Source organism: Clostridium sp. (assembly GCF_036639235.1).
Classification (GTDB): domain Bacteria; phylum Bacillota; class Clostridia; order Clostridiales; family Caloramatoraceae; genus Clostridium_AB.
This window is the reverse complement of sequence record NZ_JAVWJB010000012.1, coordinates 1-51,284: the sequence shown is the minus strand read 5'-3', so window position 1 is coordinate 51,284 and position 51,284 is coordinate 1. Positions and strand designations below refer to the sequence as shown.

The window sequence follows — 51,284 nt, the reverse complement described above, 5'->3', positions numbered from 1 at the left end:
TGTCACTTGGGTCCTCATAAGGAATGGTCAGCGGCGGCATAGCCCCCTTGACCATGCATTTAAATTTTTTAATTGCAAATGATAAAGTGGTAACTCTTTGAGTTACCACTTCTTTTGTTTATTATATAAAATTTTGCTAAAAATTTTATACGAAGCATTAGTGCTTATCTTATCATGAACTTTATCAACAGTTTGTAGGCTCAAAGGTATCTGCTTTTAATTTAATCCCTACATTAATTTAACCGAGATAGCAAATCAACTAATATGATTTAAAATCGCTAGATAGAGGTTGGTGTCTTTAAAAATCTATTTACTTATCTTTTGTTATTCATCTTCATCTTTGTTTTTTTTACTGTTGAAAAATACATATCCGAGGAATGCTGTTCCTGCTACTATAAGGGCTGGGAGTATTATTGTTGCTGCTAGGGACGCTATAACTAGGTAGTTTGCTACCTCCATGTAATCCTCCTATAAGTCCTGTCCTATAGTATATGTATTGTTTACTGGTAATTGCTATTTCTGATTCTTGATTCGTCGTAAGTTTCATAATCCGGTCCATCTAGAAGCTGGTTTGGAATTGTTGACTTTTTAAGGAGCACTCCCATATATGGCTCATAAAACTCTGCTATTGAGTCATGTAATCCAAGGCTTTTAATTATTACTGTTACTTGCCTTGAGTCTTTAGTTGTTTCTACTTGCCCATAGTCTGTAAAGGTGTAGGTTATAAACATTGTTAATCCTGTTAAGACTATTACTGAAAGTATTTTAACTGTTCTCATAATACCTTTTTTAGTTGATTCATCATTATTTGCTGAGTAGTATATTATCTCCTTTTTAAGGGGAAATAATATTAAAAATCCTCCAAGTGATATAAGGAACAATGTATAGAATGGTTTTGTTAAGATCAGATCGTATTTCGTTAGGATTTTGCTCCCTATAACATAGGTTAAAATATAAATTCCAAAAATTAAGTCTATGTATTTTAGGTTTTTGCTTATCTTTGGTAAGGTTTTTTTAGATTTATTTACACTTAAATCCTCCATTTTACCCCCATAATTATAATTCATATTTTATGTATATTTATTCTTAAGTTATACTTTATGGATATTTATAAGATTTAATATTGGTAATAATTTAATTACCCTTATTTTCTATATTTTATCATATAAAACCCTTAGTTTAGTTACATTTCAGTTTCACATAATACAAATATATCCATTTATTTTTGTATTTTCTTGCATTTTTCATTTGCCATATTCCTATATTTTATTCTATATATTTTTATAATTTCTATATTTATTAATAAAAATTATTGCATATTTTTTAAAACCATGTATAATAAATTCTTGTAAGTTTAATATCAATAATATTTTTGTTTAGTAATACTAAACTTTTTAGGGTTGTTTTTATTAAATATAAAAATTTATTTATTACTAAAGGAGTTGGTCTGAAAAATTGAAAAGAACACTTGTAACACTTGGATTATCTTTTTCACTTGCACTATCACTTGTTGGGTGCAGCTCAGCTGATTCATCTAAATCAGCAGATGTAGTATTTACTAACGGTAATATCTACACTATGGAAAAGGATTCAGCTAAGGTTGAAAACCTTGCTATTAAAGACGGAAAAATTATTGCTTTAGGAAAGTCTGATGAAGTGGACAAGCTTAAAAACCACAAAACCCAGGTTGTTGATCTTAAGGGTAAAACACTTCTTCCAGGATTTGTTGATAGTCATACCCATGCTTCAAACAGTGTAGAAATACTTTATGCTGCTAAGCTAAGTGATGGTGAATCACTTGAGGACTATGTAAAAATAGTTAAGGAGTATGCAGATAAATCAAAGGACAAGGATACTATATTTGGAGCTGGATGGATTGTTCCACTTGTACATAATGATCCTAATCCTAAATCATATTTAGATAAAATATCAAAGGATAAACCGATCATTCTAATTGCTGAGGATAGACATACTATATGGCTAAACTCAAAGGCTCTAGCTATGGCTGGTGTTAATAAGAACTACACGGAACCTCAAGGAGGAAAAATAGGAAGACTACCAAATGGGGAACCTAATGGTATCCTATACGAAACTGCTGCATGGAGCACACTTGAGAAGCTTCCTGGGTTTGCTATTGAAGATATAAAGGCAAGTATTGTTGAATATGATAAGCTTGCACTTGAAAGAGGTGTAACCCAGGTTAACCATATTCTTATGTACAACCAAGAGCCTATAACTAATGCTCTTCTTGAACTTGAAAAAGAAGGTAAGCTAAATGTTGTTCACCATATTTCATACTCAGTTTTCCCACATGAAGGAGCTTCTAAGCTACCATTCATAAAAGAAATGAGAGATAAACTTAAAGGTGAATATGTTAAATTCCTAGGTGTTAAAATGTTTAATGATGGTGTTCTAGAAGGTGAAACTGCTTACCTACTAGAAGATTACACACATAAGCCAGGCTATAAGGGATTCTCTATATGGGATGAAAAAGATTTTAATAATGCAATTAAGGTATTCGATAAAGAAAAAATCGATTTACATATCCACTGTATAGGTGATGCTGCTACTAAGTATACTCTTGATGCTATTGAAGCAGCCCAAAAGGAAAATCGTAATAAGGACCTTAGACACAAAATTACTCACCTTCAACTTGTTAAAGCAGAGGATGTTAAGAGAATGAAAGACCTTAATATTATTGCTGTTCCTCAGCCTAACTGGGCATATAAGGAAGATGCATTCTATAACCAAGCTGTTGAAATAACAGGACAAGAAAGAGCAGATGCTCAGTATCCACTTGGTTCATTGTTTAAGGCAGGTATTACAGTTGCATCAGCAAGTGATTTCCCTGTAACTGTTGACTGGGCACCACTTCAAGGAATTGAGGTAGGGGTTACTCGTTGCGCACTTGGAGATTCTAAGAAGGAAACTCTACTTAATGGAAATGAAGCTACTTCTGTTGAAGACATGGTTAAGTCATACACAATAAACGGTGCATTCGGTAACTATGCTGAGAATACATCTGGTTCACTTAAAATAGGCAAAGATGCTGACCTTGTGGTACTTGATAAGGATATATTCACTATTCCAAATCATGAAATAGCTACCTCTACAGTTGTTGAAACATATAACAATGGAAAAAAGGTATTTAATAAATAATAAAAAAGGGTGTTATCAAATTAATTTGATAACACCCTTTGTATTATAGTTTCTTAACGAACTCTGACTTAAGTGCCATAGCTCCGAAACCGTCTATTTTACAATCAATATTATGATCTGAGTCAACAAGCTTAATGTTCTTGACTTTAGTGCCCTTCTTAATAGGTGAAGAGCTACCCTTTACCTTAAGATCTTTTATTATTGTTACTGAGTCTCCGTCTGATAGTATGTTGCCATTTGAATCCTTAACAACTAATTCATCCCCATCACCTGAACCCTCTTCAAGAGTCCATTCATGTGCACATTCAGGACAAATAAGAAGATTACCATCTTCATATGTGTATTCTGATTTACATTTTGGACAGTTAGGTAGTGTCATATCGTATCCTCCGTATAAGTTAATAGTTGAATGACTCTATACTATCATACTCATAGGTAGTTTACAAATTCATTAGGGTCTCTTAATAGAACCTAATCACTATCGCTATCATCCGATGGGGAGTCATCATTACTATCATCGTTATTTGTATTATCACTTCCAGTATCATCACTACTATCAGTGTCATTATCATTACTGTCTACTTTGCCATCATCTGAACTTCCCCCTGAGTCACTATCTGAATCACTATCAGTATCTTCATCCGAGTCATCCTTAGATGGCTTAATTGTTGTTGGTTTTTTTAAAGGTTTCTCTCCCTTGTTAACATTGTCACTTAAAGCATCCTCTTCCCTATCTTCTAACTCATCCTTAATATCATCTATTAAGTCCTTATTAGCACCTGGTGTTTTTGAGTAATCCTTAAGCAGCTTAACAAGCTCATCCACCCTCATTTTTTCCAAATCCTCTTCTGTAACATTTCCCTTAAGTGTTTGAAGTGCCTTGTACTTACCAAGTGACACTCCCTTACCTTCTGCTTTTTTAAGAGTGGATTTGTCTCCCTTTATATAAATAACTTCAAAGCCTTTAAATTCTTCCTTAAGTGATGCCTTAAGCTTATCTTCGAAAGTCTTATCTGTTTCATCACCTAAAAATGCGAATCCAATAATAACTGAATCCTTGTTTGTTATAGTTTTACTACTTAATACCTTAGATTTAATTATATTTATACCCTCTTGAAGTGGTTTCCCCTTAATATTATCTATATTAAGAGCTTTACCGTCATCATTAAGTCCACTAACCTTAGTTATTGTATATTCCTTATCTATTTCTATTGATATACTTGGATTAATATCTATTGTAATAATCCCATAACTTGTAGTATTAAATGCATTTTTAAGGAGAGGTGTTATGCATATCATAATAAGAGCTGCAAGGGCAATTAATGGGGTAATTATCCTTGTAATCTTGCTTTTCTTGTGTCCGCTGTTTATATTCCCGCTACTTAAAACATCCTCAGCCAAAAAAAATATTGTGCTACCCTCTGAAAGTCCATTCTTAATGCCTATCTTAACAATGGTTCCGTTATCTTTCATTACAAGGGCATAGTCTTTTTTTATTTCTAAAACAAGTCCCTTATATAACAATGCATTCACCTCCTATCCTTTAATCCATAGCTTTATATTTCTATAGTTCTTATAAAAAACAATAACAACAGATAATATAAACTTCTTACTTCCTTTAATGATTTTTTCGGTTACGGTGAATTTTAAGGATATTCTCTTTATTGGAAGCCTTTTTTTTGAGAATATAAATCCTGTTAATTCCTCGTCCCTACTAACCTTTTTAGAAATACCTATAGCATTTTTCCTTGTATCTTCATGCCTTGGAGCGTCCTCAGCTAAATCTTCTAGGGTCATATTAAACTCTAACAAGTCCTTTTTAAAACTTTCTATTTCACCTAAAAGGATGGTTTTATCTTCTATGGGGCTCTTGTACTCCTCCCCTATATCTATTCCTTTTTCGGTTAAGTCCTCTATCGAAACATTCCCACATGTTCTATTCTCTTTCTTTAGAAAGTTTTTAATTCTACTAGATATAACAAGCTTCGCAAAGGAAGTAAATACCCCTTTATCTTCTTGATATTTTTCTACAGCTTCAACAAATGCCGCAAGTCCTATAGAAAACTCTTCATCATTTTCAACACTTACATACCTACCAGTGACTTCACTTATTGTCTTTACTATAAGTGGTATATGATTTTTTATTAAATCATTGATATCATGATTTTCCAGTGAGCTAACCTGTATAGTCATCAACCTACCTCCATAAGTTTTTAACCTATCATTATTATACCTAGCGCCTGTTAGTTTACAAGACGAGAAACTCTAGAAATGGGGTTCTAGAGCTTCCTGTATTATATTAGTTATCGTCACCCTCATCATCATCTGAATCATCATCATCTGAGTCGTTTGAAGTATTACCTGATGGTTTAGAAGTTGACGGCTTCTTGTCGCCCTCTGGCTTACTAGTGTTTCCAGTTACTGGCTTCTTGTCATCCTCATCATCATCTTCATCTGCATCATCATTATCTGTATCTGTTGCATCATCTGCATCATCCTCATTATCATCTGTATCATCTGAATCTGTGTCTGCATCATCATCTGAATCGTCATCTGCATCATCGTCTGAGTCTGTATCCCCATCATCATCTGAATCATCAGCATCATCTGCATCGTCTACATCGTCAGTATCTGCTTCTTCCTTATTAGATGATTCAATTGCAAGAAGCTCTGCATCTATCATATCTCTCCAGTTTGCACCATACTTCTCTTCAAGTACTTTAGCCCAGTTATCACCATACTTTTCTTTAAGCTTGTCAGCCCATCCATCTCCATGACCATTTACAATTGATCTATTCTCTAGTCTTGATACTTCTGGGGCTGCTGGTGCTGGTGCGTTTGCAACCGCAACCGCTGCTCCGCCTCCTCCAAGGCTTGTGATAAGTAATCCTGCTATAATTTCTTTCATAGTTTCATCCTCCTTGATAACGGTAAAGTTTTATATATTAATTCCACTCTCACCATTAAATACAATTTAAAAATACTGTTTAGGTACCTTTTTTGAAAAAAATAATAAAATTTCTTAAAAAATTTAAAAAAATAAAAATAGGACTGCTCTAACCACTGAGCAGTCCTATTTACATTGGATTAACATGATTTATATTAATTTTAATTAGAAGGCAAAATAATATTTGATAGATTAGTTAACATCTTTACTTAGTAATGTTTTGCTTTTTTGCTTTCTTTCTCTTAACAAGTCTAGTAATTAAATAAATAATTCCACCTGCAGAGAATATGAATACTGTTGTTAGTGCAGAAGTTACTAGAGCTATTTGCATAACATCTACCTTTTCTTCCTTACTAAACACAGATGAATTAGCATCTACCTTAGTAGCTACTGCTCCAACTGTTCCCTCTTCTATAAGAGTTTTTGTATCTTCTAATAATTTAACTCCAAAGTCTATATCTCTACCTGAAGCTGTAATATACATATAAAGTCTAATATCATCACTAATTCCTGAAACAGGGAATTTAATTATCATATCATCTGATCCCTTAGCTACAACTTCATATGGAGTATCATTCTTATTTACCTTAAGTTTAATGTTTTTCATAACTCCTGTTCCAATAAGTCTTAGGGTTACATAGAACTTTCCATCTATCTCTTCAAATATAGCCTTAGTATCAAGTGACTTTCTAGACATCTTTTTACCTATAAAGCTATCACTTAAAATTTCATTTTCAACTGAATACTTCTTAAAGTACTGACTTGGCTTAACTCCTGTAGTTAACCCTTGTCCCCCTGCTCCTAGAAGTGAAGTTGTAGAACCTCCCACTGTAGAGCCTTGTCCAGCTGTTGAAGTTATATTTCCTGTTGCACCACTGCCTAGTGGTTTAACAGCTTCATCCTTCTTAATTAAAGTCATTGAACTTTCAATAAGATTTACTGAGAATGAAATATCCTTCTCTATTGGAATAATAAATGCTCTAACTTCAATTCTACTTCCTATTGAAGGAGTTTTAAATTTAATATCCATAGTAGTTGCTCCCTTAGAAACAACACTATAGCTAACATTCTTACCATTTATATAAATTCTAATATTATTCATAAAGTTCATTTGACCAAAGCCAAGTGTTACAAACTTATCTGCTCCCTTTACTTCAAGGTAGCTTATTTCATTAAGTGACTTTCTTGATGACTCTTGTCCTGTAGCACTTGCTGCAGTAACCTTATTTTTAATCTTATATGTTCCATTTTCATACTTTGAGCCATTTATATCTGGCTTAGGATCCGGTGTTGGTTCTGGCTTTACTGGTGGTTCTGGTTTCACAGGTGGCTGAACTGGTGGTTCTGGCTTTACTGGCGGCTGAACCTCTCCCTCAGGCTTTAGTGTATCCTTCTTAAGAACCACTCTAAACTCAACATCACGAACTCCCATTGTTCTAGCTGCTACAACAATTGAATCATCAAATGATGAAACAGGGAATGCTATATGAAAGTTATCTCCTTCTTCATTAATAACTCTAAATGGTGTTTCTACTCCATTTACCTTAATCTTATGATTAGCCATCATAGACTTACCTGTAAACTTAAGTGTTATTATTGTTTTCCCATTAACAACTAACACATCAGCTACCCTATCTAAGAACTTTCTAGCCACAGATTCCTCGTTATTAACAATATGTAATGCATCATTCTGGATAGTATACTTACCATCCTTTATAGTAGTGGCTGTAGATGAAGTAGACACTTCCTTCCCTTCAAGTACAATATTGTTAGTTCTAATAACTTCAGCTCCATAAACTTGAGTTCCTGTTAAAGCCATAACCCCTGCAATAACTAAGGATATTACTTTAAATTGCATATACTCACTCCTTTAACAAAATATAAAATAAACCTTTACACCCTTTAAATTTGAAATTAGTTATTCCACTCCATATTAATTATTATATGAAGAACAGTTTCAATTGATAACTCTTTTCAACCTCTCCTATAATACACTAATTGATAACTAATATCAATACTTTTTTATATTTTTTCCATTTTACATAATAATTTCTGAGGTTTAGGGAATAATACCTTATATAAGATTTACTAGGAGGTGTCCTATGGGCAAGTCTAAATCATCTAAGAAGAAGGATATGACTTCATCAACTGAAGGTTCTGCTGGATATGGAGTATCTATTACTTCTATTACAACAGAGAATAAGTGGTCTGAATCCAACCCTGAACCTGTTGACACAAAATAAGGAGTAGATTTATCTACTCCTTATTTTGTCTATACTTTTAACTTTTCCTTTTTCAATATTTATAATTCTATCTGAAATTTTAAGAGCATCTTCCCTATCATGGGTAACAAGAATACATGTTATTCCTACACTTCTTATAATTTCTTCAAGTTCTCCTCTTATTGCTTCTTGAAGATTAGAATCTAAATTACTAAATGGCTCATCAAGTAGTAATATCTTTGGATCAATAGCTAAGGCTCTAGCTATTGCTATTCTTTGCATCTGCCCCCCACTTAGTTCATGTGGATATCTATTAATATACTCCTCCATTCTAACTAATCTTAAGCACTCCCTTATCTTCTCTTGTCTTTCTAATTTAGATAACTTCTTAATTCCAAAGCCTATATTATCCTTAACAGTCATATGGGGAAAAAGTGCATAATCTTGAAAAACCATTGATACTTTCCTATTACTAGGGTCTACAAATATATTTTTATCGTTAACAACCACGTTATCTATAGTTATTTTCCCATCTACACTACCCTCAAGTCCAGATATTAACCTTAGTATTGTTGTTTTTCCACTTCCACTTTCACCTAGAAGGCTAATTATTTCTCCTTCATTAACCTGAAAGCTAATATTATCTATACAGTTATCCTTACAATTTGGATGTTTAAATCTTAAATTTTCTATATTAAGCATGGTTATCCTCCTTATCTCCAACCTTATATAAAACAATAATAGCAATAAAGCTAACCCCAATAATCAATAGTGAAGGAATTGAAGCTTCCATCATCATTTCATCATTTGCGTATTCAAAAACCTTAGTTGCTAGTGTATTAAAATTAAAAGGTCTAAGTAAAAGTACAAGTGGCAATTCCTTAACTATGTCTACAAATACAAGGGCAAGCCCTGCGATAATAGATGGTTTCATCATAGGAAAGTCAACATTAATAAATGTACTAAACCTAGAATGGCCAAGTAACCTTGAAGCCTCGTAATATCTTTTTCCTATCTTTTGAAAGCCACCTTCAATGCTTTGGTATCCTACAGCTAAGTATCTTATAAAGTAGGCAAATATAAGCATTATTATGCTCATACTTAATACAAGGGTTCTCCCATCAGAGTAAATCCCACTATATAGCCATCCTAAACCCTTATCTATATCAACAAAAAACACTACAACTGTTATAGCTATAACTGCCCCTGGCACGCTATATCCAAAGACTGTTATTTTACCTGCTAATCTTGAAAAAGCATTATTGTTAAGCCTTGTGTAATTACCTATTATTAGTGATGCTATAATAATAATTACACTAGCTACAATTGATACCCATAAAGTATTATATATAAGTTCCACAAAGTAAGGACTTATAACACTTTCATAACTTAACATAGCCCATTTTAGTAATTGAATTATAGGAGCTAAAAACCCTAGAAAAAATACTATAAAGCATAGAGAAAATGCTAATATAGCACCTATTCCTTTAAGCTTTTTTCTTTTTAACGCTCTATGCTTTCCATTTGTTTCACTATATCTTTTTCTTCTTCTTAGGAACTTCTCCCCACTTATTACAGAGAAAACAATAACAAGAAGTATTGCTGATAGTCTTACTGCACTATCAACATCTCCCATAGAAAACCAACTTTGAAATATTGCAGTTGAAAAAGTAGGTACTCCAAAATAGGATACTACCCCATAATCACTTATAACCTCTAAAATAACAAGGGTTATCCCTGAAACTATAACAACCCTACTTATAGGTAAAACAACCCTAAAAAACAGTCCAATCTCACTTTCTCCAAGCATTCTTGCTGTTTCAACAAGTGAAGATGATTGTTTTTCTAGGTAGGATCTTACTATCATATATACATAGGGCAGCAAAAATATTGTAAATATAAATATAGCTCCTCCTATACTCATAATGTCAAAATATCTTTGATCTACCTGAATGCCAATACTTCTAAGTAATGTTTGTAAATCTCCTGTATAGCCTAATATTCCTGAGTAAGTATAGGCTGCTATATATGGAGGAATAGCAAGGGGAAGTACAAGACCCCACTTAAAAAACCTTCTTAAGGGAAAGTCATAGGCTGATATTAACCATGATATACCTACCCCTAGAACTAGTGTAAACACCCCTGTAAATATACATATTATTATAGTGTTTATTGCATAATCCTTAAGTAAATACTCTTGAATATGTGCCCACTGCTGACCCGGCTCCTTAAACAAATTTATAATTATTTCTAAGCTAGGCACTATTATCATTAAACAAAATATAAAACTCAATATTGATAAATAGCTTACCTTATGCTTCACCATGAATCCTCTCCTCTCTAGTTAAAAAAATAGAGACAATCCTATAGAGTGCCTCTATTTTAAATATCTTACTTCCAACCAACTTGGTCGAATATTTCACTTGCCTTCTTATTAAACTTACCTATTTGAGTTATATCAATGTTTTGTGCCTCAAATTCTCCCCAGCTCTTAAGCAAATCACTTGGTTCTACAGATTTGTTAGCAGGATATTCTGAGTTTTCACGAGCCATAGCTTCCTGAGCCTTTTTCTCAGTCATAAACTCTACAAATTTAATAGCATTCTCACTGTTTTTGCTATGCTTTGACATAACAACACCACTTACATTAACATGAGTAGGCTTTGGGAAAAATACCCCTACCTTCTCAGCAGCCTTAACTTCCTCTGGGTCCTTAGAATTTAGTAGTTTTCCTATATAGTAACTATTAACAATAGCTATTTTTCCTTGTCCTGCTGCTACTGCCTTTACTTGATCCCTATCATTACCTTCTGGACTTCTAGCCATATTCTTAACAATACCTTCTGCCCATTTCTTAGCATTATCTTCTCCATTTAGTTCTATAAATGAAGCTAGTAGTGATTGATTATATGATGAAGATGATGATCTAACTAATATACTATTTTTCCATTTATCACTTGTTAAATCCTCATAAGTTGATAAATCCTTAGGATCTACCTTCTCCTTATCATATACAATAACCCTTGCTCTAGTTGTTAGCCCAACCCAGCTATTGTCCTTACCTCTTAAGTTTTCTGGAATGTTTTTGTTAACAACCTCTGACTTAATAGGCTGAGTAACTTCTCCATCAACTGCTTGATATAAGTTTGCTATATCAGCAGATATAAATAGGTCCGCCTGTGTATCAGCTCCCTCTCTTTTCATTCTTTCAAGAAGTTCTGGGGCCTTACCCTCTATAACATTAACCTTAATACCGGTTTCTTTTTCAAAATCTTTATGTAGCTGTTTATCAACTTCATAATGCCTTGCTGAATATATATTTACAATATTATCTTCTGAATTTTTTTTGTCTGTTTTAGCGCAACCTGCAAATATTCCTAAAGAAAGCACAGCTACTCCTAATACAGATAGAAATTTTCTTGCCTTATATGTCATTTTTATCTACTCCTTTTTACCCTATAGTTTGATAATGATTTTCATTGGCAATTACTATAATAACAGTAGTTCAATACAATATCAAGTGTTTTATAATTTATTAAAATTTTTTAATTTTTAATACTTACTGGTATTAATTGAATATGATAATTATAAGGAGGTGTCTATATGAAAAAAGCTATTATAATATCTTTAATTATTTGTTTTTTTCTTATTTCAACATCATCACTAGCCCTTGCTAATCAAAATAATGCTTCTAAAGCCAATGACTATCCAATTGTTTTTCTTCATGGCTTTATGGGTTGGGGTGAAAAAAACTCATCCGGTGAAAACTATTTTGGAGGGGAATACAGTATAATCGAAAACTTAAATAATAGTGGATATAAAGCATTTTCCCCTGACCTTGGTTCACTTGCTAGTAATTGGGATAGAGCCTGTGAACTTTATGCTTATTTAGTAGGTGGAAAAGTAGATTACGGAAAATCACACTCTGAAAAGTGTGGACATGATAGATATGGTAAAACATACCCTGGGGTTATGCCAAAGTTCCAAGAAAATAACCAAAAAATACATCTAATTGGCCATAGTATGGGTGGATTAACTGCCCGCCTTTTTGCACATTTATTAAAAAATGGTAGCCAAGATGAAATCCAGTCTACTCCTTCTAATGAACTATCACCTCTTTTTAAGGGAGGCAACTCAAATATTTTCAGCATAACAACGATTCAAACTCCTCACAACGGTAGCCAAGATGCTAACAACAAAGGGGCTCTTATTAATGCAATTAAGAAAATTCTTTTCCCTTCAACCTCATCTTCATATGAAAACCCTGATTTAAACGACTTAAAGCTTGATCAGTGGGGAATATCTCGTAAATCATCTAAATCATACAAAGAATATATAGAAAAAATCCTAGCTAGTGATGCTATAAGATACATGAAGGACTTTGGTATGTATGATTTAACCCCTGAAGCGTGTAGGGATTTTAACGAAAGGGTACCTGCTATTGATGACATATACTATTTTTCTCTATCAACCCAGGATACCTATAAAAGTAGAATAACAGGGTTTCATTATCCAAATAAGGGGATGAGATCTAACTTTGTATTAACATCTTTAAGAATGGGTATGGAAACAAGTAGCAAAGAAAACATGGTTCCAATTACTAATGAATGGTGGGCTAATGATGGAGTTGTTAGCGTAATATCAGCTAAGTATCCAATCCTTAATTCTAAAGATGAACATGTAGAATATAAGGGCAATCCTAAACCTGGAGTTTGGAACTACCTTGGTAATATCCAAAACACGGATCACCTTGATACTATTCGTGATAAGAAACCAAATCCTATTTTAACAGAGAAATATCTAAACCTAGCTAATATGCTGCAATCCTTAAACTAAAATAATTCTTTAGCTTATTTATTTTTAGACATAAAAAAAGTAGTATTTCCTAGGAAATACTACTTTTTTGTCGTAATTAAATTCTATTTTCCGCCCATAAAATCAGCGTACTGAGGAGTTCCTAGTGCAAATCCACCTGAAACTTCTTGAATTTGCCCTGTAATAAATGATGAATCATCACTTGCGTAGAATAGTACTGCCTTAGCAATATCATCTGGCTCACCAATTCTGTTTAGAGGTACGTGTCTTAGGAATGAAGTTCTAAACTCTTCTGTCATGTGCTCAAGAGCTGCCTTAGTTCCAATTAGTCCTGGAAGAACTGCATTACATCTAACTCCTACTTTACCATATTGAAGTGCAACATTCTTAGTTAGTGAGTTAACTGCTGCCTTTGAAGTAGTGTATGCGATTCTTGATAGATCTGGAACCACTCCACCTATACTTGAGATGTTAACAATACTTCCTCCACCATTTTTAATCATGTGAGGTATTGCTCTCTTTGAAGTTAGGTATACACTCTTAACGTTTCTGTTAAGGATTTCGAAAAATGCAGTTGTATCTCCATTTACTAAGTCCCTATCAACTCTAACGTCTGTTCCTCCATAGTTGTTAACTAGAATATCAATCTTTCCTTCGTTTTCTACTACTGTATCAACCATTGCTTCCATTGAAGCATCATCCATAGCGTCAAAGTGTACAAACTTAGCCTTGCCACCCTTATCTTCAATTCCCTTAATTACTTCCTTTGCAAGCTCCTCTGAACGAGCTGCTATATATACTAACGCTCCGTTATCTGCAAGTATCTCTGCTGAAGCAAGTCCAATTCCCTTTGTTGATGATGTTACTAATGCTACTTTGTTTTCTAGCTTTTTCATTTTAGCTTCCTCCTCAGTATTTTATATTCTCTTTGTAATGATTGCTTTTTCAAAGCAATTTTATACCTTTTTATCTTGTTATATTTTAAATCAATTTCATTGTATAAGTGTTTTTAATTATTAAGGAATAATAATTATCCCTTTCTTTAATATAAATTTACCACATTGTCGAAGTTATTTCTACATTGATAATAAAATATCCAAAATATAATTTTTGTAAATTATATTTTGGATATAAATAAACCCTATTTAACCAAAGTATTATCAAACAAATATTGTAAAATATTTGTTTCTCATGTAAAAATAAAAACTTTAATCCATGGTGAAGGGGGACCTGTTCCCCAGCAGACCATTCCTTTCAAGGGGTCAAGTGGCGCTTCAGCGGCACGCAGCAGCTTTAGCACCCCTTGGCAAACCTCATGAAAAACAAGTTTTTCATGACAGGATGTTGACTATGTCAACATCCTGCTTTTTTGTCTTTTCCATATATTATTGTGATTATTAAACCAATTAATGATAGAACCGAAACCGCCATAAATGACACTTCAACTCCAAATATATTATTCATTATAGGAGAATTATATACTCCTAGTGTTGAAGCCTTAACCATTATAGATACAAATATAGCAGATCCTATAGCACCAGAAACCTGTCTTAATGTTGTATTAAGTGCAGATGCATGGGACATATAATCAACTGGTATAGACTTAACTCCCCATGCGGTAAGTGGCATTAATAAACAGGAGACACCTAGCATTCTAAATCCATATGCTATTGTTAAGAATAATAGTGATATACTTTCATCAAGAAGTATAAATCCTAGGTTACCTATTAATAAAAGGGTCATTCCTACTATAAATAGAATTCTTCCACCGTACTTATCAAGTATCTTCCCTGCAACAGGATTAAAAAGAAGCATTATTATAGCACCTGGCAAAATCAGTAGCCCAGATGTTAATGCAGAATATCCCCTAATATCTTGAACATACATAGGAACTATAATAGTTGCAGACATCATTGAACCATATACTATGCTTACTAGTATTGTACTTATAGTAAACCTTCTATTTTTAAATACCCTAACCTCTAAAAGCGGCTCATCTAAAACAAGTTGTCTTCTAAAGAACATGTATAGTGTTATTCCACCAACAATCATTGGTACTATTACATTAGCACTTGTAAGTCCATAATTGCCTATATTTGAGAATCCTATAAGCGTTCCACCAAACCCTACTATAGACATAATTAAGGATGGCAAGTCAAATTTTCCCTTACCAACCTTCCCAATATTTCTTAAGAAAAATACAGCTGCAACAAGATCTATTATTCCAAGAACAAGGGTTACTAGAAATAAACTATGCCATCCATAAGCATCTACTAAATACCCTGAAAGTGTTGGCCCAATAGCAGGTGCAACCCCTATTGTTACCCCAACTATACTCATTGCAAAACCTCTTTTTTCTGGTGGAAATATAGTAAGTACCGTTACCTGAAGTAGGGGTAGAAGGATTCCTGCACCTATTGCCTGTAATACCCTAGCAAATAATAAAACCTCAAAGCTATGCCCTGTTAATGCTATAGCACTTCCAAGAGAAAACACCCCAACACAGGTAATAAAAAGCTGCCTTGTTGTAAATCTATTAACCAAATATGCAGTAAGAGGTATCATAACCCCAAGTACTAACATATACACTGTAGTTAACCATTGACCACTAGCTGGGGTAATACTAAAGTCCTCCATTATAGTTGGAAGAGCTGGTGATACTAATGTTGCTGCAAGTGATCCTACAAATGTTCCAAACATCATAATTAGCCCTATTATAGTAGCCTCTTTATAATCAAATTTTTCTACATTGAACTGCTTATTTCTCACCATTAACACCTACATTCTTTTTATAATTCGTCGTATCTTACTAACACTATTTTGTAGCAAACTCTCCACTTCTATGAACATTAGCATTCCCTCTAATATAACACTTTTATATTTTTCGCTTATTATTTCTTCTTCAATTATATTAATAGCTTCAATTATGTTTTCAGACATGTCAGTAGATAACACCTTAAGGTCTGTAACTTCTACTAGTAATTCCTCCCTATTGTCATTTATAGGATTAATACTATTCGATGCTAATAAAGTATCCCTTGTTACCTTAAAATCTTGTCCGTTTATACCCCTACTTACAAGGTCTAAAACACTAATAATATATCCTCCATGTTCCTTTAAGGATATGTTTGTTCCGTTTATTTTATATATGTAGTTAAATTGATGAACCAGACTATCTACAGCAAAAACAATATCCCATGTATTACTCGAAGCTCCATAAGCCTTAACTACACTCTTATAATATTCATTAATAATAAATTCTCTAATATATCTCCTAACCTTTTTAGTACTTTCCCCATTAATTGCACTATATCCCTCAACAACCTGAGTGTAAAATGGCATACTTGAATTAACAAACTCTATTGTTTTAACTATTATACTAGCTAGTACTTCCCTAGAATCCTTCTGCTTATCCTCTTCAATTTGGACTATGCTTTCAACAAACTCTTCCTTAAGATTTATCGCCATAGCTCCTACTAATTCTTCCTTACTCTTAAATAGCTTATAAAAAGTAGCCTTAGATATTTTACAGCTCTTAACTATTTCGTCAATTGAGGTTTCACTAATTCCCTTAGAATTAAAAAGCCCCATAGCAACCTCTATAATACTCTTATCCCTCATATCACCCTCCGTAGTACGTACAAGTTTTTTTAAGTACCCAATAGTACCCAGTATATATTACTACTCTAAAAAGGGATTGTAAATATATATTTACAATCCCTACCAGTTACTTTTTTGTTAACTCTCTTTGAACACTAGCCTCTCCATATCCCTTTAAATACACTTTAAATTCATCTAAGTTCTCATAACTTGATAAATCAAAGTTAATATGAGCTCTTGCTTTCCCATTTTCAGTATATAACATACATCCATCATGGTAATATCTTTTTCCATTTTTATCTTCTATATATAAATTACCATGAAATAAATCATTTTCATTCTTAACCTCTCGATTAATATCGATTACTATATTGGTTGCAAGCTCTGATGATTTAACACCACTTACCTTAATATCTCCCTTATTTTCAACTACCCTATAGTTTATATGGTTTGTGCTTTTTTTAATATTAACTGGTAATTTCCAATCTCCCACTATTTTTGATGATTCATCTCTAGGATTGCTTATACCAATACTAATAATCTCAACTATCCCATTTGATATATTAGGTAACTTTCCTATGTTAGAATTAATTTCTATACTTCCCCTTAACACCCCAGTTTCTTCATTCTTAGAAATTATATAAATTCCTCCACCTGAAGTTACGTGCTCCTTAACTTTAAACTCCTTGTCATCACTAACACAATCAATTACATAGTTTCCTTTACTATCACGAACTCTATACTCAACAAATAAATAAGTCTTATCCTTTATAAAATTCTTATCATCGAATACCATCTCAAATTCTAGAGCTACTTTACTTTTATCACCTGTTTGGTTTAAAAATCTAATACCTACTCCACTGTCTACTGCCTGCACTGTCCCCTTACTTACGAACCCCTTTTCAACTGCCTTACTAATTGCCTCATCCTTAAATCCAAAGAAGGACTTTATTTCAGCAAATGAAGTTGTACTAAAAAACGCTATAGAAGCTGCTATAACTAAGGTTCCTGCTATTGCTTTATAAGGAAATTTCCTAGGCTTCTTATCTTCTATTGATTTATATGTATTGTTAAGCCTTTTTCTTATATTCTCAGGCATAACCTCATCTTTGTTTAATTCATCTTTAATCTTCTTATCTAAATTATCCATTAATAACACCATCCTCACAGTTAAAGTATTTCTCTCGTAGCTTTGCCTTCCCCCTTGAAAGTCTAGACTTAATAGTTCCCTCAGGCTCATCTAAATAGTTACTTATTTCTTTAATACTAAATCCACCTATGTAAAAAAGAACTAAGCACAACTTATAGTCATAACTAATACTGTTTAAGGCCTCATCCATCTCTACCTTTAAGTAACCATTTTCATTTGACTTAAGAGACGTATACTCCTCAATATCTACTACCTGTTTTCTTTGGTTTAATACCCTATTACAAGTATTAATAAGTATTTTACAGATCCATGTGTTAAAATACTCTGCTTTATTTAACGTTGATATTTTCTCATATCCTATGGTTATAGTTTCTTGAAGTGCATCTGCAACGTCTTCATTGTTCCCAAGCATTCTACTTGCTATTTTATATAGAGTCATTTCATACTCCTTAACAAGCTCTACATAGGCTTTCCCATTACCCTTTTTAGCCAACTTAACTAACCTGTATTTCTCCATATACCCTCCTACCTTTTTAGTTTGTCTTTATCTATTAGATACCTAAACTGTGAAAAAGGTTGCATACATATAAAAAAATCGTATCTTAATCGATACGATTTTAAATTCAGTATTACTACACCATGTTTTAAAATGGTAATTAACTATATTCATATTAACTTTAATATTCTATAAGTTCAACTTTTCCTGTTTCTAGTGAATACATTCCTCCAACTATTTTAACCTTGTTATCCTTAAGAAGCTGGCCTATGATTTCACTTTTTTTAATATTACTTATTGAGTTTTTAACATTTTGTATTTCTGTTGCTTCATATAGTGCATGTTCATCACTTACTTCCTTCTTTGCTATTTCAAGCGCAGGCTTAATAAGATTTTCTATTTCTTCTATATTAGGTCCTGCTTGTGTATTGTTTATAGTAGCCTTAACTGCTCCACAGTGGGTATGTCCTAAAACAACTATTAGGGGAACTTTTAAGAATTTAGCGCTATATTCAATACTTCCAAGGGATACCTTATCAACAACATTACCTGCATTTCTAGCTACGAAAATATTCCCAAGACCTTCATTAAATATAACCTCTGGTGGTACCCTAGAGTCTGAACAGCTTAATATAGTAGCATATGGAAACTGCCCATCCTTAGCCAGAAACTCTCTTCTCTCCTTAGATAGGTCATGGATCTCACTTTTTCCTTCAACAAATCTATTATTACCCTCCCTTAATAGAACCATAGCCTCATCAGCTGAAATTTCATCTCCCCTTGGCGATACCCTTAAGGCTACCTCATTAGTGGAACATGATATTAATGATAATGACATAAGTACCGAAAGTATTAATAATATTAGAATACTTTTCTTAGCCATAATATAACCGCCCTCCATATTATTTAATTCCTAACTTTAATTACTTTTCTATTTATATTCTCCTTAGCAATTTAATATCACATTACCCTCTGTTTTCAGCTATATAATATTAGGAAATTCATAATATTGTTCTTATTAAATAGGAATTTGTACCTCACAGCTATATGTATCAACATTAAAAAAATCATTTAGAAGTTCAATCTCAATTAAACTGTTTTTAGCATAATTGTTTTCTTCTATATATTTATAAAGCTTCTCCATTCTTTCCGCTTGGTTTTCCTTTGAATATGTCATAACTATATATTTACCTGCTGGCAGCACCCTTGTATGGTCCCAGGTTTCAACTGCCCCATCTATTTCACTAAAAGCGTACATAGGAATAACATTCCCCTCATGGTCAAAACCATGGTGGATACCCCTAATCGCTGTTACTTTGAAGTCATTCTCCTTAATTACCCTATCAAGATCTGAATAGTATAGCAGTTCTGATAGGCTTCCTACCCTTTTGCATGGAACAAAAACAATAGGTCTATCCTCAAATTCCTTAACTATAATATCCTCCTTACTTAATGCCGCCTTTGAATCTTCAACTGTTTTAGTTAATTTATCTATATTCTCAATAACCCTATTCATTTCCCCAATTGTTTGAATAGCCTCTGCCTTTTTTTCTCCTAGGAATTCTATTAATTCATCTGTGTTACAGTTTTTAAATATTTTCTTAATTTCAGAAATAGATGCTCCAAGTGTTCTACAAACCTTAATAATATCTATGTAAATAAATTGATTAATTGAATAATATCTATATCCACTTCCTTCATCTATATGGCTTGGCACAAGAATTCCCTCAGTATGATAATATCTTAATGCCTTAATTGTCACTCCCTTGATTTTTGAAACTTCACCTATGGAATAAAGCTTATCCATAAAATATTAATCCTCCCTTGACTCTACCCTTAGGGTACATATTACTATCATTATAAAGAAACAAGAAACTTTATGAAAGGATGATATTTATGAATAATATTGTATTTAGAAAGCTAGAAAAACGTGATTACCCTGAAATCAAATCCCTTATAGGTGAATCCTTTGGGATTAATACCTATGTTAAGGACCCATCCCAGCTTGAATATGTTTTAGATATTTATCTTCAAGAATGTATATTATCAAGTACTTATTCTAATGTTGCAACCTTAAATGGTAGAGTTATAGGGTTTATATTAGGAAGCGTTAATGGAGAGAAGAAAATATCTACAATATCAAATAGAATAGCATACCTAAAAAGCATGGTTAAAATCATATTTTCTGCACTTAAAAACAGAAGCTCCATAGGTGAATTCTCTAAAATAACAGATGCATACGATGAATTAATAAACGGAATGAAGGATAAGTTTAAGGGATGTGTTCAGCTATTTATTGTATCTAAAGAATCACAGGGACTTGGCATTGGAAAAACTCTTCTAGGAGAGCTTCTAGATCACATGAAAAGTAAAGATGTAAACCAGTTATATTTATATACAGATAGTAATTGTAATTATGGATTCTATGATAGTCAAGGGTTTACAAGGATACGTGAAACAGATATCTACTTCCATAATGGTTCTATGAGACTTGATGTTTTTCTCTATGGATATAAGTTAAAATAGTTCTAAATATTCCCTTTAGTGTTATTATTAATATAGATATTAACTTAAGGGAGATAAGATATGAAGGAAGTAATCAATGTATCTAACGTAAGTATTTGTTACGGAAAACATCAAGTTATACAAAATCTTAGCCTTAGCATCGAAGAAGGAGAAATTCTAGGCTTACTAGGACCTTCAGGCTGTGGTAAAACAACCCTAGTCAAATCAATTATTGGAATGAAGGCCCCAAGTTCTGGTTCAGTTCATGTACTTTCGGTTAAGATGCCTTCACTTTCAAACTCAGCTAACTTCGGTTATATGGCTCAAAGTGACGCTCTATATGAGGATCTTTCTGCTATGGATAACTTAATATTCTTTGGAGAACTATATGGAATCAGGGGTAAGGCCCTTATTTCAAGAGCAACTGAGCTACTTACTCTAGTAGATCTAATAGAACATAAATCTAAACTAGTTAAAGATTTCTCTGGAGGTATGAAGCGTAGGCTATCACTTGCTATAGCACTTGTTCATAGCCCAAAGATACTTATACTAGATGAACCCACAGTTGGAGTGGACCCTGTTCTTAGACAGAAGTTCTGGGCAGAGTTTAACAGAATTAAAGAATCAGGTGCTTCAATTATTTTAACAACCCATGTTATGGATGAAACACATAAGTGTGATAGACTAGCCATGCTTCGTGAAGGTAATATTATAGCCTTTGGAAAACCTTCTGATATAATCTCCTCATCAGGTGGACAAACTATTGAGGATGCTTTCCTATTCTATAGTAGAAAAGAACAGGAGGCTTAATTATGAGAATACTTTCAATGACCAAAAAGGTTATAAAACAAATTATCGGTGACAAGCGTTCCCTTGGATTATTATTTGTAGCTCCTGTTTTTGTATTATTCCTTCTAAGTATAATACTTAACTCATCAGTAAAAACCCCAAGTCTTGGACTTGTTGCAGATGATGATATTCCAGTATCATTTGTTCAAACTATAAGTAAGGAAGCAACTCTAACTACCTATTCTAGGGAAGAAGGCTTATCAAAGCTTAAAAGCCGAGAAATAGATGGGATAATATCATATATTTCTACAAACAACGAAATACTAATAGATGTTACAGTTGAGGGAACAGAAACCCAAATAACAGGGGCTGTTAAAAAGGCACTTAGTCAATCTATTTCTGAGTACAATGAATCTATTTTAACTGGGGCTCCTGTACCAGATTCTATGAAAATTAAGCCTATGAAAATCAACACAAACTTTTTATTTGGAGATGAGGATAGGGATACATTTGACTCCATAGCTCCTATGATGATGGGCTTTTTTATATTTTTCTTTGTGTTCCTATTAGCAGGAATTGCATTCTTAAGGGAAAGAATAAGTGGAACACTTGATAGACTAATGGCTACACCTATTAGACGATATGAGATTGTTCTTGGATACTTCTTTGGATTTGGGGTGTTTGTACTTCTTCAAACCGTAGTTATACAGTTATTTATGGTATACGGACTAAATATTCAGGTTATGGGAAGTCCAGTACTTGTACTAGTTATTAATATATTGCTAGCAGCAGGCTCACTTGCACTTGGTACACTACTAAGTACCTTTGCCAAAACAGAACTTCAACTATTTCAGTTCATACCTGCAATAATAGTACCCCAAATACTATTCAGCGGCATTTTTCCACTTAATGATGCACCAACATGGGTTATATACCTATCAAAAATATTCCCTCTAACCTATGGTGCTGATGCACTTACACAGGTTGTTATTAGAGGTGCTACATTTGAAACCGTATGGTTTGATATTCTTATATTATTTGGGTATGCAGTACTATTTCTAGTACTTAACACACTTGCACTTAAAAAGTATAGAACACTATAACAAGACACATATCGTCCAGTTATATTAAAAGCGGACATATTAACTCTATATATTTATATAGACATAATATGTCCGTATTCTTTATAAATCTATTACCATTACAATATCAATTAACCATATAGTTAATTAAAAGTTTAGATTTTTCCCTTTGATTCAAAGTATATATAGACATTACATGTCCATATATCCACTTGCTATTCTTGGATTCTTATTTGTATTTCCGTTGTATAGTCTTCTCTCTTTCTAGAAGTTAAACTATCGAATATGCAATACTCATAGGAGTCCCCATTTAATGAGTATCCTCTACTTTCAACCTCTTGAATAAGCTTATTATATGATATCCCTATACTTTCATAGGTTCCCCTATGATATACAGAAGCATATAATCCAGCTTCCTTCTCAATACAGCTACTTGATTTAATTTTTTCACTAAGTGGCAAAAATCCATAGGCTGAGGTTGTATATCTTCCACTTCTTATATTCTTCTGGGGAATAATAGCCCCAATTTGATAGAAATAAGGTATATCTTCCTTTTTTGCCCTTGTTATTAATTTCTTAAGGCAAATATCAAGTTCAAGCAAACTGCCATCTCCCTGAACCCTATCTACAAATAAATATTCCCTTGAAATATTCTTAAATACAACACCTTTAGTTGGTGAATTACTATATTCCTCAAGTGTTGATATTTTACGCCCTAGTCTTTTTTCTGTTCTCTTAAGTTCCCTAATCTGCTGCTGAATACTAGATAATTGCCCCTTCATAAGCTCTAGGGATACACTTACATCACGGGTTTTTAAGAACTCCTTAATCTCTTTAAGTGATAATCCTATTTCCTTTAATATTAAAATACTATCTAATACCTCAAGCTGATCCGCTGTGTAATATCTATATCCATTATTCTCATCTACAATACTAGGACTAAAAATCCCCTCCTTGTCATAGAAAATAAGTGTTTGCTTAGATAAATTATGTAACCTTGCAATCTCTCCAATGGTAAATCTTATATCCATAAAAACTTCTCCTAATTCCATTATTGACAGTATAGTTACTATATACTTTATAGTTATTATTATAACAACAAAAGAGAGGAGTATTCATATGTTATCCCTAAAAAAACAACACCTTAATTCAATTAAAACTTATGCTTCAATACTTATAGGTGTTACTATACTAACTTATGGATTATTTAATGTACATTCCCAGAGTCAGATAACTGAAGGTGGAGTTCTTGGACTTACACTATTTCTAGAACACTGGACAGGGGTATCCCCTAGTGTTTCAGGTATTACTATTGATATACTTTGCTATATTCTAGCATTTAGATACTTTGGTAAGCAATTTTTAAAATATGCTATTGTTGCAAGTATAGGATTTTCAACTTCCTATGCAATCCACGAAAGAATAGGATATACAATTCCAAACATGGCAGACAACCCTATACTTGCAGCAATAATAGGTGCTATATTTGTTGGAGTAGGAGTTTCCCTTGTTGTTAGAGTAGGTGGAGCCTCTGGTGGAGACGATGCACTTGCACTTGTAATATCTAAAACAACTAAGATACAAATATCTAAAGCCTATTTTGTAACAGATTTTGTAGTACTAATGATGTCACTTAGCTACATTCCTATAGGAAAAATACTTTGCTCCCTAATTACTGTTAGTCTATCATCATATATAATCGGAGTAATATTATCCTTTGAGGGGAAAGAAGTAGTTACCGATAAATTTTCAGAATCAACTACTGGTTAATCCTATATACTATACAATATATAAATAAAAAGTGGTGTATTAAAATCTAATTATTTTAATACACCACTTTTTCTAATTTTGTATTGTTACAAGTCTTCCGTTTTCAAAGTAAAGGTATCCACTCCATTTACTTCTATATACCCACTGTTCACGAACTCCGTAAGCAGTTGTTGTTCTATTTATTTTATCTGGGTTACCCCACATTGATGCTCTAACCTGTTCTGGAGTCATACCTATAGTTACTCCTTCTTTTTTCTTCTTAGCAGCATCTTCCTTCTTCTTCTTTTCGGCTTCTACCTTAGATTTAGCATCCTTTTCCTTAGTTATGCTATCCTTCTTGCTTCTAAGTTTACTTTCATAGTCCTTAAGCTCTGAAGCTACTTTACTATCTATTTTAACACCTGTTATAGATGATACTTTCATAAGATCTGATATTTTATCTGCTGACTCTGACATTTTATATGTATATGTTTGATTTAATGATGCTATAGCTTCCTTTTTAACAGCTTCAGTTAAGCTAGGTGCCACAAAGCTAAATATTTGCTTAGTAAAATCAATTCTATCCTTACTTGGTGACTTGTCCTTTAATAATGATGAAAAGGCTCCAACGTCTTTCTTAGCCTTACTAACATCTATATTTAAATCATCAATGTATTTTTCTATTTCCGTAACAATTCCCTTAATTGCAGCATTCTCATTTTCTTCCCTACCCTTAACTAGAGTATTTGTTCTTGCTGCACTATTAATTTGCTTTCTATTATTTAGTGTTGGATTTTTAATGTTTTTAATGTTTATATCTGTCTTTGCATTGCAGTCATTAAGATATGTCATTAAATTTGAGTATATTTTAGATTCCATTTTTGATATGTTCATATATTCATCTACTGAATACTTATTTTCTGGATTTGTTTCTATTATCTTTTTCCATGCAGCTACTTTATTTTCACTATAATCCTTTTTCCACTGCTCTATTGAAGTTGCCTCTCGAAGACCTTCTACTGTAATCTCCTTCTTGCCACATCCTACTAAGCTGAATACTAGTATTGAAACCACTAAAAATAAACCTATTCTCTTTAAACTTCTCATACCAATCTCTTCTTTCGTAATTATTTTTACACCTATATCCCTTGTTATCCTACTCCTATCCACCTCCTAAAAAAACCCTAATAAAAATGGATAACATAGAGTATTGTAAGAAAATTTATGCGAAAAATCAATAATTATACAGAAAATAAAAGCAGGAATGTTTTACCATACCCACTTAGTTAATAATAAGTATTTACTTAATATAATATGTGTCTATTTAAAATACTTTAAAAGTTCATAACATCTAGACCTAGTTGACTGGGCTATTGAATCTGCATATGCAATTGCAGAACCTGAACCTCCTCCAAATTGTGCAGCTTCACTATCTGCCTTTGAATCCCTATTTTTAATCCATGATCTTTGTGCCCCTTGTAGAGTTTTAAACTGATCTGAAGGTAGCATCTTCTTAAGGTCCTGATACATTTCATTTAGAACCTTGTCCCATCTCTTCCCCTCAATGTTACAGGCCTCAACCATATCTGCTGTTGAACCATTATATAATCCTTCAATATCCTTAAGCCCTGATTTTACTGAGGCTAGCTTTTTATTGTAATAATCTCCTTTAGCAATAAGTTGCCCCTTACTGTTTTGTGATTCAGCCTTAAGCTTCTCCTGTTCCTGCTTATGTTTCTCCGCTTCCTCCTTAAGCTTCTCCTCATTATCTGCTTTAAGCTTAATATCTACATCTGCCTTAAGAGAATCTATATCGGATTTAATTGAGAAGTTTACATAATCAGGAGATATACCCTCTAGTGCTGTTTTAGCCTCTTGAAATTTTCCCTCTGAATAATCTTTTTTCGCCTTTAAGTACTTAGAAATCATGCCCTCCATATTCTTAACACTATCATCTGCAATACCTTCATTTATTGCTAATCTAAATGAATTAAGAGCATTTTCATATTCTCCTGCTGCTAAGGAAGTTTTACCTTCTTCCAAATAATTTATCTTTTTATCTGTGCTACATCCTGTAACTATAAACATAATAGTTACAACAAGTAATAATAAATATTTTTTCATTATTCTCCTCCTTTGTATAAACAATATCTTATGCCAACTTATGCAACATAATCAATACATTTATAAAATATAGTTTATTTTTGAATATATAATTAGTAACAAATAACCTTCTTTTCACATATATATTAATGTCACCAGAATAGTAGCTAACTTAATTGGTGCCAATCTTTTAAACTTAAGGAGGACGACAATTTATGAAAACAGGCGGATGGTCACCACAATTACCAGTAACTAGTGAGGATATAGAGGTATTTAACTTAGCTCTTGAGGGGTTTGTAGGAAGCTCCTTTATTCCTTTAACAGTATCAAAGCAAGTTGTTAATGGAATTAACTACTGCTTCATTGCAAAATCTACACCTGTAACATTAAACCCTACAGAGAAACTTGTAAAAGTGTATATTTCAGCAGTTCCAGCAGATGCTAAACCTCATTTAACTGAAATAAAAGATTTAGTAACAATTTAGTAATAATAAAAGAGGCACTTATAGACTTTATATCTATGATTGCCTCTTTAAATTTAATCTATCTTATTTTTTAAATAACCCTAAAAATATATTCATTATAATGTATAATTATGCTAAAATATAATTCACTACATTTTGTAACTTAAATATTTTTAGGGAGATGCATCTATGGAGATTACTATTGAATACTTAACTAAAGACCACTGGTTAGAGGTTTCAAATATATATAAAGAAGGGATAGACACTGAGTTTGCTACATTTCAAAGAGATATTCCCTCATATAGTGAATGGGATAATAACCACCATCAAAAGTGTAGATTAGTTGCTTGTAACGGGGATAGGGTTCTTGGCTTTATATGTTTATCCCCTGTATCTAAACGCGAATCATACTTAGGAGCTGCTGAACTTAGCTTATATGTTGGAAAGAAGTATAGGGGTATAGGGGTAGGTCAACTGCTACTTAATTCCCTTGTAAAAGAATCTGAAAAACATGGATTTTGGACGCTTCAGGCAGTTATTGTAAGGGAAAATATCCCTAGCCTTAATCTACACAAAAAATGCGGATTTAGGGAAATAGGATACAGAGAAAAAATAGCTAAAATGAAAACAGGAATATGGCATGACGTTATTCTTATGGAAAAGCGCAGTTCAGTTGTAAATTAAAATAGGAGCATTATTAGTGTTATTAACTAGCCTAATAATGCTCCTATTGTCTATACATTTAAATATTCTATTGAAAAACTATAATACTCTTCAAGTAATATTTCCTTTGTTAAAGTTGATACCATATTATTATTGCTATACCTATATGATATTGCTTTATAAAAATCATTAGATTTATTGTATCTTTTAAGTTTATTCCAATTGGCCTTTTCCTGTTTAATAGTATGAATTTTACATCCATATTCTATTCCATTTGAAATAGATTCTATCATATTTCCTGTTAATGTATATGAGCAAATCATATGATTATGAACCTTATCTATGTCACCTCTATTAAGTGATCGGTACTTACTACCACTACCTCCACTTAATTTATCTAGGTTTGACCTATTGATTTTGCCCAGTACATTTTCTATGTAAGTTTTAAATGTCTCTTCAATTTTCTGCTTCGCATTACTATTGAAATTAAACTTACTTTTCATTATCTCTGATTTAATTTCTGCAATTCCTATGGCAACTCCTAAAACCTCTTCACTTGATAATTCACTTTTATATGAAAACTCTTTTTGAATCTCCACTGCGTATATTTTCATATTATAAAAATCACTTAGACTATACTCTAGTCCCTTAATATCTCTAACTCCTATTTCTTCCCGTAATAACCTTGCTAAATAATTTCTATCCTGGTCAATCCATTCCTCATACTGAAGAGAATTTAGCCCTATACTTTTTATAAATAATTCATATCCCTTAACAAGACTATTATATATTTCTGTTATTTTATTCTCTACAAAATTGGACTCTATATATCCACCATTTCTTATATAAAAATCCCTTAAGAAATAAATAGCCCCCTCAGAGAATCTTTGTAGAGTTATATTAATGGTTTTATTTAATAATTCTTTAGCCTGAATATATTCTCTATCTTTATGCGTACAATTTATTTTACTATTTACTACAACGTAAATAGACGCCAAATACTCTAGATTTTTCTCACACTGTTTTAAGGAATCTTCCCATTTTATATTTTTTAGTTCTAAGCAGATTAAACTCCAGCTTATACCCCTTTTTACTTCATCTGCATTTATTCTAAAATCAAATTCTATATTTGATACCCATTTTTCTACTTCATTTAAATCAAATTTTTTACCCTTATCATTAGTGTTACCTACATTCCCACACAAGTAACTAGTTTCCCCGTTACTATTTAAACTCTCTGTAGGTACCTTTCCTTTCATTATCACCCCTCCATTTCCATAGAAAAACCTATTCCAGCTTTCACTAGAATAGGCAAAATTACTTTGTAATTAAATTATACCACAACCATAAAGACTTTTACATTTTTGTACCAATATAAATGGTAATTTATATTAGAAGGCTCCTCATCTATACTAACACCCTTTACCCCATTACTTACCTTAGTAGTAGAATATAAAATGTTACTTTTAGTACATAATAATTGTGATAAATTTATCTTATTTACTTTTTATATTTACTGAACTATAATTATTATTAACCGATAGATAATATCTACCGAAATTTATTATTAAGTAGGTGATTTTTAATGGAATTTATGAAAGAAATTAGAGCAAAGTCTGCCCTACTACACAGTGCAGCTGAGAAGACAGGATACATTAAGAAGTTAGTAGATGGTAACGGTACTGTTGAAGGCTATGCAGAATATATATTTAACCTAGAGAAAATGTATAAAGCAATTGAAGATGGCTTAGATAAAAATATAGATAATGGAATTGTAAAGCCTTTCGTAACTAAAGAACTTTATCGCTCAAGCCTTATTAGACAGGATCTTAAGCATTTATTAGGTGATAAGCTAGACTCAATGGTACCTTTAGCTTCTACTGAAGCTAGTGTTGCTTACATTAATTATTTAGCTGATAATAAGCCAGAGCTTATTATTCCTTATGCTTACACTAGATTCCTTGCTGACCTTTTCGGAGGTAGACTATTCTTAACAATACTAAGTGGTGAAGCTTATGGAATTTCACCTGAGGGACTTAACTACTACAAGTTTGAAGGTATTGAAGATTTTAAGTCATACGTTATGACTTACCATAACCTGCTAGGAGACATTAAGTTATCAGATGATATGAAGGCTGAATTTATTAACGAGGTTTCTAATGCTTACATCTATAACTTAGCAATATCTAACGAATTAGACGCAAAGTTAACTTACTAATATAATAAAAGGCACCTTTTAGGTGTCTTTTAAATTTCCCTTTAATAATAACAAAGGAGTTATAAAAATCCAACTTTTCCCAAACTAACCTGAGTATTATATTAAGCTTCAGCCAAAAAGGTTTTTCTAAGTTAACACTGGATTTTTGTTTTTTTGTAAGTAATGATATACTGTTACTATCTTAATTTTAGGGGGTAAGGTTATGGATATTGTTAAAGCGAATCTGCAGGATGTTCCTGCTATTATGGATATAATCTCTAACTGTATTATAACCATGGAAAGTCAAGGACTATATCAGTGGAATGAATATTATCCTGACTCTAATACAATTGAGGAGGATATTAAAGGTGGACATGCCCATGTTATTAGAGATGGTGATAACTACATGGCATATGTTGCAATAAACAGCCTTCAATCACCTGAGTATAGCTCTGTTAAATGGCTTACTGAAGGGGATAATGTACTTGTTGTTCATAGACTTTCTGTTCATCCATCATATCAAGGAATGGGACTTGGAAAGAAAATGCTTAAATTTATTGAGGATGAGGGCAAGAACAATAACTACCAAAGTATAAGACTTGATACATACAGTGAGAATACAACTTCTAACAAGTTATACGAAAAATACGGATACCAGAAAACAGGAGAGATTTTCTTTGAATATAAAGATCTACCGTTTTACTGCTACGAAAAAACTCTATAGAAAAAGGGAGATAATATTATCTCCCTTTAATTTATTATTTCGTTATATCTTGAGTTGTATCAAACATTTCGTAGTAAATATTAGACTTATCTATTCCCATGTCTACAAGGTTATCATATATAAACTGCATAAAATTAGTAGGCCCACATATATAGAACTGACCATTACTTGGTAGATTTTCCTCCATCCATTCTCTCTTAATTCTTCTACTAAAGGTATAGTCACGTCCTCCTACATCACCAATAATCGGTCTAGTGTAGACTGTTGTAACCTCTAAGTTATTAGAGCCCTCTTCAAGGGACTTAATCTCTTCCTTAAAACTATGTGTAGTTGAATCAGTTACGCTGTATATAAGATTAACTGGACGGTAACTATTACTTAATTCATATGCCATTGAAAGCATAGGAGTAACCCCTATTCCTCCTGCAAATAGAACAATTGGTGAATCCCCATTTACTATATTAAAGTCTCCCATTGGAGATGTTGCTTCAATAGTATCACCCTCATTAATTTCACTACAAAGTGCCTTACTCACCTTACCATATTCTTCACTTTTAACACTTATTCTATAGTAGTCTTCCTTAGGATTCATAGAAAGTGTATACTGTCTAACTTCACTTTCTACACCCTGTCTATTTTTAAATTTAATAGCAATATTTTGCCCAGCTATAACTTTAGGAAGCTTTGTCCCATCTGTTGACTTAAGATAAAAGGATGTTACATTCTTACTTTCTTGAACCTTTTTAAATACTCCAAGAGACTTAAATCCATCCCACCCACTAGGCTTATCAGCACTTAAGAAAGGTACAATTCTTGATATTCTAAAGTCATTAACTGACCCCGTACCCTTAGGAATTTCATTAACCTTAGGTGGTGTATATGTAGATGATGCTCCTACATGACTTCCTATTAACTTTCCAAACTCAATACATGTAGCATCACCATTTCTTGGAGCTCCATTTATGGCAAGACCATTAGCAATAAGTTCTCCTCCATAGGACTTAATAACTTCTTCCCAGTCCCTCATAAACTTACCGCCACCCCATCCATATGAACCGAACAGAGCAACCTTCTTACCCTTAATATTACCTTCAAGGGCATTTACAAGTGGTCTCATATCAAATGGATCAAGGGTCTCATTTCCACAGGCTGGTGAACCTAGAACTATAACCTCTTGATTAATAACGTCTTTATATGTAGTCTCTGAAGGATGTAGAAGCTCTACCCCTATCCCCATTGACTCAATTCCCTGCTTTATAAGCTCAGCTATCTTAGCCGTACTTCCTCTTAAACTTACGAAAACTATCTTCATAACAATTCCTCGCTTCATTACAATTTATAATAATTATTATACCACAATTCATATCCATTAAATCACAGATTAGGTTCAAAACAAGGTTTTAAATTTATCGTGGCTTTTTCAAAGCTACCACTTCCTCCTCCCTCCCCCTCAATAACTTGTACTAGCCATTTATTTATAGGCTTTCAGGTACTAGAGAAAGTTAGCCCAGCTCCACTTAATTAAGGGAAAGCACTTAATATAGTACTTTAACCTAAGATTATTGCATTGAGTAGGAACTTAGAGATTCTTAAGTGATAAATCATAGTAGACCTTAGAAAAAACCGTAGTGTTTGAAGCTTTAGCTGAGTTTTACGGTTGTCTTAGGTATACTGTGATTTATTACTTTAGAAGCTCTTGTTTCTATCTCATCAGCCAATAAACTTAGGTTAAAGTACTGTTCACTATCTCCCTAACCAAAGAACCTCAGGCTAACTTTCCTAGTACTAATAAAGCCTGTAAATAAAGGGCCGTTCAATATTGAACAGCCCTTTTCTATCAATTATAGTTCAAGAATAACTAGGAGGGTAATGTTTAGGTGTGCAAGTTTTATTTGGTTAAATCCTTTGAGGTGTCGAACATTTCATAGTTAATTCTTGAACCGTCTACTTCCATACTTATTAGTGAATCATAAACAAACTTCATAAATTCAAATGGTCCACAGAAGTAATACTGTGCATCCTTAGGTAGCATACTAATAAGTTCTTCGCTGCCAAGTCTACCTCCATGTATATAATCTTCTCCTTTAACGTCTGTTTCTAGTGGCTTAGTATAAACTGTAACCACTTCTAAGTTGCTACACTGCTTCTCAAGGGAAGATATTTCTTCCTTAAAGCTGTGACTTATAGAGTTTGATACACTATATATTAACTTTACTTTTCTATCTAGGTCCTTAGCAGCAAGCGCCATTGATAGGATTGGGGTAACCCCTATACCTCCTGCAATTAATGCAATTGGTTCCTTTCCTTCTTTAAGTGTGAATACTCCCATTGGTACAGTAGATTCAATTATTGAGCCTATTTCTATGCTGCTACATAGACCCTTGCTAACTTTACCTGTTTCTTCACTTTTAACGCTAATTCTGTAATAGTCCTCATTTGAGTTCATTGATAGTGTGTATTGTCTTACATCACTCATACTTCCGTTTTCTTCAACATATCTAATTCCAATATATTGACCTGGCTTAGCCTTAGGAAGTTCACTTCCATCCTGCGGCTTAAGGTAGAAAGATGTTATTTTATCACTTTCCTGAACCTTGTTAAATACTACAAGTGGCTTAAAGCCCTCCCAGCATATAGGGTCTCCAGCTTCATCAAGGCTACAAGCCTTACTTTCAACACATTCTCCACATGCTGCTTTTGCAATCATTTTACCAAACTCAATACATGAAGCATCATCGTCAGCTGGTACTCCGTTAATCGTAAGTCCTTCACCAATTAACTCTCCGCCATATTCTCTGATTCTATCTTCCCATAGTCTCATCCACTGACCGCCTCCCCATCCGTATGAACCGAATAGTGCTACCTTCTTACCTGAGATGCTTCCATCTAGTGAATCTACAAATGGGTCCATGTCAAATTCCTCAAGTGATTCGTTCCCACATGCAGGACATCCAATTATTATAACTTCCTGATCTACAACGTCATGTACTCCTACATCTGAAACGTTCTCTAGTTCAGCAGTTTGTCCCTCTGATTCAATTCCTTGTTTTATTAATCTAGCCATTTTGGCTGTATTTCCTGTTTGACTTATATATACAATCTTCATAGATAAATTCCTCGCTTAAGTTTTTTCCTATGCCTATTATATAAAAATAAACAAAAATAAAATGTGACCGAAATCACATTTATTTAAACAATTAAATTAGTAATGCCTTAATTGTAGTTAGTACAAGAATAAGCAGGGGTAAACAATACATAGTCATTCTATTTAATGGTTGTACCTTAGTAATTTTTTATGGGATAGATGGCTGACGAGATAGTAACAAGAACTTCTAAAGTCAAAAATAGGGATATGCCTAAGACAACCGTAAAACTCAGCTAAAGCTTCAAACACTACGGTTTTTTCTAAGGCCTCTCCCTATTTTTTACTTAAGAAGTTCTAAGTTCCTACTCGATGCATCTATCCCATAAAAAATCACTAAATCAAACGCCTTCCTTTGAATAAGCTGTTTTATTGTTTACCCCTACTTATCCTATAAAGGTTTACAACAGAATGAAGGTTTAAAATTTAATTGCTTAGAATAAATGTTTCACCTTAAATTCTAGTTGTGGCTTTATAAAAGCCATAGTATTTTTAGAATAATAAGCTAGTATAGATAATTGGTTCTTAAGTGCTTGTATTTAATTTACTATATTTATATATACTCTTGGATTAAATTTATATTGTTTATTGTTATTTTTTTTGAGGTTTCTAGGGTTATTAGTCCCTCTTCTTGGAACTTTTTGAGTTTGCGGCTAATGGTTTCACGGGCTACCCCTATGTAGCTTGCCATGTCTTCACGGCTCAGGGGTAGGTTTATTGTGATTTTGCCATTTTCTTTGATTCCGTACTTATCAGCAAGTTCTGTTAGAAGGTATGCAAACCTTGAGTCAACGTCTTTAGTTGCAAGGTTCTGTGCTAGGGACTCAAGCTTTGTTAGTCTATCACCTATAACCTCTAGAATCTTAATACCAATCTGAGGGTCTGAGGATATAATTTCACGAAGTTCATCCTTACCAAGTGTACATAATCTACAATCTTCAATAGCCTTCGCATAGAATCCATAAGTTGATTCCTTAAGTAGATTAAGCTCACCGAAAAAGTCTCCCTCTGATAAAATATGAAGGATTTGTTCCCGCCCATCACTTGTGTACTTATAAAGCTTAACCTTACCTTCACTAACAAGATAAAGAGTCTTTCCTATATCCCCCTCAGAAAAAATAACCTGATTCTTCTTATATATATTGTTCTCTATTTTAAGGGCTATTCCACGAAGTTCACCTGGATCTAATGTTTTAAATATTGAAATCTTCTTGGTACAACCACTTTTTTTACATCCGTCACAAACACTTATCATAATATATCTCCTAATGTGTACTTTGACATTTCATTAATAAAACTTTCCAAAGCTCTATTAATAACACCCTTTAGTCTACATCCCTCACTAATAAGTGGACATACGCTATTATCTCCCATACACTCTACTAAATTAAGATTATCCTCTGTAACTAAAAGAACTTTGCCTAAATTAATATTTTCAGGTAAATCTCCAAGCTTTAATCCTCCACCTCTTCCCTTTTCAGCAATTATAAAACCACTTTTCCCAAGTTTATTTATAACCTTTTTAAGATGATGGTGGGAAACTTCAAGCTCACATGCAAGCTTTTCAACAGTTGAATGTGAGTCTGAGTTCTTAGCTAAATATATTAATGCTCTAAATCCATAGTCAGTAAACTTTGATAGCTGCATATTAGTTATCTCCTCTCTGATAATGAGTAAATTATATCACAAAAATTAAATGTGCATTTTACTTGCACATTTAATTTCCCCATGTTATATTGTAGTTACAATTGATAATAATTATCATTATACTTAAGGAGGAAAACTATATGTTAGATCAAAAAACTATAGATATTATTAAAAGCACAGTACCAATTCTTAAGGAGCATGGACTTACCATTACAAAAACTTTTTATAAAAATATGTTTGCAAATAACCCAGAGGTTAAGCCATATTTTAATATGGACAAACAAAAATCTGAAGAGCAACCTAAAGCCTTAGCTATGACTATACTTGCCGCTGCAGAAAATATAGATAAACTAGAAATTATTATACCTGTTGTTAAAAAAATAGCCATTACCCACTGTGACAAATTAATCAAAGAAGAGCATTACCCAATTGTTGGTTCTAATCTTCTAGCAACTATTAAGGAAGTACTCGGAGATGCTGCTACTGAGGAAGTTATTACAGCATGGGGTAATGCATACAATGTAATCGCTAAGATATTCATTGATACAGAAAAAGAAATATATGCTACAAGAAACTAGAAAGATTAAGGGATGCAATCTAATATGATTACATCCCTTAATCTATGTTTTTCATTTTAGGGAATACAATATATACCTTGGTCCCCACCCCTTCAGTAGATTCTAAGGATATATTAAGGCCAAGTCTTAAACATAACTTCTTAGCCAGGTATAATCCCATTCCTGTGCTTTTTCCAAATAATCTTCCGTTTTCCCCAGTAAATCCTTTGTCAAAAACCCTATTAATATCCCTCTCTATAATTCCAACTCCATTATCTTCAATAGTTAGAACAACAGAATTATCAAGGCTTCTAGCATATATTGATATTTTATCATCAGTGCCTTTTAAGTAATTAATAGAGTTTCCTATAATTTGACCTAAAATAAACTCTGTCCACTTAATATCACTATAAACCATAACCTCTACATCGTAGATATTAAGAGATACCTTTTTATATATAAAATCTCTATAGTGCTTCTTAACTACGTTTTTTATAACCTTATCAAGGTTAAAACCTTTGATTATATAATCCTTAGAAACATCCTCACTTCTTGAGTAATAAAGAGCCTGCTCTATAAAGCCCTCCATTCTATCAAGCTGAGCATCTATTTTCTTAGTAACTTCACCTTGATTGTTCTCTATTATAAGCCTACTTGAAGCAAGTGGCGTCTTAATCTCGTGTACCCAGGTTTCTATATATTCCTTATAGTCCTCTTGAATTCCCCTATAGTACTTAATATTCTCATGCATATCCCTACTTACAATGCTAAGAAACTCTCCTACTTTCTCACCTTCAATAAACCCTTGTGTCTCTATTACCTCAGGAAGAAGGTATTTTTTATCAAGGCACTCAAGAACGCTATTAATGGAATCAAAATATCTTTTAAATCTATAACACTGAATCCCCATATAGGTTAAAAGAGGTCCAAACCATATTAAGAATGTAAAAACTATAACCATAAAATTATATGTAGAAAAATAAACAAAGATAGAAATAATCATAAACCCAATAAGATTTACAAGTAAAAATAATATTTTATCCTTAAAAAAATCTCCTACTCTCATGGCATTATGTACCCAAGTCCTCTTCTAGTTTCTATAATATCCGAAAGTCCTATAGAATCAAGCTTTCTGCGTAACCTTACAACATTAACAGATAGGGTACTATCATCTACAAAGTAGTCATCCTTCCAAAGTCCCTCCATTAATGCCTCACGGGAAACAATACTACCTGCACCCTCAATTAGAATACTTAAAATCCTAACCTCATTCTTAGTTAATTCAACCTCTAACCCCCTACAGCTAACAGTTGCATTAGAAAGGTTCAGTGTTAAGTCTTTATATGTAAGGGTACTTGAAGAATTTCCCCTTCCCTCTACCCTCTTAAGAATAGCAGTAATTCTCGCAAGTAAAATCTGAGTATTAAAGGGTTTAGTTACAAAGTCATCTGCTCCTAAATTCATGCTCATAAGCTCATCCATATCACTATTCCTACTTGTAATTATAATAATAGGCACATCACTTACCCTTCTTATCTCACGGCAAATATAATAACCATCATAAATAGGAAGGTTAACATCAAGTAGCACAAGATCTGGCTCCTGATTAAGAGTGTATTCAACTATATTCTCAAAACTACTAGGAAGTACAGCATCAAAGTCATACTTTGAAAGAAAGCTCTGAAGCTCCTGTCCTAAAACTAAATCATCTTCAATAATAACTAATTTTTTCATATCATCACCTACTATTAGTATAACCTAAAAAGGGAACTACAATAAATATTATAGCCCCTTTAAAGTATTATATATTTTTCTTAACTAACTTCTTATAGGATACATATGTTGCAGTAATATATAGCCCATAAATTATAAATATAGTCATAAATATAATAGGAACTGTACTTTTTACTACTTCCATATCATATACTACCAACTGCTCTTTAAGCATATATATTGCTGCTATGCTATGTGAAACACCTAAAATAAGAGGTGCCATAAAGTAGGTTATTATTTGAACAACTATACTTCTATTAATATTATCACTTGAAACACCTATTTGGTTTAAGGTTTTATACTTATCTAAATCTTCTTCTCCACTTATTAATTGATACATAGATAATATAGTCATACCAGCTATTAAAAGCACTACTCCTATAAATATGGCATTGTATATTAATATAGCTTTTTCTGTATTTATAGCACTTTTTGCTTTAGATTTAACTAGGTATCCTACATTTAAATCACTTTTAATATTAGGATTTGTGTCCCTTGATAATAACTTTCTAAAGTATTCATAGGACTTACCACCCTCTGCATTTAGATAGTTTATATTAACTATTCCGCATGTAGGCCTTAGCATATTTATATTGCTATCATTAATAACAATATCTATTACACTTCTCCCCCCAAAATAATCACAGGTATATTTTATAGCTTCATTCTTAACTTCTATAACTTTAAATGGCTTCCCTAGTAAATTTATAGAACTATTTAAAGTTAACCCCTTAATGTATTCTTCTTGCCTTACAAAAGCAATAATTTCATTATCTCCTAACTTAATAGTCTCTTCCCCATTAAATTTATTTATCTTATTATAATCACTTAATAATATAAAATTTACCCCTAATTGATGTATTTGATTAGGTACTATATCATTACTACCTATTTTTTCACCTGTTGCCTTATTTTTAGTCATATTATATAAACTAAGTGACATAACTTTTTCATTATCACCATAATTATATCCTAATTCATTAAGATATTCCTTTGGATTCTCTACAATAGTCCCATCATCACTAAATTCTATGCTTACATCATAGGGATACAAATTATTAAATTCCCTCTCAAATGATACTTTATAACTAAAAGCAAAGCTTATAATAGTTATAGCTACAAATATCATAAGACTTACAATAGATAATGATGCTACACTTCCTCTCATCCTATTCCCTAGCTGCTTTATGGTGAAACAGTTTATACTTTTAAGCTTTATATAGTCTATTCCACCTACCATATTAACTATTATAATTGATAAGCTGTAGAAAAATAATACTGTCCCTACTATTCCTGCTAAAATTCCGTAGCCTATCCTTGGCTCTTCTGCTATAACCATTAATGGTCTTATTAAAGTCGCTGTTATGTTATGTGTTGTTAGTCCCATAGCTAGTAAAATGTAGTATGAATAACTTATTAACAAAAGAGATATTACAAAGACCCCTCCACTTAAAATTAACTTAGTAGATGATTTCTTATCTTTAATTTCTCTGCTTTCTTTGCTACTAATTCTAGTAGTTCTACAAATTCTTACTCCATTAATCACTAAGGCTATAAGGTGAATTAAAGCAAACCCTCCTATTGTTTTGATTAATCCACTTAAAGATACTCCATATACATATTGATTAATATCTACTTGAAATAAACTTAATATAAGAATATTAATACCTTGAGAAACAACTACTCCAACTACTATACCTGCAAATAAGGAAATAAGTGTTGTTATAGTAGTTTCATATATTAGGATTTTACAAACATCCCATCTTCCCATTCCTAAGCTTCTGTATGTTACAAACTCATTATTTCTTCTTTTTATTATGTATCTGTTAGTATATATAACCATAAAACCAAGTGAGATTAATGCCATTATTGATGATATCATTATCATTCTTTCAAAAAATATATTATAACCTTCTTCATTTAGTACTATCTGTCCATCTAGAGTATTGAAGCTATAAAATATGCATACCCCAAGAGTCATGCTTATGAAATATATCCAAAAATCCCTTAAATTCCTCTTGATATTCTCACGGGCCATTTTAAAATACAATACTATCATCTCCTCCCATTAATGTTATTACCTCTATGATTCTTCTAAAGAACCCCCTCTTAGAATCCTCTCCCCTACGTAGCTCACTAAATATCTTTCCATCCTTTATAAATATAACCCTGTTAGTATAGCTAGCTGTATAGGGATCATGGGTTACCATTAAAGTAGTAGCTTTCTTATCCCTATTAATCTCTTCTATTTTCTCAAGTAGTAGTCTTGATGACTTAGAATCGAGGGACCCTGTAGGCTCATCTGCAAGTATAATCGACGGGTTACCGATTATTGCTCTAGCAGCTACTACCCTTTGCTTCTGCCCCCCTGACATCTGACCTGGGTATTTAAATAATATACTCTCTATTCCTAGGTACTCTGCTATATGCTCTACCTTTTTTCTTATAACCTTTGGGGCCTCCCCCCTAATACTTAAAGATAGAGATATATTTTCAAATCCATTTAAAGATTCTATTAAATTAAAGTTTTGAAATATAAATCCTAGATTAGTTTTTCTAAACTTATCAATTTCACTAGATTTCATTCTAGTAATATCTCTACCTTTAAATAGAATCTCACCTGTTGTTACCTTGTCTATTGTTGATATACAGTTAAGTAGAGTTGTTTTTCCGCTGCCTGATGGTCCCATTATTCCTAGGAATTCTCCCTCTTCAACCTCAAAGCAAATATTATCTATAGCCTTTGTTATGTTATTGTTTTTTCCAAAGTATTTTTCAATTTTATTTATTTGTAATAGCTTGTCCATGAACTTTCTCCTTAAGAATTAGCTTTTTCTTAAGTTCTATTTTATACCATATTTTCCTAATGTTTTAGGGTTTTATCTTTCAACTTCATTACATTTTTGTAATATATAAGAATTTAACAGATAAAAATAAGGTAGCAGACTAACTAACTGCTACCTTTAAATTCTATTGTTTAACTATGTTCTTGTATCCTGTATAGGTTGCTACAAAATATCCTAGATATACTACTAGGAATATTCCCATTGTTAATAGGGATGAGCCTCCTATGTCTGGCTTATTGTATATTGATAGGAAGTCTGTAACCACCTTAATAGCAACTATTGAGTGTATAATTGCAAGTGCTATAGGCACTGTAAAGTACACTAATGTTTGAACAAGTATACTTCTATTAATACTGGAATCTGACACTCCTAGCCTTTTTAGTGAAGTATATCTATCCATACTATCATTAGCCTCTGATAGCTGTTGAAGTGATAGTACTGCCATACTACTAATTAGGAATATTAACCCAAGGTATAATCCTACAAATAATATAACCGTAGTTGTTCCCTTGTTATCATCTATTATTCTATCCCTTGTGGAACCTAACACAAACCCACCATCTTCAGTGTTAAACTTACCGTTTCTAAACCCTTCAATAAGTTGATTATAAACACCCTCTGACTTATCATAACTACTCTTGTTAAAGTTAACATTAATTACACTTGAATATACCTGAAGTCCATTTAATTTATTGTCGTTAACAATAATAGTTAGGAAGTTATCCTTCATATATGATGTTTGAAGATTTTCTTCAATAGGTTCTTTATTTTCTATTTTATAGTTAACTCCATCTATTTTAATTGTATTATGTGACTTCATGTAATCCTTAAGGCTTGGCATTATCATCTCAAAATTAGATGTAATAACAGCCTCATTCCCTTTAAGGTTAATCTCTTCCTTACCTTGAAGCCTTCTTAAAGAATTATATTCTGTTATTCCCATTAGCTTAATAGGACTGTTAATTTCGCTGGTAACACCCTTTAATACATCACTAATTAATGTATTTGTGTGATATAGGGTGTATTCTGCATGCTTCTCACCACTTCCAACCTTAAACCCAATTACATCAAGTGCCTGATTAATATTTTGGATCTTATCATCTGCACCTGGGAATATATATCCTGAAAAATCATATTCAGTGTACTCTTCTATATTAGTTTCAAGTGCATGCTTAAAGCTAAAACCAGTTGATAACACACTTATAGTTATAAAAAGCATTAAGCATATAACAGTCATAGATATAAAGTTGGTTTTGATCTTGCTGTTAATCTGCTTAATTGTAAATATATTAAGCCCCTTAAAGTATATTTTCTTAGACTTTTTAAGAGTATTAATCATAAATCCTCCAAGACTTACGAAAAATAATAGGGTACCTATAACCCCTAGAACAATAGCAATTAAGAATCTAGTATCTCCATAATCTAGCTTGGTATCTATTGCAAACTTATATGCTATTAATAGACATGTAAGACAAGCTACAAACATTATTATATATACAAGGTATCCCCTTGATTTAATTTCCTGTGTTTTACGACCAACTGTAAGTAGGTCTATTATCTTATACTTTGATATTACGAATACGTTGAATATCATAACAAGTAAGAATATAATCCCAAAATATATAAATGTCTTACCTAGTGCAACATATGAGAATATAAATCTATACTCATCCATTGAAACCTCAAATAATTTAGATATAAGAATAGTTAATCCCTGTGACGCTAGTACCCCTATTATTAACCCACTAATAAGTGAAGCAACTCCTACTACTACAGTCTCTGTAATTAGAATTCTTGATATTTTACTTTTACCCATTCCAAGGGTCATATATATTCCAAGTTCCCTATTTCTTTTCTTAATTAAAAAGTTATTAGCATATAGAATTAGTGACCCTAGAATAACCGAAACAAATACAGACATATACGAAATAACCGATAATAGTGTATGAGTATAACTTTGTCCAACCTTTGATATTTCAAGTATTGCCCTTTGTGATTCTATTGAGTTAAAGCTATAAAATATACTTACTGCAAGTGTTAATGTAAGAAAGTATATTGAATAATCCTTAAAGCTCTTCTTAACGTTTTTAACTGCTATTTTAGAATACATTGTTGTCATCTCCTCCTATTAAGGTAATAACCTCTATGATTCTATTAAAAAACTCTTTTCTTGATTGGCTTCCCTTAACTATTTCACTGAATATCTTACCATCCTTAATAAACAGTATTCTATTAGCATAACTTGCTGTAAAAGCATCATGGGTAACCATTAAAATAGTTGCATTTCTTTCACTATTTAAGGCTTCAAACCTTTCAAGAAGTAGCCTTGATGACTTAGAATCAAGTGCTCCTGTAGGCTCATCTGCTAGCACTAACGAAGGCTCTGTAACTATTGCTCTAGCAGATGCTACCCTTTGTTTTTGACCACCTGATAACTGATATGGATACTTATGAAGTAGCTCCTCAATTCCAAGGTATTTTGAAACTGCTTCAACCTTACCCTTAATACTTCCTGAATTCTCACCCTTAATAGTTAACGCAAGTGCTATGTTTTCAAATGCAGTTAAAGTATCTAAAAGATTAAAGTCCTGAAATATAAATCCAAGTTCATTTTGTCTAAACTTATCAAGCCTTCCTGACTTAAGTCTTGTTATATCCTGACCATTAATTAGAATTTCACCTGTAGTTACCTTATCTATAGTAGCTATACAATTAAGCAGAGTTGTTTTACCACTTCCTGATGGTCCCATTATTCCAACAAACTCACCTTCATTAATCTTAAAGCTTATATTATCAATTGCCTTAGTAAGATTCCCCTTACCTCCATAGTATTTTTCTATTTTATCTACACTTAATATGTTCTTCATAATCTTAATTCCCCTTTTGTAAAAATAATTGGCTCCCTGTCTATGGCTTTATTCTACCCCTTTTTATTAATTTTACTTAGAGATTTAGATTTCACTTTCATTACATTTTTGTAATAAACCATATGTATGGATTTTATGCATTTTATGAATAAAGAATAATTATGCATATTAATTATCAATAGATAGTGATTGTTTGTATCGGCATGAATGATACCATTCATAAAATTTCTTTATTTTCTGATTTCTCTTATGGGTTATCCCTTCCTTTTAATATCCCCACCCTTGCATAAAGTACTATTTTATACACATATCCCTATTACTTCTTGACTTGTACGTAGTATATTGTACCTTTCAATGCATAAAGTTCGAAATGACAAAATATTATCATATATGACATATTTTTATCATTAATGTTATAAATATAACGTTTTCGCTTTTTATGCATAATTGATGTATATTGAATATGCATTTTTATCTAATATTTATAAATTTTTTTAGGAGGCGTATACATTTATGGGAGATATCTTTTCAAACAAGATTCTGCTTAAAAAAGTTGAAAGCATTATTGCTTCACACAACAATGATAAGCACGATCTTCTAGCTATACTTCTAGAAACTCAGGAAATTATTCCAGAAAACTATATTTCAAGAGATGTTTCTGAATTCATAGCTACATCATTAAAAATCCCAACAAGTGCAGTACATAGTGTAATATCATTTTATTCAGCATTATCTGACAAGCCTAGGGGAAAATATATTGTTCAGATCTGTGAAAGTACAGCTTGCAGGGTAAATAAATATGAAACACTTAAAGAAGCACTTGAAAAGGAGCTAAATATTAAAGTTGGTGAAACAACTAATGATGGTCAGTTTACTTTAATGCTAACACCTTGTTTTGGTGCATGCGATATATCACCTGCATTTAGAATCGGTGATGAGGTTTATGGAAACCTAACAAATGATTCGATTAAAGAAATTATAGAAAGCTATAGGGGGATGTAATATGAGTAAAACAGTAAAAATAATATCTAAGAACTTTAATGTTATTAACCCCGAATCCTTAGAAGATTACATAGCATCAGGTGGTTTTGAATCCCTTAAGAAAGTTCTTTCAATGGAGAAAGAAGAAATCTTCGATACTGTTAAAGCATCTGGTCTTAAGGGTCGCGGGGGAGCCTGTTACCCAGTTGGATTAAAACTTCAACAAGCAGCAGCAGAGATTGCGCCATCAAAGGCTGTAGTTTGTAATGCTGACGAAGGTGAACCTGGAACTTTCAAGGACCGTTCACTATTAGAATTTGACCCTTTTAGAGTACTAGAAGGTATTGCTATGGCAGCATTTACAGTTGATGCTGATAAGGCATTTATATATATGAGAGAAGAGTATGGCAAGCTTCAAAAACGTATGAACAGAGCTATTGCTGCTGCTACAGAGGCTGGCTATCTTGGAGAGAACTATCTAGGGTCTGGACGTAATCTTACTGTTAAGGTTGTTTCAGGTGCTGGAGCTTACGTATGTGGAGAAGGTTCTGCTATTGCTGAATCAATTGAAGGTAAGATAGGAAGACCAAGACCAAAGCCACCATACATTAAGCAGTGTGGAGTATTCTCACTTCCTACACTAGTTAACAACGTAGAAACACTTTCAATCCTACCATTATTATTTTCAGAAGATGCTGATGCTTACGTGAATAGTGGTACTGAGGAAAGCAAGGGAACTAAAATTATCAGTATTTCTGGTAATGTAAATAACCCTGGAGTATACGAAATCCCATTCGGATTAACTCTTCGTGAAATTATATTCCATATTGGTGGAGGAATTAGAGGTGGTAAAGCCTTTAAGTTTACTCAACTAGGTGGAGCTTCAGGACCTATTGCACCTGAAAGTCTACTAGATACTAAGTATACATACGAAGACCTTTCTGCTGTAGGACTATCAATTGGTTCAGGAGCTGTAATGGTTGCTGATGAAACTAACAGCATTATTGATTATATGGAAACTGTACAGGATTTCTTCGCACATGAAAGCTGTGGAAAATGTACACCTTGCCGTGAAGGAACACTTCAACTTCAAAACATTATGAAGAGATTTGTAAATAGCACTGCAAGCGAAACTGATCTTGAACTATGCAGCAAACTTTCAAATGTTATGAAGGTAGCTTCATTCTGTGGTCTTGGAAAGTCATGTATGGCACCACTTCTATCATCACTAGAATATTTCAAAGAAGAATTTACTGAAAGAATAGTATAAACCTATTTAGGATAAGAAACTCAGGGAGCTAAGGATTTATTATGATAAGAAATATTAAGCTAGAGGATGCTACAACTCTTTTATTATCAAAGGTTAAACCATTACCTCTAGAAGACATAAATATACTTCAATTACAAAACAGAATACTTGGAAAAGATATTGTTTCAAGTTTCAATATCCCTCCATTTAACCGTTCTCCACTAGATGGTTACGCCCTAATATCAAGTAATATTCAAGGTTCATCTAAGGAAGCCCCAGCTAAACTTCATGTTATAGCCGAGGTAGCTGCTGGAGAGGTTTTTCATGGAGAAGTTATTAATGGACAAGCAGTAAAAATAATGACAGGAGCGCCTATTCCAGAAGGTGCAGATACTGTAATACGTAAAGAAGATACTGATGAAGGAATTGAATTTGTAAATATCTATACCCCACTTAAGCCATATTCTAATTATGCTTTTTCTGGGGAAGACGTGAAATCAGGGGAAACAATACTAACTAAGGGTCAAAAACTAGACTATAGTAGCATCGGAATGCTGGCGTCTCTTGGACACTTAAGTGCTATGGTATATGAAAAGCCTAAGGTTTCTATACTTTCAACAGGTTCAGAGCTAACTGACCTTGGAAACCCTCTACTGCCTGGCAAGATTTATAACTCTAATTTATATAGTATAGGCGCTTTAGTAGAAAGCCTAGGATGTACCCCTCTACTACTTCCATCTGTTAATGATGAGGTTAATCTAATTGCAGAGAAAATGGAAGAATCTCTAAAACATTCAAACATCCTTATAACAACAGGGGGCGCATCAGTTGGAGACTATGACCTTATAGCTGAAGCTTTAAGATCTATTTCAGCAAACATACTTTTTCACAGAATAGCTATGAAACCAGGAACTCCTGTTATAGCAGCTGAAAAAGACGGCAAATTAATAATTGGGCTTTCAGGAAATCCTGCAGCAGCATTAATATCCTTTGAACTTGTTGCAAGACCTATCCTTTTAAGAATGGCAGGCATACCTATTCTTGAAAGGCCAACTATTAAAGGAATACTTGTAGATGATTTTAATAAAACAAGCTCCCAAAGAAGATTTTTAAGGGTTATCGCTACAAAGGGCAAAACTTCCTATGAAATTAAATTAGCAGGTAAACAAAATCCAGGGGTACTTAAATCAATGATTTCATGTAACGGTCTTATAGATATTCCACCAAAGACATCCCTTGAAAGTGGACAAGAAGTAGAAGTAATTATGTTAATGGACGGAGTGTACTAATATGATACCAATGATATCTATTGTAGGGTTTTCTAACTCAGGAAAAACCACTCTACTTGAAAAAATAATACTTGAGCTAAAATCACTAGATTATAGGGTTGGTGTTATTAAACACAACCACTGCAGCTTTAATATTGACCATGAGGGTAAGGACACTTACCGCCACGCTAAGGCAGGTGCAGATACAGTAATTATTGCATCTCCTACTAAGGTTGCAACTGTTAAGAAGGTTCAAGTTGAACCTTCACTAGATGAAATAGCAGCTGGTATTACTGATGTTGATATTATTTTTACTGAAGGATATAAAAGAGGCAATAAGCCTAAAATTGAAGTATTTAGAAAAGAATTAAACAGGGATGAGTTATTTTGCTGTGAGGAAGAACTTCTAGCAGTTGCCTCAAACCATGAGTTTAATATAAATGTTCCTTGCTATCACATAGATGATATAAGGGGACTAACTACTCTTATTATTGATAAATACCTAAGACCTCAAAATAAACATAATCTGAGAATAGTTTAGGAGGATAAAAATGGTTAGTTTAACTATAGATAATATAAAAGTAACTGTACCTAAGGGAACTAATATAGTTGAAGCAGCGAAAACTGTTGGTATTGAAATACCTACTTTCTGCTATGATAAGAGCCTTAAAGTTACCGGTTCTTGTAGAATGTGTGTAGTTGAAGTTGATGGCTGGAGAGGCCTTTCTACTGCATGTTCAACAGCTGTTGTTGAGGGTATTGTTGTTCACACAGAATCACCTAAGGTTATAGAAACAAGAAAAATGATTCTAGAGCTTATGCTTGCAACCCACCCACTTGATTGCTTAACTTGTGAGAAAAACGGAAACTGTAAGCTTCAAAAATATGCTTACCGTTATGGAGTTAAGGGTTCATCATTTAAGGCTGAGGTTAAGCCATACGAGGTTGATAGCATTAACAATGTTATTGAAAGAGACCAAAGCAAGTGTATCCTTTGTGGTAAGTGTGTTGGTGTATGTTCACAGATTCAAGTTACAAACGCTATTAACTTTGAAGGACGTGGACATAAGACTAAGGTCTCAACTGCATTTGGTGACCCACTAAACACTAAAAACTGTAGATCATGTGGACAATGTGTAGATATTTGCCCAACCGGAGCACTTATTAACAAGCAGCTAAAGGGAACAAGACCTTGGGAGGTTACTAAGGTTCGTACAACTTGTCCTTTCTGTGGAACAGGATGTAACTTTGATCTTAATGTTAAGGATGGCAAGGTTATTGGAGTTACTTCAACAGACCAGGCTATTGTTAACGGAAACTCATTATGTGTTAAGGGTCGTTACCACATAGACCTTATTAACAGCGAAAACAGACTTAAGAAACCTCTAATTAAAAAAGATGGGGTTTTTGTAGAATCAAGCTGGGACGAGGCTCTTGATGTTGTAGCTAATAACTTTAACAAAATCAAGTCTGAAGCAGGTCCAGATGCTATAGCAGGTCTAAGCTCAGCTAGATGTGTTAACGAGGATAACTATATATTCCAAAAGATGATGAGGGTTGCAATTGGTACTAACAACGTAGACCACTGTGCAAGAACCTGACATGCTCCAACTGTTGCTGGTCTAGCAACTACATTTGGAAGTGGAGCAATGACTAACTCAATTGGTGAAATTGAGAATAATGATGTTTTATTTATAATAGGATCTAATGCTACAGAGGCACACCCTATTATTGGTAATAAAATGAAAAAAGCAGCTAAGAAGGGGTCAAAACTTATTGTTATAGACCCTCGTAAAACAGAGCTTGCAGAGCATGCAACCCTATGGCTACCACTTAACTCAGGAACAGATGCTGCACTTGTTAACGGCCTTATCCACATTATTATGGAGAATGGATGGGAGAACAAGGAGTACATTAAGGAAAGATGTACAGGTCTTGAAGGTGTTATGGAAGTAGTTAAAAACTACCCACCTAGCAGAGTTTCAGAGATTACAGGAATTTCAGAAGAGGTTCTATATGAAACGGCTAAGCTTTATGCTACAACTGAGAAGGCTGGTATATTCTACACACTTGGAATTACAGAGCATACAACAGGTACTGCAAACGTTATGAACCTTGCTAACCTTGCTATGATTACAGGTCATGTAGGTATTGAAAGCGCTGGCATTAACCCTCTTAGAGGACAAAACAATGTTCAGGGAGCTTGTGATATGGGAGCACTCCCTAACAACTTCCCTGGATACAAAAACATTGTTGATGAAACTGCACATGCAGCATTCGAAAAGGCTTGGGGAGTTAAACTAAACAACGTAAATGGACTTAGAATTCCAGAAATGCTTGATAATGCACATGATGGAACTGTTAAGGGTATGTATGTAATGGGAGAAGACCCTGTACTTACTGACCCAGACGCTAACCACGTTAAGAAGGCTCTAAGTAACCTTGACTTCCTAGTGGTTCAAGATATATTCCTAACTGAAACAGCTAAGTTTGCAGATGTTGTACTTCCTGCTACTTGTTACGCTGAAAAGGAGGGAACATTTACTAACACTGAAAGAAGAGTTCAAAGAGTTAGAAAGGCAGTAGAAGCACCGGGAGAAGCTAGACTTGACTGGCAAATCCTATGCGATGTTGCAAATAGACTTGGAGCTAACTTTAACTACAGCAGTGCATTTGAAATATTTGAAGAAATAAGAAATGTTATTCCAAGCTATGCTGGTATAACATATGACAGAATAGATAAGGTAGGACTTCAATGGCCATGTCCATCAACTGACCATGAAGGAACTAAATATCTTCACAAGGGACAATTTGTTCGTGGTAAAGGCCTTATGGTTCCAGTTGAATACGAAGCACCTGCTGAACTTGTATGTGATGAGTATCCTATAATCCTTACAACAGGAAGAATGCTATATCACTACAACATAATGACGAGACATTCATCAAAGCTTGATGAAATAAGACCTGAGGAACTTGCTGAAATTAATCCAGTTGATGCTGAGAAGATGAAGCTATCAGAGGGTGACTTTATAAGAGTTACTTCAAGAAGAGGTTCAGTAGCAACTAAGATTACAATAACAGATAGAGTTAAACCGGGAATGATGTTTATGACATTCCACTACTGGGAATCACCTGTTAACGAACTTACTAACTCAGCATTTGATCCAATAACAAAAACAGCAGAATACAAGGTTACAGCTGTTAAGGTTGAGAAGATTTCTAAGATGTCTGATCTACCAGTGCACCTTAGAGATAACCTACTTAATGAAGCTGCTATAACAACAGAAAATTAATTTATGAGGCATCCCAATTAAGGGGTGCCTTTGTTTTGGGATAACAGGTATTAGAGGGGGTAGCCTTTGATGGTTTATTTGGGTATGTGTAAAGGTGGATAGAGGGGTCTAGACTGACCGCGTCTGGGATTTGTCCAATAAGCTCTAAGACCTTCTAAGTCCAAACCCAAGGGTACAGTCTATCCCCCTCTATCTCACCATAAAACATCCTCTATTGAATTGAGATTAACGTGGCTACCCCCTCTAATACCATAAAGTTTATCCCTTAACTAAGGTTCCCTTTTAATGTGGCTATGCTTGGTGGGTGGGTATGAGAATTGTTTTTATAGTAATGTGTTAAATGTTTATAATTATGTTTTTACATATATTTGTAACAAATACAATTATACAAAATGGTATTATATACCTAATATGTAATTTAGGAGGTATATTATGAGAAAAGTATTAATCACCCTTACTACTTTGGTTTTTCTTATTTTAGTTAGTTGTTCTAATGGATTAAGTGGTGAGGAGAAGGTTGCTACTGAATTTATTAAGTCTAAGGATTATAAGATAGTTAAATCACTTGGAGAACCTTATAGATACACTTTAACTAAGGATATGCTTGCAGGCAAAACTGCAAGCGGGGGAGCTATTCAATCATGGTGTGTTCAAAGTTCTAAGCCTGAGGATTATTTTAATAAGGAAATAACAACTTATAGTTATGAGGTAACTAATCATCCTATGCAGAAAAATGATTCTAATGCTAAAAATGGTGTATGGCTTAATATTATGATGTGTGAAGGTAAGGTAATCGGTGGAACATCTACTCCTAACGTTGATACTGTAGGTGGGGTCTTTTCACTTGAAGGCAAAACCCTCGAAGAGGTAACAGGAATAAGCTATAAAGAATGGCAAGATAAATGGAGGGAAAAATATTCAAAATAAAAAGGATGCACTTCATTGTGAAGTGCACCCCAAATGTTAGACACATCTAATATTTGGAGGTGCACTTTT

Annotated in this window: 49 protein-coding genes and 1 pseudogene; 18 read left to right on the top strand and 32 right to left on the bottom strand. The window is 33.1% G+C overall.

Going from position 1 to position 51,284, the window contains the following annotated elements:
* Positions 1-324: 324 nt before the first annotated feature.
* Positions 325-459 carry a hypothetical protein gene (locus RR539_RS05220; protein WP_332474914.1) on the bottom strand — a complete coding sequence of 45 codons (135 nt, stop codon included), beginning with the start codon at positions 457-459 and terminating at the stop codon, positions 325-327.
* A gap of 41 nt (positions 460-500) precedes the next feature.
* Complete coding sequence (locus tag RR539_RS05215; protein ID WP_332483858.1) at positions 501-1,043, bottom strand: hypothetical protein; 543 nt, start codon at positions 1,041-1,043, stop codon at positions 501-503.
* Between the two features lie 412 nt (positions 1,044-1,455).
* On the opposite strand from RR539_RS05215, the gene RR539_RS05210 reads away from it, so the two are divergent.
* Positions 1,456-3,159 carry an amidohydrolase gene (locus RR539_RS05210; RefSeq protein ID WP_332474916.1) on the top strand — a complete coding sequence of 568 codons (1,704 nt, stop codon included), beginning with the start codon at positions 1,456-1,458 and terminating at the stop codon, positions 3,157-3,159.
* Between the two features lie 43 nt (positions 3,160-3,202).
* Here the strand turns inward: RR539_RS05210 and RR539_RS05205 are convergent, their stop codons facing one another.
* From RR539_RS05205 to RR539_RS05185, 5 genes are all read right to left on the bottom strand, one after another.
* Entirely contained in the window at positions 3,203-3,538 is a 336-nt protein-coding gene (locus tag RR539_RS05205; RefSeq protein WP_332473795.1) for a zinc ribbon domain-containing protein YjdM, read from the bottom strand.
* Positions 3,539-3,630: 92 nt separating this feature from the next.
* The gene (locus RR539_RS05200) at positions 3,631-4,683 is read right to left on the bottom strand and encodes an anti-sigma-I factor RsgI family protein (protein ID WP_332473796.1); all 1,053 of its coding nucleotides are present in this window, start codon (positions 4,681-4,683) and stop codon (positions 3,631-3,633) included.
* 12 nt (positions 4,684-4,695) lie between these two features.
* On the bottom strand, positions 4,696-5,352 hold the full coding sequence (locus RR539_RS05195; RefSeq protein ID WP_332473797.1) for a sigma factor: 657 nt from the start codon (positions 5,350-5,352) through the stop codon (positions 4,696-4,698).
* A gap of 106 nt (positions 5,353-5,458) precedes the next feature.
* The gene (locus tag RR539_RS05190) at positions 5,459-6,067 is read right to left on the bottom strand and encodes a hypothetical protein (RefSeq protein WP_332473798.1); all 609 of its coding nucleotides are present in this window, start codon (positions 6,065-6,067) and stop codon (positions 5,459-5,461) included.
* A gap of 244 nt (positions 6,068-6,311) precedes the next feature.
* Positions 6,312-7,964: an NEAT domain-containing protein gene (locus tag RR539_RS05185; protein ID WP_332473799.1), complete on the bottom strand. Its 1,653-nt coding sequence runs from the start codon at positions 7,962-7,964 to the stop codon at positions 6,312-6,314.
* A 244-nt stretch (positions 7,965-8,208) separates the two neighbouring features.
* On the opposite strand from RR539_RS05185, the gene RR539_RS05180 reads away from it, so the two are divergent.
* On the top strand, positions 8,209-8,349 hold the full coding sequence (locus RR539_RS05180; protein ID WP_332473800.1) for a hypothetical protein: 141 nt from the start codon (positions 8,209-8,211) through the stop codon (positions 8,347-8,349).
* Positions 8,350-8,358: 9 nt separating this feature from the next.
* On the opposite strand, the gene RR539_RS05175 is transcribed toward RR539_RS05180, so the two are convergent.
* From RR539_RS05175 to RR539_RS05165, 3 genes are all read right to left on the bottom strand, one after another.
* On the bottom strand, positions 8,359-9,030 hold the full coding sequence (locus tag RR539_RS05175) for an ABC transporter ATP-binding protein (protein WP_332473801.1): 672 nt from the start codon (positions 9,028-9,030) through the stop codon (positions 8,359-8,361).
* The gene (locus RR539_RS05170; RefSeq protein ID WP_442878390.1) at positions 9,023-10,564 is read right to left on the bottom strand and encodes an ABC transporter permease; all 1,542 of its coding nucleotides are present in this window, start codon (positions 10,562-10,564) and stop codon (positions 9,023-9,025) included. Before RR539_RS05170 ends, RR539_RS05175 begins: the two co-directional genes overlap by 8 nt.
* Positions 10,565-10,719: 155 nt before the next feature.
* Positions 10,720-11,763, bottom strand: a complete 1,044-nt coding sequence (locus RR539_RS05165) for a Fe(3+) ABC transporter substrate-binding protein (protein ID WP_332473803.1) — start codon at positions 11,761-11,763, stop codon at positions 10,720-10,722.
* A 168-nt stretch (positions 11,764-11,931) separates the two neighbouring features.
* Here RR539_RS05165 and RR539_RS05160 point away from each other — a divergent pair, with 168 nt between their 5' ends.
* Positions 11,932-13,164 (top strand): esterase/lipase family protein, encoded by a 1,233-nt coding sequence (locus tag RR539_RS05160; protein WP_332473804.1) that lies wholly within the window; start codon positions 11,932-11,934, stop codon positions 13,162-13,164.
* A gap of 83 nt (positions 13,165-13,247) precedes the next feature.
* On the opposite strand, the gene hdhA is transcribed toward RR539_RS05160, so the two are convergent.
* The 7 genes from hdhA to RR539_RS05125 all read right to left on the bottom strand — a co-directional run bounded on the left by hdhA (position 13,248) and on the right by RR539_RS05125 (position 20,196).
* Positions 13,248-14,039 (bottom strand): 7alpha-hydroxysteroid dehydrogenase, encoded by a 792-nt coding sequence (hdhA, locus tag RR539_RS05155; protein ID WP_332473805.1) that lies wholly within the window; start codon positions 14,037-14,039, stop codon positions 13,248-13,250.
* Positions 14,040-14,496: 457 nt separating this feature from the next.
* Complete coding sequence (locus tag RR539_RS05150) at positions 14,497-15,915, bottom strand: MDR family MFS transporter (protein WP_332473806.1); 1,419 nt, start codon at positions 15,913-15,915, stop codon at positions 14,497-14,499.
* Positions 15,916-15,921: 6 nt separating this feature from the next.
* Complete coding sequence (locus tag RR539_RS05145; RefSeq protein WP_332473807.1) at positions 15,922-16,764, bottom strand: TetR/AcrR family transcriptional regulator; 843 nt, start codon at positions 16,762-16,764, stop codon at positions 15,922-15,924.
* 106 nt (positions 16,765-16,870) lie between these two features.
* Entirely contained in the window at positions 16,871-17,893 is a 1,023-nt protein-coding gene (locus RR539_RS05140; RefSeq protein ID WP_332473808.1) for a hypothetical protein, read from the bottom strand.
* The gene (locus tag RR539_RS05135; RefSeq protein ID WP_332473809.1) at positions 17,886-18,410 is read right to left on the bottom strand and encodes an RNA polymerase sigma factor; all 525 of its coding nucleotides are present in this window, start codon (positions 18,408-18,410) and stop codon (positions 17,886-17,888) included. Before RR539_RS05135 ends, RR539_RS05140 begins: the two co-directional genes overlap by 8 nt.
* A gap of 160 nt (positions 18,411-18,570) precedes the next feature.
* Positions 18,571-19,272, bottom strand: coding sequence for a carbonic anhydrase (locus RR539_RS05130; RefSeq protein ID WP_332473810.1), 702 nt, complete (start codon positions 19,270-19,272; stop codon positions 18,571-18,573).
* 135 nt (positions 19,273-19,407) lie between these two features.
* Positions 19,408-20,196: a MerR family transcriptional regulator gene (locus tag RR539_RS05125; protein ID WP_332473811.1), complete on the bottom strand. Its 789-nt coding sequence runs from the start codon at positions 20,194-20,196 to the stop codon at positions 19,408-19,410.
* Between the two features lie 89 nt (positions 20,197-20,285).
* Between RR539_RS05125 and RR539_RS05120 the strand changes: the two genes are divergently transcribed.
* From RR539_RS05120 to RR539_RS05110, 3 genes are read left to right on the top strand one after another with little or no spacing between them, the layout of a single operon-like run.
* Positions 20,286-20,915: a GNAT family N-acetyltransferase gene (locus RR539_RS05120; protein WP_332473812.1), complete on the top strand. Its 630-nt coding sequence runs from the start codon at positions 20,286-20,288 to the stop codon at positions 20,913-20,915.
* 60 nt (positions 20,916-20,975) lie between these two features.
* A complete protein-coding gene (locus tag RR539_RS05115) occupies positions 20,976-21,704 on the top strand; it encodes an ABC transporter ATP-binding protein (RefSeq protein ID WP_332473813.1) in 729 nt (242 codons plus the stop codon).
* A 2-nt stretch (positions 21,705-21,706) separates the two neighbouring features.
* Positions 21,707-22,786 carry an ABC transporter permease gene (locus RR539_RS05110; RefSeq protein ID WP_332473814.1) on the top strand — a complete coding sequence of 360 codons (1,080 nt, stop codon included), beginning with the start codon at positions 21,707-21,709 and terminating at the stop codon, positions 22,784-22,786.
* Between the two features lie 194 nt (positions 22,787-22,980).
* Here RR539_RS05110 and RR539_RS05105 read toward each other — a convergent pair whose 3' ends face one another.
* Complete coding sequence (locus RR539_RS05105; protein ID WP_332473815.1) at positions 22,981-23,796, bottom strand: MerR family transcriptional regulator; 816 nt, start codon at positions 23,794-23,796, stop codon at positions 22,981-22,983.
* 88 nt (positions 23,797-23,884) lie between these two features.
* Between RR539_RS05105 and RR539_RS05100 the strand changes: the two genes are divergently transcribed.
* Positions 23,885-24,535 (top strand): YitT family protein, encoded by a 651-nt coding sequence (locus RR539_RS05100; protein ID WP_332473816.1) that lies wholly within the window; start codon positions 23,885-23,887, stop codon positions 24,533-24,535.
* 72 nt (positions 24,536-24,607) lie between these two features.
* Here RR539_RS05100 and RR539_RS05095 read toward each other — a convergent pair whose 3' ends face one another.
* Both RR539_RS05095 and RR539_RS05090 read right to left on the bottom strand, forming a co-directional pair.
* Positions 24,608-25,621, bottom strand: a complete 1,014-nt coding sequence (locus RR539_RS05095; RefSeq protein WP_332473817.1) for a hypothetical protein — start codon at positions 25,619-25,621, stop codon at positions 24,608-24,610.
* Between the two features lie 213 nt (positions 25,622-25,834).
* A complete protein-coding gene (locus RR539_RS05090; protein WP_332473818.1) occupies positions 25,835-26,638 on the bottom strand; it encodes a lysozyme inhibitor LprI family protein in 804 nt (267 codons plus the stop codon).
* 194 nt (positions 26,639-26,832) lie between these two features.
* On the opposite strand from RR539_RS05090, the gene RR539_RS05085 reads away from it, so the two are divergent.
* The gene (locus RR539_RS05085; RefSeq protein ID WP_332473819.1) at positions 26,833-27,102 is read left to right on the top strand and encodes a hypothetical protein; all 270 of its coding nucleotides are present in this window, start codon (positions 26,833-26,835) and stop codon (positions 27,100-27,102) included.
* A gap of 168 nt (positions 27,103-27,270) precedes the next feature.
* Positions 27,271-27,765 (top strand): GNAT family N-acetyltransferase, encoded by a 495-nt coding sequence (locus tag RR539_RS05080; protein WP_332473820.1) that lies wholly within the window; start codon positions 27,271-27,273, stop codon positions 27,763-27,765.
* Between the two features lie 50 nt (positions 27,766-27,815).
* Here RR539_RS05080 and RR539_RS05075 read toward each other — a convergent pair whose 3' ends face one another.
* Positions 27,816-29,003 carry a hypothetical protein gene (locus tag RR539_RS05075; protein ID WP_332473821.1) on the bottom strand — a complete coding sequence of 396 codons (1,188 nt, stop codon included), beginning with the start codon at positions 29,001-29,003 and terminating at the stop codon, positions 27,816-27,818.
* 326 nt (positions 29,004-29,329) lie between these two features.
* Between RR539_RS05075 and RR539_RS05070 the strand changes: the two genes are divergently transcribed.
* The gene (locus tag RR539_RS05070; protein ID WP_332483544.1) at positions 29,330-29,962 is read left to right on the top strand and encodes a biliverdin-producing heme oxygenase; all 633 of its coding nucleotides are present in this window, start codon (positions 29,330-29,332) and stop codon (positions 29,960-29,962) included.
* A 202-nt stretch (positions 29,963-30,164) separates the two neighbouring features.
* On the top strand, positions 30,165-30,665 hold the full coding sequence (locus tag RR539_RS05065; protein ID WP_332474184.1) for a GNAT family N-acetyltransferase: 501 nt from the start codon (positions 30,165-30,167) through the stop codon (positions 30,663-30,665).
* 34 nt (positions 30,666-30,699) lie between these two features.
* Here the strand turns inward: RR539_RS05065 and RR539_RS05060 are convergent, their stop codons facing one another.
* The 5 genes and pseudogenes from RR539_RS05060 to RR539_RS05045 all read right to left on the bottom strand — a co-directional run bounded on the left by RR539_RS05060 (position 30,700) and on the right by RR539_RS05045 (position 35,454).
* The gene (locus tag RR539_RS05060; protein ID WP_332474183.1) at positions 30,700-31,995 is read right to left on the bottom strand and encodes a flavodoxin domain-containing protein; all 1,296 of its coding nucleotides are present in this window, start codon (positions 31,993-31,995) and stop codon (positions 30,700-30,702) included.
* Between the two features lie 558 nt (positions 31,996-32,553).
* On the bottom strand, positions 32,554-33,372 hold the full coding sequence (locus tag RR539_RS05055) for an FAD-binding oxidoreductase (RefSeq protein ID WP_442878391.1): 819 nt from the start codon (positions 33,370-33,372) through the stop codon (positions 32,554-32,556).
* Positions 33,361-33,771 (bottom strand): annotated as a pseudogene (locus RR539_RS10885) (flavodoxin); the annotation flags it as partial. The gene RR539_RS05055 and the pseudogene RR539_RS10885, both read right to left, overlap by 12 nt.
* A gap of 589 nt (positions 33,772-34,360) precedes the next feature.
* Positions 34,361-35,062, bottom strand: a complete 702-nt coding sequence (locus tag RR539_RS05050; RefSeq protein WP_332474181.1) for a Crp/Fnr family transcriptional regulator — start codon at positions 35,060-35,062, stop codon at positions 34,361-34,363.
* Positions 35,059-35,454 (bottom strand): RrF2 family transcriptional regulator, encoded by a 396-nt coding sequence (locus RR539_RS05045; RefSeq protein WP_332474180.1) that lies wholly within the window; start codon positions 35,452-35,454, stop codon positions 35,059-35,061. Before RR539_RS05045 ends, RR539_RS05050 begins: the two co-directional genes overlap by 4 nt.
* Positions 35,455-35,594: 140 nt before the next feature.
* Between RR539_RS05045 and RR539_RS05040 the strand changes: the two genes are divergently transcribed.
* The gene (locus tag RR539_RS05040; protein ID WP_332474179.1) at positions 35,595-36,032 is read left to right on the top strand and encodes a globin domain-containing protein; all 438 of its coding nucleotides are present in this window, start codon (positions 35,595-35,597) and stop codon (positions 36,030-36,032) included.
* A 37-nt stretch (positions 36,033-36,069) separates the two neighbouring features.
* Here the strand turns inward: RR539_RS05040 and RR539_RS05035 are convergent, their stop codons facing one another.
* The 6 genes from RR539_RS05035 to RR539_RS05010 all read right to left on the bottom strand — a co-directional run bounded on the left by RR539_RS05035 (position 36,070) and on the right by RR539_RS05010 (position 43,497).
* The gene (locus RR539_RS05035) at positions 36,070-37,077 is read right to left on the bottom strand and encodes a sensor histidine kinase (RefSeq protein WP_332474178.1); all 1,008 of its coding nucleotides are present in this window, start codon (positions 37,075-37,077) and stop codon (positions 36,070-36,072) included.
* Positions 37,074-37,745, bottom strand: a complete 672-nt coding sequence (locus tag RR539_RS05030; RefSeq protein WP_332474177.1) for a response regulator transcription factor — start codon at positions 37,743-37,745, stop codon at positions 37,074-37,076. Before RR539_RS05030 ends, RR539_RS05035 begins: the two co-directional genes overlap by 4 nt.
* Positions 37,746-37,812: 67 nt before the next feature.
* The gene (locus RR539_RS05025) at positions 37,813-39,822 is read right to left on the bottom strand and encodes an ABC transporter permease (protein ID WP_332483543.1); all 2,010 of its coding nucleotides are present in this window, start codon (positions 39,820-39,822) and stop codon (positions 37,813-37,815) included.
* A gap of 1 nt (position 39,823) precedes the next feature.
* On the bottom strand, positions 39,824-40,591 hold the full coding sequence (locus RR539_RS05020) for an ABC transporter ATP-binding protein (RefSeq protein WP_332474175.1): 768 nt from the start codon (positions 40,589-40,591) through the stop codon (positions 39,824-39,826).
* Positions 40,592-40,754: 163 nt separating this feature from the next.
* Complete coding sequence (locus tag RR539_RS05015) at positions 40,755-42,740, bottom strand: ABC transporter permease (protein WP_332474174.1); 1,986 nt, start codon at positions 42,738-42,740, stop codon at positions 40,755-40,757.
* Entirely contained in the window at positions 42,730-43,497 is a 768-nt protein-coding gene (locus tag RR539_RS05010) for an ABC transporter ATP-binding protein (RefSeq protein ID WP_332474173.1), read from the bottom strand. Before RR539_RS05010 ends, RR539_RS05015 begins: the two co-directional genes overlap by 11 nt.
* A gap of 513 nt (positions 43,498-44,010) precedes the next feature.
* Between RR539_RS05010 and RR539_RS05005 the strand changes: the two genes are divergently transcribed.
* The 6 genes from RR539_RS05005 (at position 44,011) to RR539_RS04980 (ending at position 51,215) form a co-directional block, all read left to right on the top strand.
* Positions 44,011-44,499, top strand: a complete 489-nt coding sequence (locus RR539_RS05005; RefSeq protein WP_332474172.1) for an NADH-quinone oxidoreductase subunit NuoE family protein — start codon at positions 44,011-44,013, stop codon at positions 44,497-44,499.
* 1 nt (position 44,500) lies between these two features.
* Positions 44,501-45,748: a complex I 51 kDa subunit family protein gene (locus tag RR539_RS05000; protein WP_332474171.1), complete on the top strand. Its 1,248-nt coding sequence runs from the start codon at positions 44,501-44,503 to the stop codon at positions 45,746-45,748.
* Between the two features lie 41 nt (positions 45,749-45,789).
* Positions 45,790-47,016, top strand: a complete 1,227-nt coding sequence (locus tag RR539_RS04995; protein ID WP_332500236.1) for a molybdopterin molybdotransferase MoeA — start codon at positions 45,790-45,792, stop codon at positions 47,014-47,016.
* A gap of 1 nt (position 47,017) precedes the next feature.
* Positions 47,018-47,536: a molybdopterin-guanine dinucleotide biosynthesis protein B gene (mobB, locus tag RR539_RS04990; RefSeq protein WP_332474874.1), complete on the top strand. Its 519-nt coding sequence runs from the start codon at positions 47,018-47,020 to the stop codon at positions 47,534-47,536.
* A 4-nt stretch (positions 47,537-47,540) separates the two neighbouring features.
* Entirely contained in the window at positions 47,541-50,288 is a 2,748-nt protein-coding gene (gene fdhF, locus RR539_RS04985) for a formate dehydrogenase subunit alpha (protein WP_332483548.1), read from the top strand.
* A gap of 432 nt (positions 50,289-50,720) precedes the next feature.
* Complete coding sequence (locus RR539_RS04980) at positions 50,721-51,215, top strand: DUF4830 domain-containing protein (protein ID WP_332500235.1); 495 nt, start codon at positions 50,721-50,723, stop codon at positions 51,213-51,215.
* Positions 51,216-51,284 lie beyond the last annotated feature (69 nt).

What these genes read in the sequence shown, in the direction of transcription:
- RR539_RS05220 (WP_332474914.1), bottom strand. Translation starts at nt 459, where the DNA reads ATGGAGGTAGCAAACTACCTAGTTATAGCGTCCCTAGCAGCAACAATA.
- RR539_RS05215 (WP_332483858.1), bottom strand. Translation starts at nt 1,043, where the DNA reads ATGGAGGATTTAAGTGTAAATAAATCTAAAAAAACCTTACCAAAGATA.
- RR539_RS05205 (WP_332473795.1), bottom strand. Translation starts at nt 3,538, where the DNA reads ATGACACTACCTAACTGTCCAAAATGTAAATCAGAATACACATATGAA.
- RR539_RS05195 (WP_332473797.1), bottom strand. Translation starts at nt 5,352, where the DNA reads ATGACTATACAGGTTAGCTCACTGGAAAATCATGATATCAATGATTTA.
- RR539_RS05190 (WP_332473798.1), bottom strand. Translation starts at nt 6,067, where the DNA reads ATGAAAGAAATTATAGCAGGATTACTTATCACAAGCCTTGGAGGAGGC.
- RR539_RS05185 (WP_332473799.1), bottom strand. Translation starts at nt 7,964, where the DNA reads ATGCAATTTAAAGTAATATCCTTAGTTATTGCAGGGGTTATGGCTTTA.
- RR539_RS05180 (WP_332473800.1), top strand. Translation starts at nt 8,209, where the DNA reads ATGGGCAAGTCTAAATCATCTAAGAAGAAGGATATGACTTCATCAACT.
- RR539_RS05175 (WP_332473801.1), bottom strand. Translation starts at nt 9,030, where the DNA reads ATGCTTAATATAGAAAATTTAAGATTTAAACATCCAAATTGTAAGGAT.
- RR539_RS05165 (WP_332473803.1), bottom strand. Translation starts at nt 11,763, where the DNA reads ATGACATATAAGGCAAGAAAATTTCTATCTGTATTAGGAGTAGCTGTG.
- RR539_RS05160 (WP_332473804.1), top strand. Translation starts at nt 11,932, where the DNA reads ATGAAAAAAGCTATTATAATATCTTTAATTATTTGTTTTTTTCTTATT.
- hdhA (WP_332473805.1), bottom strand. Translation starts at nt 14,039, where the DNA reads ATGAAAAAGCTAGAAAACAAAGTAGCATTAGTAACATCATCAACAAAG.
- RR539_RS05150 (WP_332473806.1), bottom strand. Translation starts at nt 15,915, where the DNA reads ATGGTGAGAAATAAGCAGTTCAATGTAGAAAAATTTGATTATAAAGAG.
- RR539_RS05145 (WP_332473807.1), bottom strand. Translation starts at nt 16,764, where the DNA reads ATGAGGGATAAGAGTATTATAGAGGTTGCTATGGGGCTTTTTAATTCT.
- RR539_RS05140 (WP_332473808.1), bottom strand. Translation starts at nt 17,893, where the DNA reads ATGGATAATTTAGATAAGAAGATTAAAGATGAATTAAACAAAGATGAG.
- RR539_RS05135 (WP_332473809.1), bottom strand. Translation starts at nt 18,410, where the DNA reads ATGGAGAAATACAGGTTAGTTAAGTTGGCTAAAAAGGGTAATGGGAAA.
- RR539_RS05130 (WP_332473810.1), bottom strand. Translation starts at nt 19,272, where the DNA reads ATGGCTAAGAAAAGTATTCTAATATTATTAATACTTTCGGTACTTATG.
- RR539_RS05125 (WP_332473811.1), bottom strand. Translation starts at nt 20,196, where the DNA reads ATGGATAAGCTTTATTCCATAGGTGAAGTTTCAAAAATCAAGGGAGTG.
- RR539_RS05120 (WP_332473812.1), top strand. Translation starts at nt 20,286, where the DNA reads ATGAATAATATTGTATTTAGAAAGCTAGAAAAACGTGATTACCCTGAA.
- RR539_RS05115 (WP_332473813.1), top strand. Translation starts at nt 20,976, where the DNA reads ATGAAGGAAGTAATCAATGTATCTAACGTAAGTATTTGTTACGGAAAA.
- RR539_RS05110 (WP_332473814.1), top strand. Translation starts at nt 21,707, where the DNA reads ATGAGAATACTTTCAATGACCAAAAAGGTTATAAAACAAATTATCGGT.
- RR539_RS05105 (WP_332473815.1), bottom strand. Translation starts at nt 23,796, where the DNA reads ATGGATATAAGATTTACCATTGGAGAGATTGCAAGGTTACATAATTTA.
- RR539_RS05100 (WP_332473816.1), top strand. Translation starts at nt 23,885, where the DNA reads ATGTTATCCCTAAAAAAACAACACCTTAATTCAATTAAAACTTATGCT.
- RR539_RS05095 (WP_332473817.1), bottom strand. Translation starts at nt 25,621, where the DNA reads ATGAGAAGTTTAAAGAGAATAGGTTTATTTTTAGTGGTTTCAATACTA.
- RR539_RS05090 (WP_332473818.1), bottom strand. Translation starts at nt 26,638, where the DNA reads ATGAAAAAATATTTATTATTACTTGTTGTAACTATTATGTTTATAGTT.
- RR539_RS05085 (WP_332473819.1), top strand. Translation starts at nt 26,833, where the DNA reads ATGAAAACAGGCGGATGGTCACCACAATTACCAGTAACTAGTGAGGAT.
- RR539_RS05080 (WP_332473820.1), top strand. Translation starts at nt 27,271, where the DNA reads ATGGAGATTACTATTGAATACTTAACTAAAGACCACTGGTTAGAGGTT.
- RR539_RS05075 (WP_332473821.1), bottom strand. Translation starts at nt 29,003, where the DNA reads ATGAAAGGAAAGGTACCTACAGAGAGTTTAAATAGTAACGGGGAAACT.
- RR539_RS05070 (WP_332483544.1), top strand. Translation starts at nt 29,330, where the DNA reads ATGGAATTTATGAAAGAAATTAGAGCAAAGTCTGCCCTACTACACAGT.
- RR539_RS05065 (WP_332474184.1), top strand. Translation starts at nt 30,165, where the DNA reads ATGGATATTGTTAAAGCGAATCTGCAGGATGTTCCTGCTATTATGGAT.
- RR539_RS05060 (WP_332474183.1), bottom strand. Translation starts at nt 31,995, where the DNA reads ATGAAGCGAGGAATTGTTATGAAGATAGTTTTCGTAAGTTTAAGAGGA.
- RR539_RS05055 (WP_442878391.1), bottom strand. Translation starts at nt 33,372, where the DNA reads ATGATTGCAAAAGCAGCATGTGGAGAATGTGTTGAAAGTAAGGCTTGT.
- RR539_RS05050 (WP_332474181.1), bottom strand. Translation starts at nt 35,062, where the DNA reads ATGATAAGTGTTTGTGACGGATGTAAAAAAAGTGGTTGTACCAAGAAG.
- RR539_RS05045 (WP_332474180.1), bottom strand. Translation starts at nt 35,454, where the DNA reads ATGCAGCTATCAAAGTTTACTGACTATGGATTTAGAGCATTAATATAT.
- RR539_RS05040 (WP_332474179.1), top strand. Translation starts at nt 35,595, where the DNA reads ATGTTAGATCAAAAAACTATAGATATTATTAAAAGCACAGTACCAATT.
- RR539_RS05035 (WP_332474178.1), bottom strand. Translation starts at nt 37,077, where the DNA reads ATGAGAGTAGGAGATTTTTTTAAGGATAAAATATTATTTTTACTTGTA.
- RR539_RS05030 (WP_332474177.1), bottom strand. Translation starts at nt 37,745, where the DNA reads ATGAAAAAATTAGTTATTATTGAAGATGATTTAGTTTTAGGACAGGAG.
- RR539_RS05025 (WP_332483543.1), bottom strand. Translation starts at nt 39,822, where the DNA reads ATGGCCCGTGAGAATATCAAGAGGAATTTAAGGGATTTTTGGATATAT.
- RR539_RS05020 (WP_332474175.1), bottom strand. Translation starts at nt 40,591, where the DNA reads ATGGACAAGCTATTACAAATAAATAAAATTGAAAAATACTTTGGAAAA.
- RR539_RS05015 (WP_332474174.1), bottom strand. Translation starts at nt 42,740, where the DNA reads ATGTATTCTAAAATAGCAGTTAAAAACGTTAAGAAGAGCTTTAAGGAT.
- RR539_RS05010 (WP_332474173.1), bottom strand. Translation starts at nt 43,497, where the DNA reads ATGAAGAACATATTAAGTGTAGATAAAATAGAAAAATACTATGGAGGT.
- RR539_RS05005 (WP_332474172.1), top strand. Translation starts at nt 44,011, where the DNA reads ATGGGAGATATCTTTTCAAACAAGATTCTGCTTAAAAAAGTTGAAAGC.
- RR539_RS05000 (WP_332474171.1), top strand. Translation starts at nt 44,501, where the DNA reads ATGAGTAAAACAGTAAAAATAATATCTAAGAACTTTAATGTTATTAAC.
- RR539_RS04995 (WP_332500236.1), top strand. Translation starts at nt 45,790, where the DNA reads ATGATAAGAAATATTAAGCTAGAGGATGCTACAACTCTTTTATTATCA.
- mobB (WP_332474874.1), top strand. Translation starts at nt 47,018, where the DNA reads ATGATACCAATGATATCTATTGTAGGGTTTTCTAACTCAGGAAAAACC.
- RR539_RS04980 (WP_332500235.1), top strand. Translation starts at nt 50,721, where the DNA reads ATGAGAAAAGTATTAATCACCCTTACTACTTTGGTTTTTCTTATTTTA.